Annotated in this window: 47 protein-coding genes (1 of these 47 only partly in view); 22 read left to right on the forward strand and 25 right to left on the reverse strand. The window is 57.7% G+C overall.

Annotated elements, in window-relative coordinates:
- Both HY010_02555 and HY010_02560 read left to right on the forward strand, forming a co-directional pair.
- Nucleotides 1-185 carry the end of a hypothetical protein gene (locus HY010_02555; protein MBI3474586.1) on the forward strand. 1,279 nt of this gene lie to the left of the window's left edge, so the window shows 185 of its 1,464 coding nt (coding positions 1,280-1,464); the start codon falls outside the window, past its left edge; its stop codon occupies nucleotides 183-185.
- A gap of 59 nt (nucleotides 186-244) precedes the next feature.
- Nucleotides 245-625, forward strand: a complete 381-nt coding sequence (locus HY010_02560) for a hypothetical protein (protein MBI3474587.1) — start codon at nucleotides 245-247, stop codon at nucleotides 623-625.
- Between the two features lie 111 nt (nucleotides 626-736).
- Here HY010_02560 and HY010_02565 read toward each other — a convergent pair whose 3' ends face one another.
- The 6 genes from HY010_02565 to HY010_02590 all read right to left on the reverse strand — a co-directional run bounded on the left by HY010_02565 (nucleotide 737) and on the right by HY010_02590 (nucleotide 7,842).
- Complete coding sequence (locus HY010_02565) at nucleotides 737-3,415, reverse strand: Rne/Rng family ribonuclease (GenBank protein ID MBI3474588.1); 2,679 nt, start codon at nucleotides 3,413-3,415, stop codon at nucleotides 737-739.
- 342 nt (nucleotides 3,416-3,757) lie between these two features.
- The gene (rodA, locus tag HY010_02570; protein MBI3474589.1) at nucleotides 3,758-4,858 is read right to left on the reverse strand and encodes a rod shape-determining protein RodA; all 1,101 of its coding nucleotides are present in this window, start codon (nucleotides 4,856-4,858) and stop codon (nucleotides 3,758-3,760) included.
- A gap of 21 nt (nucleotides 4,859-4,879) precedes the next feature.
- Nucleotides 4,880-5,560 carry a hypothetical protein gene (locus tag HY010_02575; protein ID MBI3474590.1) on the reverse strand — a complete coding sequence of 227 codons (681 nt, stop codon included), beginning with the start codon at nucleotides 5,558-5,560 and terminating at the stop codon, nucleotides 4,880-4,882.
- A gap of 63 nt (nucleotides 5,561-5,623) precedes the next feature.
- Nucleotides 5,624-6,235, reverse strand: a complete 612-nt coding sequence (locus HY010_02580; GenBank protein ID MBI3474591.1) for a hypothetical protein — start codon at nucleotides 6,233-6,235, stop codon at nucleotides 5,624-5,626.
- Complete coding sequence (locus HY010_02585) at nucleotides 6,207-6,875, reverse strand: MOSC N-terminal beta barrel domain-containing protein (protein ID MBI3474592.1); 669 nt, start codon at nucleotides 6,873-6,875, stop codon at nucleotides 6,207-6,209. The genes HY010_02580 and HY010_02585 overlap by 29 nt, the downstream gene beginning before the upstream one ends.
- Nucleotides 6,876-6,918: 43 nt before the next feature.
- On the reverse strand, nucleotides 6,919-7,842 hold the full coding sequence (locus HY010_02590) for an alpha/beta hydrolase (protein MBI3474593.1): 924 nt from the start codon (nucleotides 7,840-7,842) through the stop codon (nucleotides 6,919-6,921).
- 153 nt (nucleotides 7,843-7,995) lie between these two features.
- Between HY010_02590 and HY010_02595 the strand changes: the two genes are divergently transcribed.
- Nucleotides 7,996-8,682 (forward strand): Crp/Fnr family transcriptional regulator, encoded by a 687-nt coding sequence (locus tag HY010_02595; protein ID MBI3474594.1) that lies wholly within the window; start codon nucleotides 7,996-7,998, stop codon nucleotides 8,680-8,682.
- A 19-nt stretch (nucleotides 8,683-8,701) separates the two neighbouring features.
- Here HY010_02595 and HY010_02600 read toward each other — a convergent pair whose 3' ends face one another.
- Both HY010_02600 and HY010_02605 read right to left on the reverse strand, forming a co-directional pair.
- Nucleotides 8,702-10,321, reverse strand: coding sequence for a VWA domain-containing protein (locus HY010_02600; protein MBI3474595.1), 1,620 nt, complete (start codon nucleotides 10,319-10,321; stop codon nucleotides 8,702-8,704).
- 62 nt (nucleotides 10,322-10,383) lie between these two features.
- Complete coding sequence (locus HY010_02605; protein MBI3474596.1) at nucleotides 10,384-11,835, reverse strand: MiaB/RimO family radical SAM methylthiotransferase; 1,452 nt, start codon at nucleotides 11,833-11,835, stop codon at nucleotides 10,384-10,386.
- Nucleotides 11,836-11,907: 72 nt separating this feature from the next.
- Between HY010_02605 and HY010_02610 the strand changes: the two genes are divergently transcribed.
- The gene (locus HY010_02610; GenBank protein ID MBI3474597.1) at nucleotides 11,908-12,339 is read left to right on the forward strand and encodes a response regulator; all 432 of its coding nucleotides are present in this window, start codon (nucleotides 11,908-11,910) and stop codon (nucleotides 12,337-12,339) included.
- A gap of 37 nt (nucleotides 12,340-12,376) precedes the next feature.
- Here the strand turns inward: HY010_02610 and HY010_02615 are convergent, their stop codons facing one another.
- The 10 genes from HY010_02615 to HY010_02660 form a co-directional block, all read right to left on the reverse strand.
- Complete coding sequence (locus tag HY010_02615; GenBank protein MBI3474598.1) at nucleotides 12,377-12,682, reverse strand: zinc-ribbon domain containing protein; 306 nt, start codon at nucleotides 12,680-12,682, stop codon at nucleotides 12,377-12,379.
- A 242-nt stretch (nucleotides 12,683-12,924) separates the two neighbouring features.
- Entirely contained in the window at nucleotides 12,925-13,122 is a 198-nt protein-coding gene (locus tag HY010_02620) for a 30S ribosomal protein S21 (protein MBI3474599.1), read from the reverse strand.
- A gap of 101 nt (nucleotides 13,123-13,223) precedes the next feature.
- Nucleotides 13,224-16,454, reverse strand: a complete 3,231-nt coding sequence (locus HY010_02625) for a TonB-dependent receptor (protein MBI3474600.1) — start codon at nucleotides 16,452-16,454, stop codon at nucleotides 13,224-13,226.
- Nucleotides 16,455-16,642: 188 nt separating this feature from the next.
- Entirely contained in the window at nucleotides 16,643-17,254 is a 612-nt protein-coding gene (locus HY010_02630; protein ID MBI3474601.1) for a LemA family protein, read from the reverse strand.
- 127 nt (nucleotides 17,255-17,381) lie between these two features.
- Nucleotides 17,382-18,104 (reverse strand): hypothetical protein, encoded by a 723-nt coding sequence (locus HY010_02635; protein ID MBI3474602.1) that lies wholly within the window; start codon nucleotides 18,102-18,104, stop codon nucleotides 17,382-17,384.
- 27 nt (nucleotides 18,105-18,131) lie between these two features.
- Nucleotides 18,132-18,974: a TPM domain-containing protein gene (locus tag HY010_02640; protein MBI3474603.1), complete on the reverse strand. Its 843-nt coding sequence runs from the start codon at nucleotides 18,972-18,974 to the stop codon at nucleotides 18,132-18,134.
- 132 nt (nucleotides 18,975-19,106) lie between these two features.
- Nucleotides 19,107-20,525, reverse strand: coding sequence for an aminotransferase class V-fold PLP-dependent enzyme (locus HY010_02645; protein ID MBI3474604.1), 1,419 nt, complete (start codon nucleotides 20,523-20,525; stop codon nucleotides 19,107-19,109).
- Between the two features lie 58 nt (nucleotides 20,526-20,583).
- Nucleotides 20,584-21,108: a PD40 domain-containing protein gene (locus HY010_02650; GenBank protein MBI3474605.1), complete on the reverse strand. Its 525-nt coding sequence runs from the start codon at nucleotides 21,106-21,108 to the stop codon at nucleotides 20,584-20,586.
- Nucleotides 21,002-22,102, reverse strand: coding sequence for a winged helix-turn-helix domain-containing protein (locus HY010_02655; GenBank protein ID MBI3474606.1), 1,101 nt, complete (start codon nucleotides 22,100-22,102; stop codon nucleotides 21,002-21,004). The genes HY010_02650 and HY010_02655 overlap by 107 nt, the downstream gene beginning before the upstream one ends.
- Before the next feature lie 191 nt (nucleotides 22,103-22,293).
- Entirely contained in the window at nucleotides 22,294-24,054 is a 1,761-nt protein-coding gene (locus HY010_02660; protein MBI3474607.1) for a DUF885 domain-containing protein, read from the reverse strand.
- A gap of 224 nt (nucleotides 24,055-24,278) precedes the next feature.
- Here HY010_02660 and HY010_02665 point away from each other — a divergent pair, with 224 nt between their 5' ends.
- The 9 genes from HY010_02665 (at nucleotide 24,279) to HY010_02705 (ending at nucleotide 34,722) form a co-directional block, all read left to right on the forward strand.
- Nucleotides 24,279-24,794 carry a gamma carbonic anhydrase family protein gene (locus HY010_02665; protein MBI3474608.1) on the forward strand — a complete coding sequence of 172 codons (516 nt, stop codon included), beginning with the start codon at nucleotides 24,279-24,281 and terminating at the stop codon, nucleotides 24,792-24,794.
- Nucleotides 24,795-25,065: 271 nt separating this feature from the next.
- Complete coding sequence (locus tag HY010_02670; protein MBI3474609.1) at nucleotides 25,066-26,346, forward strand: histidine--tRNA ligase; 1,281 nt, start codon at nucleotides 25,066-25,068, stop codon at nucleotides 26,344-26,346.
- Nucleotides 26,347-26,457: 111 nt separating this feature from the next.
- The gene (locus tag HY010_02675) at nucleotides 26,458-26,928 is read left to right on the forward strand and encodes a nuclear transport factor 2 family protein (protein ID MBI3474610.1); all 471 of its coding nucleotides are present in this window, start codon (nucleotides 26,458-26,460) and stop codon (nucleotides 26,926-26,928) included.
- Between the two features lie 70 nt (nucleotides 26,929-26,998).
- A complete protein-coding gene (locus tag HY010_02680; GenBank protein MBI3474611.1) occupies nucleotides 26,999-27,523 on the forward strand; it encodes a DUF1579 family protein in 525 nt (174 codons plus the stop codon).
- Between the two features lie 175 nt (nucleotides 27,524-27,698).
- Entirely contained in the window at nucleotides 27,699-29,486 is a 1,788-nt protein-coding gene (aspS, locus tag HY010_02685; protein ID MBI3474612.1) for an aspartate--tRNA ligase, read from the forward strand.
- Between the two features lie 163 nt (nucleotides 29,487-29,649).
- The gene (mutL, locus tag HY010_02690; protein MBI3474613.1) at nucleotides 29,650-31,620 is read left to right on the forward strand and encodes a DNA mismatch repair endonuclease MutL; all 1,971 of its coding nucleotides are present in this window, start codon (nucleotides 29,650-29,652) and stop codon (nucleotides 31,618-31,620) included.
- A 229-nt stretch (nucleotides 31,621-31,849) separates the two neighbouring features.
- Nucleotides 31,850-32,731, forward strand: coding sequence for a winged helix DNA-binding domain-containing protein (locus HY010_02695; GenBank protein ID MBI3474614.1), 882 nt, complete (start codon nucleotides 31,850-31,852; stop codon nucleotides 32,729-32,731).
- 78 nt (nucleotides 32,732-32,809) lie between these two features.
- Nucleotides 32,810-33,502, forward strand: a complete 693-nt coding sequence (locus HY010_02700) for a (d)CMP kinase (GenBank protein MBI3474615.1) — start codon at nucleotides 32,810-32,812, stop codon at nucleotides 33,500-33,502.
- 242 nt (nucleotides 33,503-33,744) lie between these two features.
- The gene (locus tag HY010_02705) at nucleotides 33,745-34,722 is read left to right on the forward strand and encodes a serine hydrolase (GenBank protein ID MBI3474616.1); all 978 of its coding nucleotides are present in this window, start codon (nucleotides 33,745-33,747) and stop codon (nucleotides 34,720-34,722) included.
- A 318-nt stretch (nucleotides 34,723-35,040) separates the two neighbouring features.
- On the opposite strand, the gene HY010_02710 is transcribed toward HY010_02705, so the two are convergent.
- Nucleotides 35,041-35,226, reverse strand: a complete 186-nt coding sequence (locus tag HY010_02710; GenBank protein ID MBI3474617.1) for a hypothetical protein — start codon at nucleotides 35,224-35,226, stop codon at nucleotides 35,041-35,043.
- A gap of 149 nt (nucleotides 35,227-35,375) precedes the next feature.
- Nucleotides 35,376-35,834 carry a nuclear transport factor 2 family protein gene (locus HY010_02715; protein ID MBI3474618.1) on the reverse strand — a complete coding sequence of 153 codons (459 nt, stop codon included), beginning with the start codon at nucleotides 35,832-35,834 and terminating at the stop codon, nucleotides 35,376-35,378.
- Nucleotides 35,835-35,973: 139 nt separating this feature from the next.
- Between HY010_02715 and HY010_02720 the strand changes: the two genes are divergently transcribed.
- From HY010_02720 to HY010_02735, 4 genes are all read left to right on the forward strand, one after another.
- Nucleotides 35,974-37,146, forward strand: coding sequence for a PD40 domain-containing protein (locus HY010_02720; protein MBI3474619.1), 1,173 nt, complete (start codon nucleotides 35,974-35,976; stop codon nucleotides 37,144-37,146).
- Nucleotides 37,147-37,210: 64 nt separating this feature from the next.
- Entirely contained in the window at nucleotides 37,211-38,998 is a 1,788-nt protein-coding gene (locus HY010_02725; protein ID MBI3474620.1) for a mechanosensitive ion channel, read from the forward strand.
- A gap of 64 nt (nucleotides 38,999-39,062) precedes the next feature.
- Entirely contained in the window at nucleotides 39,063-42,023 is a 2,961-nt protein-coding gene (locus HY010_02730) for a protein kinase (GenBank protein ID MBI3474621.1), read from the forward strand.
- A 132-nt stretch (nucleotides 42,024-42,155) separates the two neighbouring features.
- Nucleotides 42,156-42,668, forward strand: a complete 513-nt coding sequence (locus tag HY010_02735; GenBank protein ID MBI3474622.1) for a hypothetical protein — start codon at nucleotides 42,156-42,158, stop codon at nucleotides 42,666-42,668.
- 29 nt (nucleotides 42,669-42,697) lie between these two features.
- Here the strand turns inward: HY010_02735 and HY010_02740 are convergent, their stop codons facing one another.
- The gene (locus HY010_02740) at nucleotides 42,698-43,468 is read right to left on the reverse strand and encodes a hypothetical protein (protein ID MBI3474623.1); all 771 of its coding nucleotides are present in this window, start codon (nucleotides 43,466-43,468) and stop codon (nucleotides 42,698-42,700) included.
- Nucleotides 43,469-43,473: 5 nt separating this feature from the next.
- On the reverse strand, nucleotides 43,474-44,391 hold the full coding sequence (locus HY010_02745) for a hypothetical protein (GenBank protein MBI3474624.1): 918 nt from the start codon (nucleotides 44,389-44,391) through the stop codon (nucleotides 43,474-43,476).
- A gap of 99 nt (nucleotides 44,392-44,490) precedes the next feature.
- On the opposite strand from HY010_02745, the gene HY010_02750 reads away from it, so the two are divergent.
- From HY010_02750 to HY010_02760, 3 genes are all read left to right on the forward strand, one after another.
- On the forward strand, nucleotides 44,491-45,861 hold the full coding sequence (locus tag HY010_02750) for an amino acid permease (protein ID MBI3474625.1): 1,371 nt from the start codon (nucleotides 44,491-44,493) through the stop codon (nucleotides 45,859-45,861).
- 146 nt (nucleotides 45,862-46,007) lie between these two features.
- Nucleotides 46,008-47,060 (forward strand): energy transducer TonB, encoded by a 1,053-nt coding sequence (locus tag HY010_02755; GenBank protein MBI3474626.1) that lies wholly within the window; start codon nucleotides 46,008-46,010, stop codon nucleotides 47,058-47,060.
- 18 nt (nucleotides 47,061-47,078) lie between these two features.
- Nucleotides 47,079-48,890 carry a M48 family metalloprotease gene (locus tag HY010_02760; protein MBI3474627.1) on the forward strand — a complete coding sequence of 604 codons (1,812 nt, stop codon included), beginning with the start codon at nucleotides 47,079-47,081 and terminating at the stop codon, nucleotides 48,888-48,890.
- A 384-nt stretch (nucleotides 48,891-49,274) separates the two neighbouring features.
- Here HY010_02760 and HY010_02765 read toward each other — a convergent pair whose 3' ends face one another.
- Entirely contained in the window at nucleotides 49,275-52,628 is a 3,354-nt protein-coding gene (locus tag HY010_02765) for a PD40 domain-containing protein (GenBank protein ID MBI3474628.1), read from the reverse strand.
- 143 nt (nucleotides 52,629-52,771) lie between these two features.
- Nucleotides 52,772-54,211 (reverse strand): hypothetical protein, encoded by a 1,440-nt coding sequence (locus HY010_02770; protein ID MBI3474629.1) that lies wholly within the window; start codon nucleotides 54,209-54,211, stop codon nucleotides 52,772-52,774.
- A gap of 248 nt (nucleotides 54,212-54,459) precedes the next feature.
- On the opposite strand from HY010_02770, the gene HY010_02775 reads away from it, so the two are divergent.
- Nucleotides 54,460-54,810, forward strand: a complete 351-nt coding sequence (locus HY010_02775) for an IPT/TIG domain-containing protein (GenBank protein ID MBI3474630.1) — start codon at nucleotides 54,460-54,462, stop codon at nucleotides 54,808-54,810.
- A 7-nt stretch (nucleotides 54,811-54,817) separates the two neighbouring features.
- Here the strand turns inward: HY010_02775 and HY010_02780 are convergent, their stop codons facing one another.
- Nucleotides 54,818-55,534, reverse strand: a complete 717-nt coding sequence (locus HY010_02780) for an HAD family hydrolase (protein ID MBI3474631.1) — start codon at nucleotides 55,532-55,534, stop codon at nucleotides 54,818-54,820.
- A 47-nt stretch (nucleotides 55,535-55,581) separates the two neighbouring features.
- On the opposite strand from HY010_02780, the gene HY010_02785 reads away from it, so the two are divergent.
- Nucleotides 55,582-57,309 carry a Zn-dependent hydrolase gene (locus tag HY010_02785; GenBank protein ID MBI3474632.1) on the forward strand — a complete coding sequence of 576 codons (1,728 nt, stop codon included), beginning with the start codon at nucleotides 55,582-55,584 and terminating at the stop codon, nucleotides 57,307-57,309.
- Nucleotides 57,310-57,671 lie beyond the last annotated feature (362 nt).

The following is a 57,671-nucleotide window of genomic DNA, read 5'->3' on the forward strand; positions in this document are numbered from 1 at the left end:
TACATGCCGACTCGCTGGTAGTATTGTTGGACTTGGCACGGCGGCTTTCTGGAGCTGTCGAGCAACTTGCTCTGGAAATCGGCCAGCAACCGGACACGAATTCCCGTAGTGAAGGGCTCCGCGATACACTGGGAAAGCTTCAGGAAAGAACGGGCCAGGTCGTAAAAATCCTCGCGCAGGCCTAGCCGTTTGCGCCACAACGTGAGTGCGTGGATGATCGATCCACCGTCACGGACCGGCAGTAATGACACCGACACTCATCTGGATTGACGAACCGGGCAACGAAGCATGGGCTTGCTCAGGCTGTCGTTGGAGATATCCTGTTCCGACATTTCTGAGCGACCCGGAAGCGAAACGAGCCTACGACCGCTTAGCCACCGCCAAGTTCAGTGAGCACGTGTGCGAACTGCCCGCCCCGCAACGGGAGATTGAAGACACCTCGACCGAACCGACCTTCACGAAGCGTGTGATGAAACTACTGAAGGTCGGCTACAAGCCCAAAGACGCTGTCGATATCGCACTTGATGAGATTGCGCTCGAACACAGAAACGATCCCGATGTGATGACGCAGGCGCACGCCGATGCGAAGGACTTTCTGCAGAGAGTAAAAGAAGGACGGATCTAGCTACGGAGTCTGAACTTTGGCAGCGACTTCAGGCCCCATCTGAGGAAATCGTCCACTATAAAAGGGACGAGCCTGATGGCCCGTCCCTTATTCAAAACAAGCCCGCGAATTCTAGTGAATGTCGAACTGCTCCTGATGCAGCGCTGGATCCGATTTGATGATGATCGTTTTCTTGATCATCTCTTCCATTTCGTTCAGCAAGCGAGCGTTGTTGGCCTTGAGCGACTTTGCGACTTCTGGATTCACTCGCAGCATGGCATCCGTATGCTCGATCTGTTTCGAAATCTTCCGCATTTCGACGTAGATTTCGTTACAGACGGTGTTCACCGACTTCACGTACCCGGTGGCCTGGCAATAAGGGCAGGAGGTCCCGATGGTACGTTCCAGCGATTGCTTGACGCGTTTACGGGTAATCGCAACTAGGCCGAAGTCATTAAACTGGAGGACTTTTGAGGGCGCGCGATCGGCACGGAGCGCTTCTTCCAGAGCCTGCATGACTTTCTGCCGGTTGCGGCGTTCATCCATATCGATGAAATCGATGATGATGATACCGCCCAGATCGCGCAGACGAACCTGACGCACGATCTCCTTGATCGCGTCCACGTTCGTTTTGACGATGGTGTCTTCCAGGCGAGACGTCTTGCCGACGTATTTGCCGGTGTTGACGTCGATGGCGACCAGCGCTTCGGTCTGGTTGATGACGATGTATCCGCCACTCTTCAGCCAGACTTTCGACTTCAGGGCTTTGTTGATTTCTTCATTCAGCCCGAATTGTTCGTAGAGCGGCGTTTCCTTCGTATACAGCTTGACTCGCTTCACGAGTGCCGGCTGAAAACGGTTTGCGAAACGCAGGATGCGTTCGTATTCGCTTTCGGTGTCGACCCAAATGACTGAGAAATCGGACGTCACCTGATCGCGCAGCACACGTTCCACAACGTTCAGATCGTGGTAAATCAACGCCGGCGACTTCCCGCTATCGGACCGCGACTTGATCTCGTTCCATAGATTCTTCAGGAACCGGATGTCGGCGCGAAGTTCCTCGTCCGAGGCTCCCTGCGCCGCGGTGCGGACAATGAAGCCGCCGTGACCGTTTTCGCGTTCACTCTGGATGATGCGCTTGAGGCGCAGCCGCTCTTCTTCCGACGCGATCTTGCGAGACACTCCCGTATGGTTCACGGTGGGCATGAACACCAGGAAGCGTCCCGGCAAGGCGATGTGACTGGTGATTCGAGCGCCCTTCTTGCCAATCGGTTCCTTGGCAATCTGGACCAGAATCTCCTGGCCTTCCTTGAGCAGTTCGCTGATCTGCGGAACGACTGTATTTTCGCGACGCTTAAAACGACGCCCGCCGCGCCGTCCACGATGTCGATCAAAGGCCGGTGCGGGACGCTGTGCTCGTTGCAATCTCGCTTCGCCCGGTGATGTGCGCACTTCTGCGCTGGCGTCCAAAGTGCCGGCGCCAATGGCTTCCGCTTCCAGCAACGCTTCGGCTTCTTCTTGCGCTTCTTCGAGTTCGAGTTCTTCGGCTTCGATCTCCGATTCTTCGACGGCGGCTTCCGGATGCTCCGAGCCTGCTTCATGAACTTCCTGAGCGGCGCCTTCCGCAACCGGCTGGGCGCCTAATTCGTGCTCTTCATGAAATTCCTCATGCTCATCGTGCTCGCGATCTTGATGCTCCGTGGAGACATGCTGCTGTTCCCCTGCGGAAATATGTGTGTCTCCGGCGGCTCGAGTTTCTTCTTCCAGTTCTTCGAATGCGGCATCGTCTTCGAGCTCTTCGGCGTAAGCGTCGAGATCGGCTTCTTCCTCTTCGATTTCCTGCTCTTCCATGTGTCCAACAGGAATTTCGACAATGGAGCGGAAGTGCTCCTCATGAGCAATGTCCGGAAGCGAGGCCGAAGCAACTTCACGGGGCTCGAAAACTTCGGAAGGTGCGCTCGAAACCGTCTCCTGCACATCTTCATAGGTTTCGGTGGGCGCAACGTGCTCGTGTTGCTCATGGAGGGGTTCGACGGCCGCGAATATCGGCTCGTCGTCAGGGAAGTTCCCTGCTACAGACGTTGGCACCGGACGTTCCTGCACCGGCGCTTCCGCTCGAGGGGATGCCGCTTGCGGTTGTTGGCGATATTTCGAGATCGACTCGCCAGGAAGGATGATCGGCTGATATCCGGCGGGCGGACCGTAATCATAGTCGCGTCCTACGCGCGATTCTGGAACGGCAGGGCGCGACGGGCGAGCTTCAACGGGAGCACGATCCCGTTCCGGTGCTCGTTCGGCTCGCGGTTCGGTGCGCTCCCCACGATCACGCTCGCCAGTACGTCCACGACGACGACGGCGACCGCGGAAACCACGAGGCTCACGTGCTCCGTTGGTCCCATTTGAGCTTTCCAGCGACTCATCCTGCGCGCCACCTTCGGCGGGCTCGCTGGCAACCTGGCTGGATGAATTAAACGAGCGAGTTTCGCCCGACGGCGACGCTTGCTCCGAGTTCCTGGGCGGACGTCCCTCCCCGGCCGGACGACCGGCGGGAATGGGCTCATCCAGATCTTCGTCCTGCTGCTCCAGATCCATGAAATCGGAAACGTACAGGAATGCATCGCGTTCCAGTCCTATGTCGACAAAGGCGGATTGCATGCCAGGCAGCACGCGGGTCACACGGCCCTTGTAGATGGAACCGGCTAAGGTGTATTCGTTCTCAAGTTCGAGGTAAACTTCGGCGAGTAAATCGTCTTCCACAATGCCCACTTTGGTTTCGTGGGGTGTGGAAGTTACATACAATTCTTTGTTCATGCATACTCCGGTTTTTCTTCACCGGAGCAAAGAGATGGTAAGCGGAAGGATTGAGGAGTTCAGCGCGGTTTCTGGCACACATCTGGGAAGTTCCGGAATCAGTTCCGGAGCCCACACCATCGTGAAAATTCAGAACTCGTCTGTACTGATCGCATCTTGTACTTCGTCAGGTTGTGACCGCTCTCTCAGATTTCTGAGGGGGCCGTTACCCAAGCCTGACGGATTCAATCCTGTCCGGCTCTCTTCGCCGGTGAATTGCCCTCCTTTTTCGCGAGGGCGTTCGTAATTGCGTAATCTTGTTCGTGGCACCGTTCTCAAGGGCGCCAGATATTGCCTTCCGTCTTAGTTCACGAAGCGGCGCATCCGGACATTCATCACCATCCCCAGCGCCAGAAACATAAACAAGACAGAAGATCCGCCGTAACTCATGAGCGGCAGGGGTATTCCGGTGACTGGCATAAAGCCAACCACCATGCCCACGTTGACCAGGATGTGAAAGCTAAGCACAGCCACCACTCCCATAACCAGGAAAGCTCCGGCGCGGTCGGGCGCCGTTTGAGCGTTCTGGGTCAAACGCATCAGCACTATGAAGTATAACAGCAGCACCCCCAGAGCTCCTACAAACCCGTGTTCTTCCGCAAATGCCGCAAAAATGAAGTCCGTTTGCGGCACCGGCAGGAAAGCCAGGTGGGTTTGCGATCCCTGGCTGCTACCCCAGATCCCACCCGATCCGACCGCGATCAGGGACTGGTTCACCTGGTATCCGGAGCCTTGACGGTCCGCATCCGGATTCAGAAAACTGGTAAGACGCTCTTTCTGGTAAGGCTTCAGGACGTGTACCCGGTCCGAGAAAAATACAGCGCCGATTAGGACAGCCCCGATCAAGACCACTGGTAATGCCTGTCCGAGCCTCAGTCCGCCCAAAAACAATGCCATGACAGCAATGGGGATAAATGTCAGCGCGGTTCCGAGATCAGGCTGGGCGAGCACCATCAGCATCGGAAAGCCAACAATCAGCCCTGCCTTGATGAAATCTGACCAGGCAAGTTCCCGTTGTTGCAGATCGGAAAAGTACTTGGCGACGGCCAGAATCAGGATCAGCTTTACCCATTCGGAAGGCTGGAAATGCACGTTGCCGGGGAGTTTGATCCAGCGTCGCGCGCCCAGATATTTCTGCCCAAAGAGGAGGACCGAAATCAGCGACGCCAGCGCAGCAATGTAAATCCAGTGGATTCTTTCGAGCAGCGCCTGGTAGTTGATTAGGCTGACCAAAAACATCGCGCCCACACCGGCAACCACCCAATAGATTTGCCGGATGTGCGCACCCGCAAACTTGGTATGTTCCGTGGCGCTGTGGATTTGAAGCACGCCGAGTGCGCAGATGATGAGCACGAAGGTCATCAGCACCCAGTCGAAATCCCGGTAGGAGACGTAACGCGACATGAGTTCAGTCGCTCCGAGACTTCATTGGCAATTCTGGGTTGGACATGCGGGACTGAGCGGATCGTCACCCTGGAGAAGGACCCAGGTGGTCACGCCGCCTACGATAGCGATGCCGGTATAGAGAGCCGCGCTGGAACTTAGGATTCCGCCGCCCGCTGCAGTTGCCGCACCCGGCCCGCGGTGTTTCCGCTTCTTCTTTTTCTCGGGATTGGAGGTATCGTCGCGAGTAGTCTGCTGTCCCTGTTGGATGGTGGTCGTACCCGACTGATCCTGAACCGTCAGATCACCTTTGCTAGCCACGATCTGGACCTGCCCATCGACGTCGGCAACCTGGAACTCAGTCCACGAATTGCCGGCAGGCTTGATGGTGACTTCGCCGGCATGCGTCGCCAAACCTTGCGCCGTGCTGACACGGACCGCACCATGTTCCACTTCAACGGCTGATCCCTGGAACTTAACAAGGGAGTCTGCAAGCACCATCACGCTGGAACCGCTGGCGTTCAGGTTAGCCGTGGAATCCAGGCGGGTCTGCACCATGTCGCCGTCAAACAATGCGGCCGACTTGGGAACCGTGCTGCCGTTGACCCAGGCAGTGCCGTTGGAATAGAGCATTGCCGATGCTGAGTCCACCGCCAATAAATGCGCAGGAAGCAACATCGCCAGCACTATACTTAACGCAGACCGCAGCGCTGTCTGTGACATGGTCAAACTCACTCCTGCAATGCTCACGATTTCCGATAATCCTATTCCGCAACTCGTTTGCAGTCAATCATGTTGTTGAACTTCTGAATATTTTTTCCCAGTTACTTCAGTCCGCAACCTGCCGTTCGGTTTTCGCATCTGCCGATCCTTCACGATGCTGAGTTCTTTTGCCAGCACTGGCACGAGCGCTTGCGTGAAAGCCACTCGATGCCGAAGCCAGCGTCCCGGGTACGGCAGCTCAAGATGATTTCCATCCCAATTCGCTCGTCGCCGCGAGCGTCGGACATTTGCCTCGATCGAACGTACAACAGTAACAATGCACTTCGGACGAAGCCGCTCCATCACTCTACTGAGGCGCAGTTCCCCATCCTGGCATGTTCTCTTGCGCCGCCTGGGTTCCATGCGATCAACGGGAATCCCACAAAGATCGACCAGATAGCAACCGAGTGCCTGAAACGATGCCAGAAAATCAGTTTCCTTGATCCCGGGGAATGCAATCTCAAACGCGTCTCGAATGGCGCGATACAGTCCGGAGTCGGCGCGATAGAAAAATCTTCCGGAAGCCGGAGGCGACTCGCCGACAAACAATATCCGCACGTCCGCTGGACGATAGCGCCTCCGCAGGCGCTCTCGGGCCAGGCTCGCACTACGACTGGTAAGCGATTGCTTCTTCATGTTCCCTGATTAACTCTACTTCGTCGCCCACACGAATCTCGCCCCCGCGAACCACGTAACAGTTCAGCGCGAGCTTGCCATCGAATTTTCGGACGATTTCTCGGAGAACGCGATGGTCCTCCTTCAGAGTGTCCGGATCGAACGTCGTCATTACGCAGCGCATGCGCAGATCGACAACTCCGATTCGTACCTCTCCAATGCGGAGAATTTGGCCAGGCCACGTTCGCTCAGCCAGGCCCTCAACTCCGCCGATGACAATGTTCGGCCGCAGACGTCTGCTGTCATGGCCAAAGGCGGCAATGGCCCCGTCACTCGCGACCAGCAAGGGCAGGATGTCAAATCGGTCGGTAGAATCGTCGCGCACCAGCCTTGCGCCCGGTCCGACGATATCGACGACACCTTGCAAAACGTGCGCATCACTCCACGGCAAACCTTCCACCACGGGTTCGCCTGAGGAATCCAAGGTGGCATGGTGACCCAACAGTTTGGGATGAGTCCGAGAAGTGATGACCCGACCGCGGCTGTCTTCAACATGCACCACGCGGTCTCCGGCAATGCCGAGAGGACCGACCATGGCCGACCCAATCCGCTCGCCGGCCATGGACTTCACGGGATAACGCCAGATTTCAGCGACGTACATGCAGGCCCTTTCGAGGACATAAGCCATCCACCCCGATGCCCGGTTACGCGACTTTCCGCTTGTTCGTAGCCAAGTCGCCGTCCACTTTCTCTGCGTGGAATCGCAACATGTTTTCCGCGATCGCTTCGAGGCTATCCTCCACCGCAAAATGGCCGGAGTCCAGGCGGTGCATCTCCGCGTTCGGCAGGTCTTTCAGAAACGCTTCTCCGCCTTCGGGCGTGAAGAACAGATCGTTCTGCCCCCAGAAGATCAGCGTCTTCGGCTGTTTCTCGCGCAGAAACTTCTGCCACGCCGGATACAGTTCAACGTTCTTTCGGTAGTCGTAGAACAGATCGAGTTGGACGCGCCGCGAATTCGGACGCGCCATGAAGTGGGCGTCCATCTGCCAGTTGTCCGGGCTGATCAGTTCAGGATTCTTGTGTCCGTGCAGGTAAACCGCCTTGATCGTGTCCGGTGCCAGCAATCCTTCGACGCCTTGCTCGGTTTCAGGCGTGCGATTCTTCCACAGAGAGTGACGCAGCCCACCCCAGGCGTCGCTGAAGCCGACTTCGTAAGCGTTGGTGTTCTGGATGATGAGCCAGTCCAAGGCGTCCGGCTGGCGCGTCATGATTCGGAAGCCGACCGGGCCGCCGTAGTCCTGCACCAACATCCCGTAGTGAGCAAAGCCTTTGGCTTGCAGAAAATGTTCGGTCACGTCCGCGAGTTTGTCGAAGGTGTAATCGAAGCTAGCCGGGTCGGGCATGTCGCTGTTGCCGAACCCGGGGTAGTCGGGAGCGACCACGTGAAAGCGGTCAGCGAGCGCGGGAATGAGATTGCGGTACTGGTGGGACGATGCCGGCCAGCCGTGCAGCAGCACCAGTTTGGGATTGGATGGATTGCCCGCTTCGCGGTACGCGATGTTCAGGCCGTCGACGAGTAAGCTTTGATACGTAACCTTGTTTGCGTTTGCCATGGAGATCTCCTTCATAACTTCTTGTCAGCCCGGCGAACCGGTGGATGGTTTGCAGTAATTTTCGATTCTGGCGATTGGATTCGGTCAACCCGCGGAGGTTCCCGCGAAAAGGTGTAATCTGCCTTACATTGCGCGAGCAACGATCTTGCCTGTGAACAGGATGTGAGCGTGACCGCGAGACGAGCCGTCGAATCCAAAAGTGGTCCCGAAATTACTTCGCTCTCCGCGATTGACTTGTTCGAGGGACTGCCAGAGTCCCGCTTGCAGGCAGTCGAAAAACAAAGTGAGGTTTGCGAAGTTCGCGCGGGGCATGTGTTCTTCCGCACGGGTGAGAGTGGACAGGTCTTGTATCTACTGGAGAAAGGATCCGTTCAGACCTTTCGAACCTCCGGTTCGAAGAAGTTGATCATAGCTGATCTCAAGCCTCCTGCGGTGTTTGGAGAAATGGCGTGTGTCGGTAGTTGCATTTACCACTGCTGCGCGCACGCGACCATGCCATCACGGGTGCGCGTCATATCCCGGAACAATCTAGAGGCTCTCCTCGACGAATATCCCATTGTGGCGCGGCGGCTTCTGGACCTGGTCAGCCAGCGCTTCGTCAGCGTGTTGGTCGATCTGGATGCGACCTCGTTTCAGCACTTGATTCCACGTCTGGCGAAGCTGCTGCTCCAAAGGGCTGAGGGAGACTTCGTTCGCAACCTGACCCACAAAGAAATCGCGGAGCACCTGCGCGTATACCGGGAGTCGGCGACGGCCGCGTTAGGTGAACTCAAGAAGGCTGGGATCATCTCCGTCGAACGGAAGCAGATTCACATTCTGCATCGACCGCGCCTGGAGCGGGCCGCGCGCGAGTAACGCAGGCAAGTACTCTGAGCTAGTTCTTGGCGGCTTCTGAAGGCTTGATCGTAATCGGCACATCCACCGTACCGATCTTCTGGCTCCCACGGTCGATCACTCCCAGTCGCAATGTGTACGAGCCCGGTTTCAGAGTCAGTTCCTGGTGCGCGGGGAAACCGGTCTGCATGATCTGTTTGTAGACGGCGGGCAAAAAATCGGCTTCCATCGTGTCCGTCGAAAAGCCCGCACTCTTGAAATCCCGATCCCAGGCAACCGACATGAAATCGACCGCTGCATGCTTTTTCTGATCGGCTGTGTCCGCGAAACTGATGTCATGGGAATCGACCGCGTAGTCAATTCGTACCGTCTTGTGCTCGCTGTCGGGAAGCAGTACTTGCGCCTTCACCAGCAGCATGGTCGACGCGGGTACCATCGGCTGGATCGCCGTGGCCAGCGCCCGCGCCGCTTCATCTCCGGTGAATGGTTTTTCTTCGTTGGCGTAGTATCCGCGTCGGAAGGTCAACTTGTATCCCTTCTGCGCGAGTTTGACGTCGATCTTGCGATACTGGCCATCCCATTTGTGATTTTCAGGAGAATACGCCAGCGTGTAGTAATCGGATCCCTGTTGCAGACCGTGCAGCAAGGCGTCGTCGACGGCATTGTTTCCATAGAAAGCCTTGCCGCCGGTCTCGCGAGCGAGATCGTCTTCCGCAAAGGTGTCCTGGGCCACTCCCAGGCCTTTTACGTCGACCGGGTAAACGGCAATTTGCGCCGCCGCCAGGAGGGTGGCGGTTTCCTGTACTTCCGGGGAGTAGTGCCCTCCGATACCCGCCTTGTTGTTGGTGACATATTCTGCGTCCAGGCGAAGGGGGAAATGACCAGACAGCCAGAGCAAGTTTTTTCTGCCGGAGAATCCTGAGACGGATCGCGCGATCGCGTTCAACGTGGCAAGAGTGAGCCTAAAGCGGACGTCACCAGCTATTTCGGCGAACGCTCCGAGGCCGGAGTCGAAGGACTGACCGAGTGCACTTCCAGTGGTGATGTCCGGCATCTGCGCTGTCGTGGACGGGCCACTGAGTTGACCGGACAGCCTGTCCGGCGTAGTCACCGACACTTCAGGACTCAACGACTTGCTCGCCGCGATCAGAGCGTCTGACGAACTCGTGAAGCCCTGCACCAGGTGCGGTTTGTCACTCAGGATGAACAAGCCGACCCGTTGGCCGGGCGGTAGGCGGCGAAGTAACTGCGCCATTGCCTTACGGGCATACGCCTGTTCCAGACGTTCGGTGTTCAAGGTGTCCAGCATCAGGATGGTCACCGCGCCACCCGGTGCCTGCTGGGTGAAGTTGGTGTACTGATTTGGAGGCAACTGCATCGGTGGCAACGCTTTCGGGGCCTCGTAGCGATAGACGTTGAAACCGGATATCTTCTGCGCTTTGTGGTTCTCCTGCACGGTGAAGTCTTCGACCTTCAGGCCCGGCACGAATTGGCCCTTGGAGTCGGTGACGATCACATCCACCAGCACGACTCGCGTCTGCGCACGGAACGTGGGGACCGAGTCCGGCGCAGTGGTGGAAGGCTTCTCCTCAGCGGAACCCGCGGGGATGAGCAACGAGAAGAGGACCAGGGCAAGAAAAGTAGCCGTGAGCAATTTCACAGGAGCCTCCGAATCAAAAGAGCAACCACACCGGGGGAAGGTGCAATATTATACGTTCGCTACTAGGCAACCCGCGTGACCAACCCATCGAACGCTTCTGCGTCGACGCGCTCGACACGCGCCCGGATCCACTGATTCGGCTGCCACCGACCTGGCACTTTCATCTTCAGATAGTTGTCGGTGAGGGCGTCTGTGAAGTTGTTGTCGCCAGATGCGAGCGTGATTGCGTCCACCATAGCTCCAACCTGCGCTTCCATGAACGCGGCCTTCTTTGCCGCGGCGATCTGTCGCAGCGTGAGGTTACGCTCGCGCGCGGTTGCGACGGGCACCTGATTCGCGTGTCCGGCGGCTGGCGTTCCGGGACGCGGAGAATACGTAAACACGTGCAGGTAGGTGAACGGCAGTTCTTCAATCATCCGCTGTGTCTCGGTGAATTCGGGTTCCGTCTCACCCGGAAATCCCACCATAACGTCGGCTCCGATAGCGGCATTGGGCATGGCTGCCCGAATCTTCAGAATCTTCTCGCGATAGTGCCACGGCCTGTACTTGCGGTGCATGCGACGAAGGACCGCATCACTCGCCGACTGTAACGGCACATGCGCATGCTTGGCGATGCGTGAAGAGTTCGCCATCAAATCGATCAATTCGTCGCTCCAGTCCATCGGCTCGACAGAACTGATGCGGAGTTTCTCCAGCGAGGTCGTCTCCAGAATCGCGCGAATAAGATCAGGCAGTCGTTGGTCGATAGTCGTTGGTCGTTCGGGGTTGGCCTGACTTGAACAGTCATGAGAAGTCAGGAGAGTCCTGGGATCGGAGTTGCCAACGACGAAGGACGAGCGACCAGCGACGAAGTCCCTTCCCCACCGTCCCAGATTGATTCCGGAAATTACGACTTCGCGATAACCCGCATTGACCAGGGACCGCACTTCCGCGAGAACGCGATCGAGCGGCAGCGACCTGCTTTGCCCGCGAACGGACGGGATCACGCAAAACGAACAACGGTTGTCACATCCATCCTGGACCTTGAGGTTGGGCCTGGTGCGCTCGTTGGCGGCGTCAAAGACCGGGGCCGCCAGCAATTCCGTATGGGCAAAAATATCGCCAACGATGACGTCCGCGCCGATCTGGGATTCGCCTCTGAGCTGGGTAAGGGAAACAAATCCGCCATTCGATGAGCTCCGCGCCGTCGCGATGTCGGCTGCCAGATGCTTGTGGGAATTGCCGACGACCCAACTCACGCCGGGGATCGCGGCCAGTTCCTCCGGCGCCCGTTGCGCGTAACAACCAGTGACGAGAATGCGGCACCCGGGATTTTCCCTGCGCACGCGACGGATCGAGGCCCGTGCGTCCTTGTCCGCGCCCTCGGTGACAGTGCAAGTGTTGAGGACGACTACATCGGCATCGCGCGCTGTGGGAGCGCGTTCCAGCCCACGCTCCAGGAACTGGTTCTCGAGCGCGGCGCCGTCGGCCTGGGTGGCGCGGCAGCCAAAATTCTCTATGTAGAAGCTGGCCACGCTCCTATACTAACTGAGTGTGGGCCGGGCGCTCTCGTCTGGCGCACATTCGCGCATCTCCGTGAGGTGCTCATGAAACGGCGCATCCTTCTCGTCGATGACGACCTCGCCGTCCTTCTGACCCTGAAGGCGGTTCTGGAATTCCACGGATTTGAAGTAGAAACCGCAACCAGCGCGAAAGAAGCGTTCGCTCGACTGGAGTCCGCCTCCTATCACATGGTCATCAGTGACCTGCGGATGGACACGGAGGATGCGGGACTGAGAGTGATCGCGGCAGCCCGACAGCAGAAGTACGATCCTGCTACAGCTCTGCTCACTGCCTACCCACCTTCCGGAGACGGTTGGGAAGCGGAGCTTTCAGGCTCATTGCTGATCAAGCCGCTCGGGATAAAAGAGCTTCTGGGCCAGGTGGAGGCGCTCCTTCTCCGCCACGCTGACGCTCGAAACGCCCGCCTGAGCGGTGCGTCCGAAAAGACACAGGTATCCCCTCGAAAGGCCGGCTGAGGACCGTCCCGCCGAATGGCTTGATTCTTCGGGTGGATCAGGCGCTGGCGACTTGCCGTTTTTGCTGAAAGCATTCCCGGCAAAGTACGGGCCGCCCTTGGGTCGGACGAAACGGAACCGTCGTCTCCTTACCGCATTGGGAGCAACTGGTACGAGTCTCGGTCTTCATGTAGGGCTGGCCATGGACGGCGCCCAATACCGCGACCCGTTTCCCCTTACAGTTTTTGCAGCGCTTGGGTTCGTTCTTGAACTGCTTGTCGTAGAAGAACAGCTGTTCGCCTGCCGTGAACACGAAGTCCGCACTACAATCGACGCACTTCAACATCTTGTCCTGGAATTCCATGCGAAGAGGCACTCCATTCCCCTTCCCTGCCATTGGACGCCAGAGCCGAAGGGGAATGTATTCGGTTCACGACGCGTGGCAGGGGATTTTTGGTCCTCCCCCTCAATCTGCTGCTTGAAACCCCGGACTCGGCCCGCCATGCGAAGTGCTTCGCATGGTTACAAATAGAATGCCTGGACTGCGGAATGAAAAATTGAGGATCGGGGAATGGGCCGTCACGCTAGACGCGACGGCCCGGATACTCAATCTGCTTCTTTGCGCGCTTTCTTACGGCTGCGCTTTCGTGCGAGTGCTTCCTTTACGCGTTTTTTTTCGCCGGGCTTCAGGTAAAAAGAGTGACGTTTTACTTCCTTGATGATGTCCTCTTGCTGTACCTTTCGCTTGAATCGGCGAAGCGCGTTCTCGAGGGACTCGCCCTCCTGTAATCTGACTTCAGCCAAACGGACTACACCCCCCTACCCGTCCTGAATAAGGACCAAACCAGTTATGGCAAGCCTATGGTACCGGAGTCAAGCGGAATGTACAAAACTTTTGCCTACATTCAAAACAGCAATTTCAATCCCATCTGTACCATCCGCGGCGCATACGCACTGTTGGCCTTCAGGAAATTCGTAGGCTGCTGATAGTAGGCAGGATAGGTGAGACCGCCGTTCGGCGCCCGGCCCAATGAAACAAACTGCCCCGCGGAGTTCACAAAGCCGTCTTCGCTCAAGTTGTATCGTTGATTGTCACGGTTGAAGAGATTAAACGACTCCGCGGAGAATTCGAGCCGCACCGGCTCCGTGATGTGAACGATGCGTGTGAGACGAAGATCCGTGGTGGCGTAATCGGGGCCGAGAAATGAATTTCGCCCATAGCGTGCAAGGCGGTCATTGCTGGAATTGGCGTCGCGATTGGGATCTCCGGTAACGCGCGCATCGGTGGGCCGGCCGCTACCAAAACTCAGCACTCCGGCAATTTTCCAGTCATTGAAGATTTTGGACAGGACCTCCTGTCCTCGTCCGAATGGGCGAGGCTCCGCGATCCACGACACCGACAGGCGGTTCCGTTGGTCCGTAACACTTGGACCGCGCTCGTTGCTGGTCGAGAAAGAATTCTGCACGGTCACGGGACGGCCGGCGACGAGCGCATCCTGGCCATCGTCAATCGCATGCGCCCAGGTGTAAGCCAGGCGGAAATAGAAACCCTTCGTCATCCGGCGACGCAATGACACGGTCATGCCGTGGTAAATGCTGGTCGCGACGCTCTCGAATTGATTGATTGCGCTCAACTGCGTGATGGGCCGCACAACATCATTGATGCAAGGCGGAAACGGACAACTGAAACTCTGTTGCGTCTGCCAGGTACCGAATGACTCCACCGGGTAGAAAGAGTCGGTAAATGTGCCGCCGGTCGAGTCATAAATGGGATAGCTGTATTCGGTTGGTGGCGGCAAATTCACATCGCGCGCGCGAATCAGATTTTCTCCATGGACGTACAAGTACGAAACGCCGACCGCAAACCGGTCCGCGAACTCGCGTTCGATGCTCAGACTTCCCTGCTGCACTTTAGGAGTGATGAAGTCCGGCGCAAACGTGGAAAGATCGCTGGTCAGGAATGGCTTCAGCGAATCCGGCGGTGTGCAGGCCACCGGTCCACGATTGCACGTCACCATCGCATTCGGATACGTGGGAAAGATTTGATGCTGCGTGGTGTCGGCGTTGTCGAGAAACAGAAAAGTTCCGGTCATTCCGTCGTTATTGATGACGGCGGATTCGTAGAGTTGAGGCAAGCGTGTGTAGAAGATTCCAAAACCGCCGCGCACCACCAGGGGCTTCTGACTGCCGATGGAATAGGCAAACCCGACGCGGGGCGAGAAATTGTTCTTGTCGGAAGGCATTTTGCCGGAACCTGCCCACAGTGGGTTCGCGACGAGATCTTTGCTGCTGAAGGTTTGCAGGTCATAACGCACGCCCAGGCTCACCGCTAACCGCCCGGTCAGGCGAATCGTGTCCTGCAGGAATGCGGAGTAGTCGTTGCTGTCGGGATGCGACACAGGATTCCCGAAGTTCTGCAGGTAGTAGCGTGGCACGCCATGCGCCCAGGCTCGAAGAGGTGTGATTCGCAGGCCTCCGTGTTCGGGCACAAAGGTGAACGGATCCACGCTGACATCGTCATAGAGATATTCCCCGCCATAGAGAGAAGGAAAATAGTTGTAGTCGCGCGTGAACATCACGTCGCCGCCGAATTTCCAGTCGTGCCGCCCGCCCGTCAGGCTAAGAGTCTCCGCGAGATGCAGCCGATGCTCTCGCGTTTGGCGGGGCAGGATCGAAGACTGGCCGAAAGCCTCGATCACGTTATAGATGCGCGTGCGCACATCCTGCGAGTTAGAGAACGATTCCTGCAGATCGCGTGAGAACTGTGCGCGCAGGTGGCTGGTGAGTCGTGGTCCGAGTCCGCTGAGCAGCGCCAGCGATGCGCTCTCCGTCTTAACGTCTTCTTCCCCGTTCGAACTCATCGCGAAGTTAGTGATCGGGCTGGCGGGATCGAAGAACACGTTGTTCGATCCGTAATACCGCGACGTATTCACGCGCGCCGTGAGAAAGTGCTTCGGGCTCAGCGAATAATCCAGCTTGATGAAGCCGCTGTTGCCGAGCATCTGTGCGGGAAAAATCCCGCCCAGGCTGGATAGCCTGGCGGCTGCAGCAAACACCAGAACATGGTCACAGGCCTGCCCGCCAATCTGCGGATCACAGTCCTCGTAATCGCCATCGTGGAGCGGTTCTTCGCCTTTTTTCGGAATTACCGCGGTGTTGCCGTCGGCAAATTGCACCACTGCTGGATTGTTGAAGATGTGCTGATCGTATCCTGCAAAGAAGAAAACTTTGTTGCGCTTGATCGGACCGCCGAATGTCCCGCCAAACTGGTGCTGTCGCCCGCTTGGATTGAATCCCACAAACGCCGGAGCAGCTCCGAACGCGTTATCTCGCAAGAGATAGAACCCGGTGCCATGCCAGTGGTTGGAACCGGACTTCGTCACGACATTGACCACCGCTCCGCCCGCGCGTCCCAATTCTGCGCCGTACGTGTTGGAACTGACGCGAAATTCCTTCACCACTTCGTTCGAGAATTGATACGGTGCGCGATATCGTCCCCGAGCCTGCGCGAAGAAACCATTGTTGTTGTCGGCGCCGTCGAGCAGATAGCTGGATTGATAGCCGCGAATCCCTCCGAAGGCAAGATCGCCATTCGAACTGGAAGTCAGGCCGCGTGGGTCGGTGGTGACTCCCGGTGCCAGCAAAGAAAGATCGGTATAACGTCGCCCCGGCAACGGCAAATCCCCGATTGCGCGTTCGTCGACCAGAGCGGAAACCGCGCTCGGCTGTGTCTCCACCAGTGGAGGCGCGTCGGACACGGTCAGTGATTCCTTGGCGCCAGCCACCGCCAGTTGGAACGATAGAGAGGTCGCCGCCCCGATCTCAACTCGGATGATGGGCGAGTTTTGGGGAAGCATCCCCTCGGCTTCGGCGCGAGCCGAGTATTCCCCGGGTGGAAGCAGATCGAGTTTGAAGCGGCCTTCGGCGTCCGTTGCGCCGTGGTAGCGGATGCCGGTATCCACGCGGATGGCAACGATGTCCGCTGCAGTGACGGCTGCGCCTTGCGCGTCCAGCACGGTTCCACGCAATGCCCCAGTGGAAGCGTCCTGTGCGAGCAGGGAGCTACCGAAGAGGATCAGGGTGAGTAAACAGGAAAAGATCGATCGATCAGGAGCCTGCCGGCAGTCGCCAACCATGGAATTCCTCCAACGTCCGGAACCTCGGAACGGGAGGAAATTTGGGGAGACCTTTCAGGTTGTAGCACGGCGTTCGCGGCGAAGATGTGATCTTTGAACACTGCCAATGTTCGGTTTCGGCAATTCCGTCACGGCGTCTCGAAGAAGAATGCGGTGAGGGCGAGACGCCCCCACCACTGGAGACTAAGCTACTTGGCCGGCGCTGGCGCTGGCACAGCCTGCGGAGCGGGTTTGCCGAAATCCACTTTAGGAGTCTGGCGCGATGCTTCCGAGGCCTGGAAGTAGGCGGTGTTCTCTTTGTATCCGGCATAGCCGGCAAACAGGTTGTTGGGGAATTTCAGCAGGTAGGTATTGTAGTCCTGGATCGAATCGTTGTAGCGCTTCCGTTCGACGGCAATGCGGTTTTCGGTCCCCGCTAGTTCATCCTGCAAACGTAGGAAGTTCTCGTTCGACTTCAACTGCGGATAGTTCTCCACGACCAGCAGCAGTCGCCCGATCGCGCCGTCCAGTTGCTGGTTAGCGGCAATTTTCTCGCTGGGTGATCCAGCGGAGAGTAAGCCTGCGCGCGCTTTCGCAATGTCGCCGAATACAGTGACCTCCTGCTGGGCATAGCCTTTCACGGTCTCAACCAGATTCGGAATCAGGTCAGCACGCCGTTGCAACACGATGTCGACCTGCGACCAGGCAGCTTTCACTGCTTGGTCCTTGGTGACGAGCGTGTTGCGCACGCCCACGTATTGCATGAAGAAAAAGCCGACGACCAGCGCCAGCACGATGAGTACGATGATGCCTTTGCTCATAATTTCTCTCCTGAACTTACAAATTCTCTAACTTGCATTCTGCGGCCAACTGCAGATCCCTCGCTTCGCTCGGGATGACAGTTCATTAGGAGTCCTCAATTGGCCAACTGCCACTGCAGGCCCGCGTCTAGGCGGCGGAATCCAGCATTTTATCCACTGCCGATGTCACGTGCTCAATTTCCTTCAAATACCGCGCAAACAGGTGATTGACGTTCACTGCCTTCGGGTCGCTCTTATGCTCGCGAACGTCGAGTATCTGCAGGAATGCCGAGGAATCAAATCCGATTTTCGCCGCCAGATTCTGAACTGCTTCCCTCTTCGATGAAGTTGCCGGCTCCCCGATTTCCAGCAAAGCATGCCGAAATAGAGTCGCGAAGGCGGGAAGAGAATGCAGAAGCAGCTCCCACATTCTGGCTTCATTTCCCCCCGCCGAAAGCAGCCCTTGGCGCAGCAGGATCACTTTCTCGCGCAGTTCATACTCGAGTTGCACACGATGAAAGCGGGTCGGAATCACGAGCGTACGTAAGACGTCCTCTCCCCACAGAACGCGGTAGCTGGTCTGCATGTCGAGTAGCTCAATGGAAAAAACGTCAGCCGAGCGTCGCAGTTCATCCATCCCCATCAGAAGCGGAGTGCGATTCTTCTCTTTCGTCCAGGATTCCATTGCAGTCGCCATCTTCCGCAGATGCTCGAACGAGGTTTCGTGCAGCACGCACAACAGGTTCGTGTCCGAAGAATCGGGCACGTAGTCGCTCCCCGCAGCAGATCCATACAGGATGACCGAGACGAGGTTCGTACCCGCCGCGTCGCGCAACTGACTCACGAAATTGATGATTTTCTCCGGCATCATTTCATTTCTCCTGGACGTCGAACGGTTCTACCAGCTGCCGCCCGCCCCGCCACCACCGGTGCTGCCGCCCCCGAATCCGCCAAAACCTCCGCCTCCACCGCCAAAGCCGCCACCGCCCCAGCTGCTGCCCCCGCCCCAACTGCTTCCGCCCGAACCTCCGCCGCGGCTGTTCAAGCTATTGAACAAAATGCTCCAGAGCAGGCCCGACATAAAACCGGAACCAGCACCGCCCCCGCGGCCACCGCCGCCACGCTTGGAGAATGCGCGCAGGATCAGCAGGACGACCACGATCAAAGCGACCATGGCGACAATCCCCATGGGCCCGCTTGGCGAGGAAAGAGGTTCCCGCTGCTCAGGAACTTCCGCGCCTTCGAGCGTGATACCGGCATCCTGGGCGATGACGTTCGCCACGCGCAGTGTCATCAGCGACACCGCGCCAGCGTAGTCACTACTGCGAAGAAGAGGCACGGCTTCGCGTCCGAACCCGCCCACTTTTCCGTCAGGAAGAATTGGCTCCAGTCCGTAGCCGACTGTGGTCCAGTATTTGTGGTCTTGTACGGCGAGCAGGATCAGGACGCCGCGATCGCTCCCCTTCTTCCCAATTCCCCACTTCTGATAGAGCGCGACCGCGTACGCGGTGATGTCCTCGCCATCGGTAGACTTCACGGTCACAACGGCGATCTGCGCCTTCGCCTTCTCGTCGATCTGCTTAGCGACGTTGTTGAGGGTCGCCTGGGTCGAGGCATCGAGCACACCAGCGAAATCATTGACGTAGTTGGTGGGACGAAGATCGGAGACGGGCTCAGCTGCGATCGACAGTACGGTCGCTAGCACGAAGAGCACAACGCACGAGAATCGTTGCAGCCGCATCAAGGATAAATTCTACAGGAATCGAACCGACTGGTTCGGGGACGTCGCAGGGGCGCATCCGTGCCGATTCAACACTGCCGATCCCTCGCTCCGCTCGGGATGACAGTATCGATGATTGCAGTCCTACTCCAGCTAGTGTGACACTTCCCGCGCCGCCGCCAGCACTTCTGGGACGACTGCATCGATATCCGAATCTTTCGTCAGATGATTCACGATGCATGCTCGCAGACAGAACTTCCCTTCCAACGTGGCATTCGACAGGTACACCTTACCGCGCCGCACGATTCGTTTCATCAATGACAAGTTGAAGCGATCGCGCTCGGCGTCGGAAGCGGTCGGGCGAACCAGATGACGAAAACACACTGCACTCAACTCTCCGACCGCGACGATTTCGAGGTCCGGCGACTCTCGCACGTTTTCAGCAAGCCGCTGCGCATGATGAATATCCTGCTGGATCGCTTTGCGAAAGGCCTCCAGCCCGTGATATCGCAACGAGAGCCACAGCTTCAAAGCGCGGCATCGACGCGAGAGTTCGATCGACTCTTCGAAAAATGCAAAGCCTTCCACCGGATCGGTGCTGAGCTGTTTTGCGTAGTCCCCGGTGTACGCGAAGGTCTGGCGAGCCATCGCGAGATCGCGATAAAGCAGGCATCCGCAATCCAGAGGCTGATAGAGCCATTTGTGCGGATCCAGCGATATCGAATCGGCCTGCGCCAGGCCTTTGAATTTCTCCGGGATAGCAATTGCCGCCAGCGCGCCATACGCTCCATCGACATGAAGCCACGCGCCGTGGGCGTGGGCGATCTCGGCAATTTCTTCGAGCGGATCGATTGCACCTGTATTTACCGTGCCCGCCGAAGCAACCACCGCAATCGGCGTGACGCCTTCGGCTTTGCCTTGCCGCAAAGCCTGATCGAGTTGCGACGGAATCATTCGATACGAGGCATCGCATGGAATCATGCGCAGATTCTTGCGCCCGAGCCCGATCATAGCCACAGCTTTCGGAACGGCCATGTGGACTTGTTCGGATGCGTAGATCACACTCTGCGGCGTATCGCGCAAGCCGCGTTCGTTGGCAAAGACGGCAGCCTCGCGCGCCATGGTCAGCCCCATCAGGTTGGCCGCGGAACCGCCGCCGGTCAGGGTTCCGACGAAGCCGGGACAGCCCACAGCCTCTGCCAGCCACTTCACCACCGTGCGTTCAATCGTGACGCCCGACGGCGAGGAGCGCCACGCCGTCATGTTCTGATTCAGGATCGAGGCCAGCAGATCGCCCAGGGCTGCAACGGGCTCTCCCGGTCCTTGTACATATCCAAAGAAGCGCCCGTTTTGCGCGCGCGAATGAGCAACCACAGACTGCAGGGCAGCCAGTGCGTCGGCGCCCATCCCCTTCTGCGGCAGATCGGTGGAAAAAAGTCGCTCGACTTCAGCGCCACTGGTCAAAGGGAAAACAGGCTTTGCGTCGAGGGTTGAAAGGAAGTCCGCGGACAGGTCGGTGATGGTCGCTGCTAACCGCCGAAATTCTTCTGCAGAAAGATCAAGAGGGTCCATGCTGCATGAATTTAATCACACGACGGCCATCCAGAGATGCGGTAAGCGAGTTGTGCGCCTAGCGCAAATTGTCCAGCATCGTGATCTGCCGTTCTGCGGCGTCGTTGATGACGACTTTCTTGCCGTCGGCTGTGGCACCCATCCAATGCGGCGCGCTGTGCAGAGAGACCAGTTCGTGCATGGTTGCACGAATCGGATCGTAGAGGCTCAAATGAGTCTTGCCGTCCGGTAAATCCGCTACCAGGAGAATGCCATCCTTGGTTACCGTCCAACTGGACCAGGTTCTCGGCCTGACCAGCGGTGACAACGCGGACTCGTCGCCTCCCTTCACTGCAATCTTCCATATCTCCGGATACTGACCAGCGGATTTCGAGTAATACAGATTGCCATCCGCCGACTCGAGCGCGGCAAAACCGCCTTGGGTGGTCACTTGTGTTTCCGTACCACCGGCAACCGAGACCTTCCACACCTGCCAGTCATCCGTGCGATCGGAGGCGTAGTAGACGTATTTTCCGTCGCGCGAGAAGCTGGGAACGCGCCCTTCGGCGATCGGATGCGCGCTCTCCGGGTGGTTGATCGGCACAATAGAAGACGCGAGTCGTTCCTTCATCGGGCGCGTCAAAAGCGATGCTTTGACCATCGGGCGACCAGCGCGGAGTACCTGCACTGTTGGTTCGGCTGATCTGCATGGGATTCGATCCGTCGGCATTGCTTAACCAGATCTGCCAGGGGCCAGACCGGTTCGACATGAAAGCAATTCGTGTTCCGTCCGGCGAGAATTGGGGTGCGGCATTACCAGCATTGCCGGGCACAATGGTTCGGAAATCTGCTGTTTGCAAAAGCGCGTGGGGCTCAGGCTGAAAGAGTGACTCCTCGGGTGCCGCACTCTTCTTCGGCGAGAAAAGTCCCTTCTGTTCTTGCGCCAGTTTCTCCTGTTCTGTCTGCAGCTCTTCTTGCGTTGTGAATTTCGGCTGCTCGGACCGGGGCTGTTCCTTCACCGCGTCGCAACATTGCGGATCGGGCTGCCGGAACATATCGGTGAGCGCAATTCCAATCACGCTGCCGACGATCAAAGCCAATGAGGCCGTGACCATGATCGGCCACCGGCGCGGCTTCCCAATGGCGACCGCAGACGTAACCCACTCTGGGACAAGCTGTTTCGTCGCTATAGGCTGGACCGAGGAATCCAAGTGCTCGACAAGTTCGAGCGCGACCGGCGGGCTAGATAGAACTGCAGGGACCGTAGATTCCACTGTGCCGATGAACCGGTATCCGCGACGAGGCAGCGTCTCAATGTAGCGTGGCAGGTCCGCGGAATCGTTGAGAACATCCCGCAACTTGTTGATTGCGGCATTCAGCCCGTGAGTCGAATCCACGAAGTGGCCTTCCGGCCAAAGGCGGCGTTGCAGGTCCTCGCGGGTCACCAGCTGCCCGGGACTGGCCACCAGCATTTCCAGTATCTGAAAGGGTTGACGGCCAAGTTTCAGCTTCGTTTCACCATTCCAGAGTTCCTGGGTGTGAAAATCGGCTTCGTAGGCCCCGAATCGAACGCGATGAGCGGATCCGTCATTGTTCATAGAAACCCAATCCTGAGTGCCCTCGGGACCGTCCAAGGCGATGTTCCCGCCTGGGCGCACGTCGGCACACTTCCTCTACCGTGGTTTTAGATACGACTCCAGCCGGCAAAAGGTTCCATGGTAGGACGAACGGCCGGTTGCAGGGTTAGCAGGCCGAATTGTGACCTGACCGCTCGCGCCCGGAGTTGCTACTACTTCCCCTGCGCCATGTACTTCTCCACCTGCACTTGCAGCAGTTCCAGTGGCAGAGAACCGTCGCGCAAAATCACATCGTGAAAGTCACGGACATCGAACTTCGGCCCGAGCTGCTGCTCGGCTTTGTGCCGTAGTTCCATGATCTTGAGCTGCCCCAGTTTGTAGGAGAGGGCCTGCCCCGGCCAACTGATGTATCGGTCCACTTCAGACTGTGCCTGGGTTGGCGCGTGGGAGCGGAGATAATCCTGCGCCTGCTCGCGAGTCCATCCCATGGAATGGATGCCGGTGTCGATTACCAGTCGCGCGGCACGGAAACGCTCGCTGGCCAGTTGTCCAAAACGGTTGTAAGGATCGCGATACACGCCCAACTGCGATCCCAGCGACTCTGCGTAGAGTGCCCATCCTTCTCCGTAGGCACTGTTGCCGTAGAACTTCCTAAACTCGGGTAGCCCTTGCTGCGAGCGGGCTAGCGAGTTCTGGAACACGTGTCCGGGGACCGCTTCGTGCAGCACCAAAGCTTCCTTGTCATAGCGGACCTGTTTCTCAGGCTGATAGGCGCGCAGGTTGAACCATCCGGGAGAACTGCCATCGGGCGCCGGCGCTTGTGCGTTCGAAGCAGTTGCCTGTTCGCGATCTTCAGGGATGGCGCGAATTCCATAGAGCAGCATCGGAATGTGCTTGAACTGGTTGGGAAGCTCGGGCTCGATGATCTTGGCCGCGTTCCGGCAGTAGGCGAGCATTTCATCTTTGGAGTGGAATTTCTGAGCAGGATCGTCGGCCAGCTTCACTTCTAGTTCGCTGACTGAGCCATTGAATCCCGTCTGCCGTGCGATCGCGAGCATCTCACCTTCAATGCGGCTGACTTCCGCTTCGCCGATCTTGTGGATTTCCTCCGGCGTCATGCTCGTGGTCGTCAAGCGCCGGATCAGAATCGCGTAGTCCTCCTTGCCGTCCTTGAGGCTGGTAACGCCGATCTGCGGCCGCACGTGTGCCGCGTAGGTGGTCTGCATGAAGTCGAGGTACTTCCGCCAAGCCGGACGAAAATCATTTTCAAACGCGTCGGTGGCTTGCTTGCGCAGGCGCGCCCGTTCAGCATCGGGGATATTCGTGGGCATCTTCTTGAGAAATTCCAGCAGCGGTGTAGCCGATGCGTCCTGCGCCACCTGTGCCTTGAGTTGATCGGTGACCAGGTCGGCGACGATCTTGGGTTGGGTAATTCCACGGTCAATCGCCTCGTTCAGGATCGCGATGTTCTGGTCCACGTAGGCCGGGACCGCGTGCAGCCGGGCAATGATGTTCTCGCAATCCTTGACGGTGAACGAAGGCATGCGGTCGATAACCAGGTAGACACGCGTGTGCGAGCCATACAACTGCCCAACGCGCAGCAGATAGGTTTCCAGATCGAGGGAATCGAGTTGCGCGCGCAGGTCGTAGCTCAGCAGGCGAACGCTCAGCGCGTCTTCATCAGAAAACCCCTTCGTGCCGAATTTCTGAACCTGGTCGAACGCTTGCTGGAGGTGAGCGCGCCGCTGATCGCGTCCCTGCTTCGAGAGATCGGACCAGCGGTTGTCGTATTCGTGACGCCCGACATTGGTAGCGAACTCCGGGTCATCGCGCAGGCGGTCCTCGAAATACTGCGTGAAGAATTTGGACAGGTCGGAGGAGGAAGTTTGGGCAACGGCCGCCGGTGCCAAGGCACAAACGCAACTCAGAACGAAAATTAGCAAGGCAACGCGGGATTTCACGGGAGCAAACATGGCTTTGCATTCTATACCGGCAGGAGAAACCTCTCCCTCTTTAAGAACCCCCATTGGAACTGTCATCCCAAGCGCAGCGAGGGATCTGCAGTCCGTCGCAAAATGCAGATCCCTCGCTGCGCTCGGGATGACAGCTGTGTAGAAGAGAACGGCGGTACTCCTGCCATCTGCCTTCTGCCTTCTGCAAGCGCCGCTCCCTTCGTGTTATTTTGACTATTCACACCATGATTCGCTCATTCAAAGGCATCACCCCCGAGTTTCCTTCGACGGCGTACATCGATGAATCCGCGCAACTGATCGGCGATGTCATCTGTGGCGAGCACTCCAGCGTCTGGATGGGTGCCGTGCTTCGTGGCGACGTGCATGAAATCCGTCTCGGACACTATTCCAACGTGCAGGACAACTCCGTTCTGCACGGGATGACCCAGCAATACGGCGTGTATGTCGGCGACTATGTCACCGTTGGCCACAATGTCGTGCTGCATGGCTGCAAAATTGAAGACCGTTGCCTGATCGGAATGGGATCGATCCTGCTGAATGGAGTCGTCGTAGGATCGGGGTCAATCATCGCTGCAGGCACTCTGCTACCTGAGAAGACCGTGGTCGAACCGAATTCGCTGTGGATGGGCTCTCCCGGAAAATTCCGCCGCAAACTCGACGAGAATGATCAGGCCATGATCCTGCGCTACGCCGAAAACTATATTGGATATAAAAAAGCGTACCTGCTGGAGAGGAAGTAGAAGCTAGCCATCAACAGTTGCTACTCAGCGTTCAGGCGTCACCACACAGTAGATTCCTATAAACTGTCATCCTGAGCGGTGCAGCCAAGGCGCAACGCGCACTGGCCGCGGAGTCGAAGGACCCCTACACGGCTTCCTTCATAGTTAAAAGTTGCAAGGCGTTCTCCCCGTTAGCGGCTATGAGCACGACGTAACGCCTGGATCGTCCGATCAAGGCGCGAACGACGAACAGCGAACGACGAGCGACCAACGACGACCGACCGTTAACAACATGATCAAAGCTCCCCGAGGAACGCGCGATCTGCTCCCGCCGGATACGGCGTTATGGAATTTCGTTGAGGCGGCCGTCCGCGATGTTTTCCGCGCCTACAACTTCCACGAAATCCGCACGCCCATATTCGAGAACACCGACTTATTTGCTCGCGGCGTCGGCGAAGAAACAGACATCGTCGCGAAAGAAATGTTCACATGGGAAGATCGTGGACGCGCTGAGAGCGATCGCGGACAGTCCCTTACGCTGCGTCCCGAAAACACTGCCGGCGTCGTCCGCGCCTACATTGAGCACAAACTCTGGGATCGCGGGATCAACAAGCTCTTCTACATCGGACCGCAGTTTCGCCGGGAACGTCCACAGAAGGGACGCTATCGCCAGTTCTACCAGATCGGCGCCGAGGTAATCGGGCCGTCAGTCAATGGCAGCGAGTCACCCGCTCGGGATGCGGAAATCCTTGAACTGCTCGCCACGTTGCTCGACCGTCTCGGCATTACAGGATGGACGCTCGAACTGAATTCCGTGGGATGTCCCTCGGACCGCGCGAAGTTCAACGAAGCCCTGCGCATCGCGCTGGAACCGGTCGCTGCCAGGATGTGCGCGGATTGCCAGCGCCGCGCCGTCACCAATCCGCTGCGCGTGTTCGACTGCAAAGTCCCGGAAGACCAGCCCATCATCGAAACCCTTCCGCGCATCTCGCAGTTTCTCGACGAAGGCTGCCGCAAGCACTTCGACGAAGTACAAGCGATTCTCAAATCCGTCGGCGTTCCATTCACTCTCAACGACCGCCTCGTCCGGGGGCTGGATTACTACACGCGCACTGCATTTGAGTTCACGCATGGCGCGCTCGGAGCGCAGAATGCCATCCTGGGTGGCGGCCGCTACGACGGATTATCGGAGGCCCTTGGTGGTCCAGCAGCGCCGGGCATCGGATTTGCCATTGGCGAAGACCGCCTCGTCATGTCGCTGGCGGAGTCGGCAGAATCGGTACTGCGTAAGCCGGACGTCTACATTGCTCCACTTGGCGCAGGGATGAACCGCGAAGCGGCGCGACTGGCGCGAGAGCTGCGCCGGCACGATCTAGTCGTCGATCTAGGAGACGATTCGTTTCGCCTGAAAAAATCTTTCGAAGCCGCTGACAAGATGGGAGCACGCTACATTCTGATCGTCGGCGAAAACGAAGTGAAGGCAGATGCCTTCAACTTGAAGCATCTCGCGTCCGGCGAGCAGGTTACCGTTCCCCGCGCGGACCTGGCGAAGAAGATCCTGGAGAACCGCTAGCACCACGTTGTCGATTTTCTCCGTGTCCTCCGTGACCTCTGTGGTTACGACTCTGATGTTCTAGCGGCGAAGAACGCACATTCACGGAGTAGAATCTTTGCGGAGGCAATCATGCGTATGTTCTCTTTGTTGTCCGCCGTGCTGATCAGTGCAACTCTGGCCTTTGCTCAAATTGCTCCGACCAAACCGATGGCGTCCTCGAAGGAACTCACTCCGTTCGAGCAGGAACTCATCAACAACCAGCACCAGTTCACGCAAGCGTTCACGGACAAGAATATCGTCTACGTGAATCAGTCGATCGCAGACGATTTCCGGGGCATCGGCACCAATGGCGATTTCTACGATAAAGAGGAACTCGCTGGTATCGCCCACTACGGGACATCGCCGGACGTCCGTGTTTACGAGATGCAAGTCGTGCGACTGGCCGACGACGCCGCAGTTGTCACCTACAACCTGATTATTCCTGGCGCGCATCCTCGCTACCGCCACATGAGCGACACGTGGGCTAAGGACGGCGGCAAGTGGAAGCTGAAATTTCAGCAATTGACTGCCAACCTCTGGAGTGCCACCGATTACGACTAGCTTCGATTGAAGCTGCCTAATGGGATCGCTGGTTTGTCTCCATAGACCAATCCTCAGGAAGAGGTACGTTATGAAGCATTTGTTGCTGGCAATGGCTGCGGCCATGCTGGTGTCTGCGGCATTTGCCCAGCAGGAAGCTGCGAAGCCCGACGCGGACCATCAGAAACTCAGCTACTTCCTCGGTAACTGGACCACGGAAGGCCACATGAAGCCGGGCCTGATGGGACGAGGCGGCAAGGTGACCATCACCGAGGACACCGTCTGGATGGATGGTGGCTTCTTTATCATCACGCACTCGACCGTCGATGCGGGATCGATGGGCACAAGCACCGAGATCGCCTTGATGGGCTACGATTCGGACGAAAAGGTCTACACCTACGACGAGTTCAGCAGCACCGGCGAAGTCACCCATGCCAAGGGCAAATTCGAAAATGACACCTGGACGTGGATGAACGACATGAAGATGGGCTCGCAGACCGTGAAAGGGCGCTATACCGTGAAGGTTCTGTCTCCGACGTCCTATACCTACAAGTTCGAAATGTCAGACGGCGAAAAATGGAATCTCGTGATGGACGGGAAAAGTGTAAAGAAATAACGTTTTCGGTACCCGGCACCTGGTAATCAGTATCAATGAGTAGGCTCGAATTCCAACTCTGGATACCTGGTACTGGGTGCTGATCTTCTATAATTATTGATTCGGCTCACCGCCGCATTCCTGCAGACAAGGCAAAATTGTGCTCGATTTTCTAGGCGATCTAAGGCGAACTCATATGTGCGGGGCTCTGCGCCTCGCCGACACAGGTAAAAAAGTAGTCCTCATGGGATGGATGAACCGGCGCCGCGATCTCGGGCAGATCATCTTTGTCGACTTGCGCGACCGCTCCGGAATTACCCAGGTCGTGTTCAATCACGAACTGAATGCCGCCGTCCACGATAAAGCCGAGGGTCTGCGTAACGAGTACGTCATCGCCGTACTGGGCACGGTCAAGAAGCGCGACGCCGACACCATCAACAAGAACATTCCCACCGGAGAAGTCGAACTGGTGGCGGAAGAACTGCGCGTGTTGAACGTCTCGAAGCCATTGCCCTTCCTGCCCAGCGATACGGTACTGGCCAACGAAGAGATGCGGCTGAAGTATCGCTACATCGATCTGCGCCGCGACGCCATGCAGTTCAATATCGAACTGCGTCATAAGGTGGCGCTCGCGATCCGTGACTATCTTTCGTCGCAAGGATTCTTTGAAATTGAAACGCCGTTCATGACGCGCTCTACGCCGGAAGGCGCGCGCGATTACCTCGTTCCCAGCCGCGTGCAGCCGGGGATGTTCTATGCGCTCCCGCAGTCTCCGCAACTATTCAAGCAGATCCTGATGATCTCGGGCTTCGACCGGTATTTTCAGATCGTGCGCTGCTTCCGCGACGAAGACTTGCGCGCCGACCGCCAGCCAGAGTTCACACAGATCGATCTGGAGATGTCGTATCCGCAACCGGAAAGTGTGTGGGGAGTGGTCGAAGGCTTTCTGACTTCGGCGTTCAAGGCCGCGGGGCATGACATCAAGACGCCTTTCGCGCGCATGGATTACGACGATGCTATCCGTCAATACGGCATCGACAAGCCTGACCTCCGCCTGCCTGCCTTCACCGACGTGAAAGATTGCTTCAGCGCCGCCGACCTGGAACAACTGGCGATCAATCCAGAGCTGCCGGTGATCGCAATTCGAACGCCGAACGTAGGCGAGTTATCGAGAAAAGAACGCGACGACATCAAGCCGATGTTCGTGTCCAAAGGCGGCGCACGCGTGTTCGAAGACTTCAAGCGGATCGAGACGAAGTTTCCGGAGGCAGGTGCGAAAGTCCGCGAGAAGGCTGGTGCTGCAGCCAACGACCTGCTCGTATTGGTAGTGGGATCGGCGCAATCCGGAGCCGACGGCCATCCTGCCGGGAAACGCAAAGTTACGCCCGCGGAACTGGCGATCTACGCTTCCGCGGGAATCCTGCGTGTAGCACTGGCGCAAAAATATGCCGATCGTCACGGCATCTTCAAGAAGACTGGCGACCCCGCGAAGGACTACCGCTTCCTGTGGGTCACGAACTTCCCCATGTTCGAGTACGACGAAGGCGACAAACGATGGATGGCAGCGCATCATCCGTTTACGTCGCCGCACGATGAAGACATGGACAAGCTCGAATCCGATCCGGCGATGGTGCGTGCGCTGGCCTATGACGTCGTGCTGAACGGCACCGAGTTGGGATCGGGATCGATCCGTATTCACCGCCAGGACGTGCAGAGCCGAATCTTCAGCGCTCTCGGCATGACGGAAGAAGAGGCGCGCTCGCGTTTCGGATTCTTCCTCGAAGCACTGGAGTACGGAACTCCTCCGCACGGCGGGATCGCTTTGGGGCTGGACAGGATTGTGATGATCCTCGCCGGGGCGGACAGCTTGCGCGAAGTGATTCCCTTCCCGAAGACTGCCGCTGCCAAGGACTTGATGGTGGAGGCGCCGACGCCGGTGGCGCTGGGGCAGCTGCGGGAGTTAGGGATACAAGTGAAGAAGTAGAGCGGCACAACCACTGAACTGCCCGACAGAAGCCGGGCCCTTCCCGCGGCTTCCAGAGGCCTCTAGAGCCTTCTGGGCGAGCACTCGCCTTGATCCTCTAGCCACTACGCGCCACTCTCTGTCAAACTACTCGCGGGCCACTCATCACTATCCGACGGATCTCATGGGAAAAATCCACGTCCTTTCCGAACGCGTTGCGAACCAGATTGCGGCTGGCGAGGTCGTGGAGCGTCCGGCGTCGGTGGTGAAGGAGTTGTTGGAAAACGCTTTGGACGCTGGATCGACGCGCATCCGCATCAACGTTGAAGCAGGCGGCAAAAAGGTGATCCAGATCATCGACAACGGATGCGGGATGGTGCGCGACGATGCGATGCTGGCGTTCGAGCGGCACGCGACTTCGAAAATCAAAGAGTCGGAAGACTTGCTGACAGTGGCCACGCTCGGATTTCGCGGGGAGGCGCTGCCTTCGATTGCGTCGGTCGCACGATTACATCTGGAGACTCGCGCCGCGGAAGAACCCGCGGGCACGGTGATTGAGATTAATGGCGGGAAGTTGATCCGGGTCGAAGAAGCCGGGCTGCCGCTGGGGACTTCCATCACGGTGCGCGATCTCTTCTTCAATACGCCCGCGCGCAAGAAATTCCTCAAGGCGGAATCGACGGAGTTGTCGCACATCGCGTCGCTCGTCACGCACTACGCGCTGGCACATCCGGAAAAACATTTCGAATTGCATTCGGCAACGAACGCGCTGCTCGTGGCTCCGCCGGTTGCTGGATATCGCGAGCGCGTGTACCAGGTGTTTGGGCAGGAAGTGCTGGATCAGCTCATTCCGCTGGCAGCGGTACAACCGCTGGCGCATGTGGGATTGCCACAGCCTCCGCCGTGGCGGCGTGATCCGGAAGTTGAGGCGGAGAAGGCTGACCCAGGAGAAGTCCATCTGCACGGGTTCGTGTCGAAGCCGGAAATTCAGAAACTCAATCGCAATTCGATTTTCATTTTCGTCAATGGGCGACTGATCCGCGACCGGTTGATCCAGCACGCGATCATCGAAGCGTATCGCAATATTCTTCCGCCGACGGTTTTCCCGGTGGTGCTGCTGTTTCTGGAAATGCCGACTGCCGAGGTCGACGTCAACGTTCATCCTTCGAAGATTGAGGTTCGCTTCCGGCAGCAGAGTGTCATGCACGATTTCGTGCGCGACTCGGCGAGGGAGGCGCTGATGAAGGCGCGTCCGGTGCCGCAATTTTTATCGGAGATTCATGCGCAACCGACAGCCGGGGCCGCGCTGACACCCGGTTCGCGCGGCGGCGATGGTGGACAGGCTGCTCCGTGGCGTGACCTTGCGCAGCCCGGCGGAACTGGATTCGCCCTGCAGGCGCAAGAACCTCCACCGACTACGGCTCGCCTGGAATTTGAAGGAGGCATTGCGGTCGAGGCGAATGCGGCCGTAGCACTGGGCCGCGCTCCCGACGTGACTGTCTTCGGCAACGTGCCTGATCACGGATGCGCTCCCCCGATCGAGCAGGAGGCCCACACTCCGCCGACGCTCGAATCCCTGCGAACGCTGAAGCCGCTTGGCCAGATTCGCAATTCGTTCATTCTTGCGGTCAATGAGGACGGATTGTGGATCATCGATCAGCATGTCGCCCATGAACGCGTCCTGTTTGAGAAAGTCCTGCAGCAACGAGCGGCGCAACGAGTAGAGAGTCAGAGGATGCTGCTGCCTTTGCTCATTGAATTGACGCCGGCGCAGCAAGCCATCTTCGGCGAGATCGCCGACGAACTCGCGCACAACGGATTCGAAGCGGAACCCTTCGGCACTCGCAGCGTCGCCGTCAAGGTAGCTCCCGCGGGCGTCGATGCTTCCCAGATCGAGCACATGCTGAACGAGATCTTCGACCAACTCCTGCGCGAGGATCAGGCCATCAACCTGGAAGCGGTTCGCACGCGAATTGCGGCGTCGATCGCATGTCATGCGGCCATTAAGGTCAACATGCCGCTGGAACAGAACAAGATGGAATGGCTGCTCGCCGAACTCGCCAAAACGCAGCATCCGATGACCTGCCCCCACGGGCGGCCGGTGGTGTTGCGCTATTCGATGGTGGATATTCAGAAGGCGTTCAAGAGGATCTAGCGGCAGGCCTTCGAGTCTCTTGACTCCTCTGAAGTCTCTCTAAAACTGTCATCCCGAGCGAAGCGAGGGATCTGCAGTCCGCTGGCAAGATGCAGATCCCTCGCTTCGCTCGGGATGACAGAATTATGAGGGACGCCGAAAGGCACGCTACGGTCTTCATGATTGGGGTCAACGCCAATGGCTAAGAGCTAGCAGCTAAGAGCTTGCTTCCTATGTTCTAATCAAGGTGATGACTGACGCGGAACTCCTGCAGGCACGAGCGGAAAAGTGGCATCTCGATGGGCATCCGATTCGGACTCTCGACGATGCGCGTTCGTTCCTTGAGGCGGTTGGATTCTGTTTGATGGTTCCGCTGCGTCCCGCGGTGCCGGTACCGACTTTCGTTGGAGCCTGGGTTGGTGCAGACGATCACCTTCCGACTTGGCAGCACGTGTTTGAGGATTCCCGCGCCCGAGAAGCGACCGAATTGATGGTGCGGGCGCTGCGCGACAAAGCGGCCTATGAGGCACCTCTGTTCGATGAGAACAATGCGTTCCTGGTGGCGGCTTCGGTCTTTCCTTATTTCTATGCCCTGGTCGGTGAGCGGAATCCCAAGCAACCTCCAAGAGGCACATCGAGTGGAGGATATTCGCCGCTGGCTTGCGACGCGTTCGAACTGATCCGGCGGCGCGGGCCGATCTCCAAAGCCAAGCTGGGCGAAATGTTGGGTGGATCATTATCAGTATCGGGACTCGACCGCGCTTTAGGAGAGCTCTGGGCGAAGCTGCGCATCACGCGGGTCGACTACACGGCAGAAGAAGGATCGGTGTGGGACGAACTCTCGCGCTGGGCGCCGGACGTGGTGCAGGAAGGCGTATCCCTTTCGGTTGCGGAAGCGCTCTCGGCGGTGATTTCTAAGTATCTCGGGTGCTTGGTTGCCGCAGATCAGGGCGAAGTGGAGGACTTCTTCTCCAATTTTGTCCCTCGGTCGCGCGTAAAAGAGTCGATCAACGCGTTGCTCTCGGCACGCGAGCTGACCTTTATCCACGTAGGCAAGCGATCGTTGTTGCAGGTTACTCCGGCCAAACAACCCTACGTGCCGCGGGTGCGACCGCAGCAGGTTGGAAGCTAGTTACCCTTCGGTTCATATTGGGTTTGTGCGGCGCTGTAGTCTTCCCATCCCCGCCCCGTGTAGAATCGCTTTCGCCCGATGACCGAGACTACTCCGCGCAAACTGATCATTGCTGTCGACGGCCCGGCCGGAGCCGGCAAGAGCACCATTGCTTCCCGCCTGGCTCGCAAACTTGGCTACGTCAACCTGGAGAGCGGGGCGATGTACCGCGCGCTCGCCCTCAAGGCAATCAAAGCCGACATTTCTTTTGATGATGAAGGGGCGCTGATAAAGCTGGCGCATGAGTCGCGGATCGCACTCGATCCGAGCATTGGCGGAAATCACGTGCTCCTCGACGGACGCGATGTTTCGGCGCGCATCCGGGAGCGGGATGTCACGGAAGGCGCCTCGCGGGTATCCGTTCATCCGGCGGTAAGGCACTGGATGGTGGAGCGGCAGCGCGAGATGGGGCTCAGTGGCGGCGTGGTGATGGAAGGCCGCGATATCGGCACCAAGGTTTTCCCGGACGCCGATGTAAAGATCTTTCTGGATGCCGATCCGGTCATTCGCGAAAAGCGACGGCTCGATCAACAACATGCTAAGGGACCCTCCGCGGAAACCATCGCGGCGGAACTCCGGGAACGCGACCTGCGGGACCGGACGCGGGCGGTATCACCTCTGGTCGCCGCGTACGATGCGGTCCGGATCGATTCCACGCATATGAGCGAAGATGAAGTGCTCGCAAAGATCGAAGCCCTGGTACATGAGAAGGGCGCAGCGGGCGGCAAATAACACGGGTATTCTTGCGCCGCTTTGCGTCCCAGGCTGCCCTTTACAAATCGCCGCACGACTACTTTTGGTGACCCGATTACACTCGGGCGTGGGTAGCGTCTAATCTGCGAGGTATCCATGTGATCCTGTTGCGCTCCTCTCTATTGCTCCTGTTGATCTCCGTTTCAACTGCTCAAACTCAACCTGCGAACGGGGACTGGCCGAGAGCTTCGCTTGCGGACAGTAGTCTCTCCGCAAGTAAACTGGCGGCGCTCGAGGTTGCGGTTCGGGCGGGAGAATTCAAGAAAATCGGCAGCGTCTTGATCGCCCGGCACGGCAAACTAACATATGAGACCTACTTCGATGGCGATGCGAATTCTCTCCGTGATACGCGCTCGGCGACGAAGAGCATTACGAATGCGCTGATTGGGATCGCGATCGGCGAAGGCAAGTTGAGCGGCACGGACGCGAAAATCTTCTCGCTCCTCCCAGACCGCGCACGCAAAGCGCAGAATCCCGATCCGCGCAAAGCTGCAATCACGGTAGAAGACTTCCTGACCATGAGTTCAGCACTCGAGTGCGACGACTGGAACGATGCCTCGCGTGGCAACGAAGAGCGGATGTATCTGGTGGAGGATTGGGCGCAATTCATCCTCGACCTGCCGATCCGCGGACGGATGCGGGTTGGCGAACACGAGGATCCTCCACCCTACGGCCGCAACTTCAGTTATTGCACCGGCGGCGTATTCACGCTAAGCGAAGTGCTGGGGAAAGTGACGGGCACTCGCACGGACCACTACGCCCAGCAGAAGTTGTTCGGGCCGCTCGGAATCACGAATGCGCAGTGGGTGTATTCACCAATGAACATCCCGCAGACAGGCGGCGGATTGCGCCTTAGCAGTGGCGACATGCTGAAAGTCGCGCAACTCTATCTCGACGGCGGCAGTTGGCACGGCACGCGCATCGTAAGCGAATCCTGGGTAAAGAGATCAACGCAGCCGCATGCGCGCATCGACGACACCACCGAATATGGGTATCTCTGGTGGCTTAAGACGTTGAAGTCTGGAGAGAAGCGCTATCCGGCGTTCTACATGGCGGGGAATGGTGGCAACAAGATTGTGGTGATTCCAGCGCTCGACATGGTGGTGGCGATCACCAGTACGAATTACAACACGAGGGGAATGCACGAACAGACGGATAAGATCCTCACGGACTACGTCATTGCTGCAGTCGAGAAATGAGTGGGGCGCACCGTCGATTCAGGATGTGTATCGATCAGGAACGCCCGCCTGACGAACGATGCATTTGTGGCCGGTCTGCCCGAATCGGTTCGTGTAGACTCGGAGCGAGGCACTCCAGTGACCATGGAAGAACCACCGGGCTGGCGCATTCTCCAGGATCGAGCGCGGAGAGAGAAAGACCCGAAGAAACTGGCAAGCATCATTGATGAAATGAACGAACTGCTCACGCAGTGCGAAAAAGCGGCAGGGTCAGGCCAAACGAAAAGAAAGCCTCTGGATTCAGAAAACGCCTCGTCCTAGAAAAACTCCAGCGGCCGACTACGCTGCCGTCACAAATTTTCCGAGCGCTACCCGCAAGGTCAGAATGCGAGCCTTGCGGTCCTCGTAGGCAGCCAGTTCCTGGTCGGTAAAGTCCTCGATTTTTTGTTTGCCGAGAATCTCTACCTGGTCCTGCAGCAAATGGCACAGTTCGTCGGCAATCTGTTTCAACTCCATTGCATCCATACCGGACTAGAAGACACCACAATGCCAGCATGAACAGTGAGGACGGCCACCCTTGGGTGTGAGCACCGTCACTCCCAAGCATGGCTATTGATTGTGGCCAGACGGAGTTGTCACGACCCGACGCACGCGCAAATTGCCGAAAAACGTCGCTACTTGGGCTCGGGACTTGAGTTTCCCATATCAACAACGACCTTCCAAGCGCCACCCTTCTGTTTTTTCCAGACTGACATGTACTTGCCGTAGCTGGCGACGATTTTGCCGTCTTTGTCTTTCGATTTGAAGACATAGTTCCCGAAGGTGTAGCCGAGATCGCCGGAGGCAGCCATATCTCCTCGGACCGGAGTCCATGTGAGGGAGGTCCCTTCGGGCCAAGCGGGTTGCTTCGCGATCTCGTCGCGGGAGGTAATACCGCCACCGTTGTCGAGCTCGACACCATCTTCGGCAAAGTAGGAAACGAAGGCAGCGTGGCCGTGTTCAGCAACAGCTTGCGCAAATTCGGCTTCAAGCTTGAATAGAAGAGCGGTGCCTTTGGAGGGCATACTCTCCGCGAAAGTTGTGGTGGCAAGAAGGCTGAGCAGAACGAAACACAACGGGGCGATCTTCTTCATGAAGTTTTCCTGGCTGCAACGGCGGCAGCGGTTTTGACGAAATTCGAGCCAACACGTTATCACGCACGACCGGGTATTCGCCCGTGCTCCGCGCCTGTTAAACTCTTGCTCCAGAATGAACAATTTTGGAATCACTTCCATGCGGCGACTAGAGTTGCACCTCCAATCGCCCGCTGATCGCCGCCGTAAACCGCTGCACTACCCGCAAGCATGGTTGGGCACTCTGCTGCTTCTCACTCTATTCCTGGCCGATGTGGCGCTGGGACAAGCTCCGGCGGGGGAGTTGCGCACGCCCGAAGAGAAGCACCTGCACAATGTCCGGCAGCTTACTTTTGGTGGACAGAATGCTGAAGCGTATTTCTCCGCCGACGGCAAGAAGCTGATCTTCCAGTCCACGCGCGACCAGCTGGAATGCGACCAGATCTTCACCATGAACGTGGACGGTTCGGATCAACGCATGGTCTCGACCGGCAAGGGACGCACCACGTGCAGCTATATTTTTCCGCATCAGGACAAGATTCTCTATGCCTCCACTCACCTTGCCGACGCTGCCTGCCCGCCCCGGCCTGACTATTCCAAGGGATACGTGTGGGCGGTGTATCCGGGCTTTGACATCTTTACTGTGGATGATGTGCTAACGCCGGCGCACCTCGATGGCTGCAGTAAGAAGAAGAAGAAGACGGGCAAGGTCGATCCCTGTGCGCCTCTACAACTGACCAAGACACCGGGATACGACGCGGAAGCGACGATTTCTGAAGATGGCAAGAAGATCGTCTTCACATCGATGCGCAATGGCGATCTCGACATCTACACGATGAACGCAGACGGCGGGCACGTAAAGCAACTCACTCACGAGTTGGGATACGACGGTGGGCCGTTCTTTTCTCCCGATCGAAAATGGATCGTTTATCGAGCTTACCATCCCAAGACTGATCAAGAGACGGCGGAATACAAAGAGCTGCTGAAGCAGAACCAGATTCGTCCCACCACGCTTGAACTCTGGATCATGAAAGCGGACGGCAGCGGCAAGCGGCAATTGACGAATGTGAATGCCGCCAGTTTTGGGCCCTCATTTTTTGCAGGCGGGAAGAAGATCATTTTCTCTACGAATCTGGGTGCAACAGGAGGCATGGGGAACTTCGAACTCTATGCCATCAATTTCGACGGCAGCGGCCTGGAACGAATCACGTACAGCGAAGGGTTCGACGGCTTTCCCATGTTCAGTCCCGATGGCAAACAGCTGGTGTGGATCTCGCATCGGAATGGGAAGGCTCCGCGCGAGAGCAACGTGTTCATTGCAGATTGGGAGTAAGGACAGTAGTGAACGCGGAAGCAAGAGTTCGGATTGCAACGGGTAAAACCTGGCATCAGCACTTATGAAATTTCCTCATTGGATCGTTGTGAGCGTCCTGCTGCTGCTGGTCATTGCGGCCGGGTCTGCGTACGTGGCAACACGCGACTCTTCGCATCCGGCAGCAACCGGCGGGCAGAGTCCACTGGTAGATCAGACACCGCTGCGAACGGCGCGGCAACTGACGCCTCTGGCATTGACGACGGAGGAGCAACGGCTGGCACAGGAAGCGGCCCGCATTGCCGACCATGAAGTCGATCTGGCTTTTGCCGATGCGCTTCGTGAAGCTTCCGAACATGAGGAAAAGGTCGATCCCAAGAACGAAGACCTTCTTCTCCGCATTCAACTTGCGCAGGCGACACTCGCCGACGAGCAAGCGCGAATCAATCAACTGAAGGCCAAGGTTGCTTCCGCTAAGCCGGACGAAAAAGAAAGCCTGCAGGAGCAGATGGACCTGCTCGAAGCACAGCAGGCTCTGGACGAAGATGAACTGGAAGACGCGCGTCAGGATTTGATCCGCGCCGGCGGCAATCCAGAAGGAATGATGCAGCGCCTGCGCGCCGAGCACGAAGCGGGACGCAACCAGGAATCGAGCGCTCCGATTGTGTCGCAGCCTGCGGCCATCGAACTGGAGGCCGGCAATCTGGCCGGCCAGGTGAGGGCATGGTGGTGGCTGGAGAACAAGCGCAGCAAGCTGGAATCAGCGCGACGCGACGCGAAGGCGCTGGGACAGCGCCTGCTCAGCCAGCACAATGTGTTGGAACAGCATGCCCAGGAAGAAGAATCGCGGAAACAGGTTGCCCGCCAGCAGGCGTCCGGCTTACGCAAGAACGTCGAAGAGGGCGGAGGTTCCAAACAAGAGACTGCCGATGCAGTGAAGTCTCTCAAACACTTCTCCAACGATCAAAAACAGCTTTCTGATTTCGATAAACGAATCCAGGATCAGCAGGAACTGGGCGATGTCTATGGCAACTGGGCCGACATGGTCGCGTCGCAGCAGCGTTCTGCGGTCCACGCAATGCTGCGATCGGTTCTCTGGATCTTGCTGATCGTCGTTCTCGGATATGTGGGGAGCCGTATTGTGGATGCGTTCCTGACCGGGGCGCAGGCCGAGCGGAAACACATGTTCTCCCTCCGTGCCGTGCTGCGGTTCGCTTTGCAGGCGCTGGTGGTCCTGCTGGTCGTATTCGTGATTATCGGCACGCCGAGTCAGATGCCGACCGTTCTCGGCCTTGCCGGTGCCGGATTGACGGTCGCTTTGAAGGATTTCATTGTCGGCTTCGTAGGCTGGTTTGTCCTGATGGGCCGCAACGGAATTCGCGTGGGAGACTGGGTCGAAATCAACGGCGTAGTCGGCGAAGTGATCGAGATCGGACTGCTACGCACGGTGCTGATGGAGACTGGCAACTGGACGGACACGGGCCATCCTACGGGGCGAAAAGTCGCCTTCGTCAACAGCTTCGCGATCGAGGGGCACTTTTTTAACTTTTCGACAGCTGGGCAGTGGCTGTGGGATGAGTTGCAGGTGCTTATCCCGTCGGGAACAAGTCCTTACGCGCTGGTGGAGTCGATCCAGAAACTCGTGCAAGAAGAGACGCATGCTGGGTCTACTCTGGCCGAACAGGAATGGAAAGCGTCGACCAAGAATCGATTGCAATCGCTATCTGTGATTCCGGCGATCCATCTCAGGCCGACCGGGGCCGGGGTGGAGATGCAAATCCGCTACATCACCAGCGCGCACGAACGCTACGCGATGCGCTCCCGGATGTACGAAAAAATCGTCGGGCTAATGCAAAGCGGGGCGAAACCATAGGTGATTGGGCATTTCATTTGGTAGACTCAATCGTCTTAAAAGGTCAGACCTCCACTTTCCATCCATGATCGGCCAGACGATCTCTCACTACCGCATCGTTGAAAAGCTGGGTGGCGGCGGCATGGGCGTGGTGTACAAGGCGGAAGATACGCGCCTGCACCGCTTCGTGGCATTGAAGTTCCTGCCCGACGACGTGGCGCGCGATCCCCAGGCGCTGGGACGTTTTCAACGCGAGGCGCAAGCAGCGTCTGCTCTGAATCATCCCAATATCTGCACGATTTACGACATCGGCGAAGAGGACGGCAAGGCGTTCATCGTCATGGAATTTCTGGACGGTGCAACCCTTAAGCATCTGATCGGCAATCAGCCGATGGAGATGGAAGCATTGCTGGCGCTCGCCATCGAGATCGCGGATGCGCTCGACGCAGCGCATGCGGGTGGAATTGTCCACCGGGATATCAAGCCCGCCAATATCTTTGTCACGCGCCGCGCACACGCGAAAATTCTTGACTTCGGATTGGCAAAGCTCGCGCCTTCCGCCGCTCGAAGCGCGGACACGTTGGCCGCCACCGCGCAAATGACGGCGGCGAACGATCAACACCTGACGAGTCCGGGATCGACCATGGGCACGGTTGCCTATATGTCGCCGGAACAGGCCAAGGGCAAGGACCTCGACGGCCGTACCGACCTGTTCTCGTTCGGCGCGGTGCTCTATGAAATGGCGACCGGCACGCTGCCGTTTCGAGGAGACACTTCGGCACTGATTTTCAAGGCGATTCTCGACGGCACACCGACCTCGCCAGTTCGATTGAATCCGGATATGCCGCCGCAGCTCGAAGACATCATCAACAAGTCCCTGGAGAAGGACCGCAACCTGCGCTATCAGCATGCGGCGGACTTGCGCGCCGACCTGCAACGATTGAAGCGAGACACGGAGTCGGGACGAGCGGTAGCGGCGAGTTCCGGGAAAGTCGCGGTTGCGCAAGAGGCGCCTCCCGCTGTCCCTCCAGCGAGCGGACCTCAATCCGCACAGATATCCTCTGGCCCGGTCCCCCATGCATCGTGGCCGCCAGCGCCCGGTGCGCCGTTTCCCGTCGGTGCGACCGCCTCGACCCGCAAAGGACATTGGCGCATCGTCATCCCCGCAGCAATCGCAGTCGTGGTTGCGATGGTCGCGGCGGCGTTGTACTTCCGCCCCGCCCGGGCAGCGAAGTTGACGGAGAAAGACACGATTGTATTAGCGGACTTCGCTAACACGACCGGCGATCCCGTATTCGATGGCACCTTGAAACAGGCGTTGGCAGTGGATCTCGAACAGTCACCATTCCTGCGTGTGATCCCTCCGTCGAAGGTACAGGAGATACTGGGGTTCATGGGACGGTCTCCGAGCGAGCGGCTTACTTCTGATCTGGCGCGCGATCTCTGTATGCGCGCAGGCAGCAAAGCGATGCTATCGGGATCGGTCGCCAGCTTGGGAACGCAATATGTGCTCACGCTTAATGCCATCAACTGCCAGACGGGAGATTCGCTGGCGCAGGAACAAGCGCAGGCATCCAGCAAAGAACAGGTGCTGACGGCTTTGGGAAGCGCGGCTTCAAGTCTGCGGGGCAAGTTGGGCGAGTCGCTGGCGTCGGTGAAACAGTTTGATGTGCCGATCGATCAGGTTACGACTTCTTCCCTGGAAGCGTTGAAGGCGTTCACCTTGGGCAGCGTGGAATTTGAACAAGGCCGGGAGCGGGAGTCTTTGCCGTTCTACAAGCATGCGGTGGAACTGGATCCGAACTTCGCATGGGTCTACGCGCGCATGGGAACGATCTACTCGAACGCCGGGGAACGGGAGCCGGCGATCGAAAATACTCGCAAGGCGTACGAACTTCGCGACCGGGTCAGCGAGCGGGAGAAGTATTACATCACAGAACACTATTACCAGACGGTCACGGGCGAGTTGGAAAAAGAGATGGAGACCCTGCAACTCTATGGTCGTACCTATCCCAACGACCCGACCCCCAACCACAACCTGACGGTCGGTTATGAGCAGATGGGGGATTATGAGAAGGCCGCGGAATCGGGCCGGGAGAGCTTACGAGTGGATCCGAATTCCGCCACTGGGTATCTCAATCTGGCCTACGCGTACTGGGGCAGCGGCCGGTTCGATGAGGCATGGCAGACCACGAACCAGGGGCTGAAGCTGTTTCCGGAGAGCGAGGCGAATCATTTTGCTGCTTATTTTCTCTCTCTCGTAGAAGGCAAGGCGGACGTCGCGGCGCGCGAACTGGCGTGGAGTAAAGGCAAGTCCGGGGAATTTCGTGTTCTACGATTGCAGGCGATGGACAACTTGGACACAGGGAAATTGCGAGAGTCGCGAGAGATTTTGGAGCACGCGTTCCGACTGGAGAAAGATCAGGGCCTGGTCGAGGTTGCCGCGTCTGACTTGGCGTGGCTGGCCGTGATCGAGGCTGATTTTGGAAACTGCGAACGCGCCAAGCAAGATGCCGCTATTGCCCATGCGAACCAGACACGGGATGCCTCGGTGCTGGCAGCGATGGTGTTTGCGACTTGCGGGGACAGGTCGAAAGCGGAAGGCATCGCTGCCGATGTTGCCCAGAAATATCCAGCAGATACTTTTGCGCAGAAGGCAGACATCCCGCAGATTCGCGCAAGGATTGAAGTGCAGCGCGGGGGCGCCGCGAAAGCGGTGGAGTTTCTGGCTCCCTCGGAAGCTTATCAGTTCGGCTTCGTTGAGGGTGGCATTCCTGCCTATCTGCGCGGCCTGGCTTACCTGCAAATGAAACAAGGCCCGCAAGCGGTTGCCGAGTTCCAAAAGATTCTGGACCACCACAACATGCTTGCGCCCACACCCTATTTAAGCCTGTCGAAACTGGGGCTGGCGCGTGCCTATGCGCTGTCCGGCGATTCCGCAAAAGCCCGGACGGCTTACCAGGATTTCTTTACGTCCTGGAAAGACGGCGATCCGGATATTCCAATCCTCAAAGCAGCGACGATGGAGTACGCGAAGCTGAAGTAACGCTGCAGCATTTAAACCGCTCCCAAGACACGAGCAAGCCGCGTCTCTACATTTGATTTCTTTATACGGTGGTAGATATTTTCACCGCCCCAGCGTACTATCTCGCATCGCTAGTTCGGGGAGAACGCCACTATGATCCTGGGAATGTCGCTCGCTACGTTTACTGCTTTTCATACTGCCCTTAGCTTGATCGGGATCGTTGCGGGCCTGGTCGTTGCTTACGGAATGCTCAGCGGAAAGACCATAGAAAAGTGGACCAATCTATTCCTGCTGACAACAGTGTTAACCAGTGCGACCGGATTTCTATTCCCGGTTGAGCATCTCCTGCCGTCTCACATCGTCGGCACGATCTCGCTGGTGGTGCTGGCCGGGGCGCTGACGGCACGTTATGCCTTTCATCTGGCCGGTGGATGGCGCAAAACGTATGTGTTCACCGCGATGATCGCGCTCTATCTCAACTGCTTCGTGCTGATAGTGCAGCTCTTCCTCAAAGTGCCGAGCCTGCATGCTATGGCTCCGAAGGGACAAGAGCCTCCTTTCCTGATTTCGCAGCTAGTACTGCTGGCCCTGTTCATCGGGCTCACCATCAAAGCAGCGAAGGGGTTTCGCGCCGCAACAGCTCCGGCATTGCGACGAGCCGCTTAACGCGCGCGCTCAACGATCGGCAGGCGGGGTCAGAGAGAAGGACGGCTCTGATGTTCTCGCAGGATCTGTTCCTTGATTCGGCCCGGCAATCGCGAAGTATTGAGGACATCACGCAAGAGCGGTTCGGGCAGTCCCTGGCTGAATTCGAGTGCCCGCGCGAGCGACAAATACTCCGTACGTAGCAGGGCGATCCGCAATTCCCTGCGATACGACCACTTCGCGTGGTGCGCCACTGCCTGCACCATGTAGGCCTTCGCTTCCGGACGCAACACTGCCTGGATCACAAAAGTCTCTGTGAGTCGGGCATTTTCCAGTGCGATCTGCATGACGCGGGCGTCGCCATCCAGCAGCATGGCCCCGGCTACCCGGCCCGATCCGCGGCGGGCGAGGGCGAGGCGTTCCCCGAGTGTAACCGTCTTCAAACGCGAAATGAGGAGATCATCCGTAGCAACTTTCACATCGGCAGGCACACCCGGAGTGAGCGCGATCTTCATCAAGTCAAAAGTGTAGAACTGACGAATCAGCGGGATCGAAATCTGGCGAGGCGTGTGCGGATGACTGGCGACAGCGAGCCTCACCTTACGCAGCTTCAGAACACTGGTGTTCTTTCCCAGCCGGTCCAGGACGTCCACAGGTAAGTCCGCCCACTTGAGCAGTGACAGGGCGAGATCCTCTGTCAGCGCCGGATTCGCAGCCGCACGCAGAAGTTCCTCCGGTGAAATGTTGTGGGTGAAACTCTCAAGCGAAGCCGGAACCGCTGAAGCTGGGGGTGCCTCTGCGTTTTCATTTTCGCGAATCATACGGTTTAGCCTGCCTTCAACTTCCCTGCCCGGCGCGCCAGTGTCAGCGCTCCTTCCACGGGTTCGATCAACTCGCTTTGCAGTTCGACGCCCGGGAAGCGGGCATGTAGACAATTGTAGAAAACCTGGCGCACTTCGGTGGACTGACGAAAGACACTGCCCGTCATGGCTACTGGGGCATGGGGAGCCTTGGGCATCAGGCGGCTAATGACCTTGGCCGTTAGGCCAGCTAGCTGCGATCCGGCGTCGGCCAGGATTGCGCGAGCCATGGAATCGCGCTCGGCAGCCGCCTTGAGGACAATGGGGAAAAGCCGCGGGAAATCAGGTGAGGGTTCCGAGTTGGCAGTTTCTACGAGTGCGCTCAAATCACGCAAATTCCAGGCTTGAAGCACCAAATCGGAAAGAGCCGTTTGCTGCCCTGCATCGCGGGCGCGCAGGATCATCGAGACGGCATGCTTGCCGATCCAGTGCCCGGAGCCTTCGTCCGAGATTGCGAATCCCCAGCCACCGGCGCGGGCCGTACGGCCGGTGGCGTCGCGTCCATAGACGATCGAACCTGTGCCCGCGGCAACGATTACTCCGGGCCCAGTACCGAAGGCTGCCTCGAGGGCGATCACCATGTCTCCGACAACTTCGACCAAGGCGGGAGTCAGTTCCGCGAGGATGCTTTGAACTTTGGCTGCAATTTCGGGCCGGGCTGCTCCGGCCGCACCAACGCAGATGTTTCGGATATGAGCCGGTTCAATCTTTGCGGAAGTGCATGCTTCCCGTATGCAAGCGTGTAACGATTCGCGAGCCAGCGCTTCGCCAGAACGGATGATGTTGCTGCCTCCGGCGACGGCCGTGGCCAGAGTCCTTGTTTCGTCACCCAGGGCGCAGCGAGTTTTCGTGCCGCCGCCGTCGATGCCAAGGTAAAACGCCACGCGGTATTTCTATCACAGCATGACTTATATTTCCGGGGACATTGTTGTTCTGTAAGATGGCTAGCGACTCCTAAAGCGCATCGTTCTCAGAAACCGGCTATGGCACAAAGTCCACGTCCCGAACTCGCCCGCGATCTCGGCCTCTCCCATGCTGGAGCGGTCGTGGTGGGCACGATCATCGGCAGCGGCATCTTTCTGGTTCCTGCCGAGATGATGCAAGCCGTCGGCTCGGCTCGCCTCGTGTATCTGGCGTGGATGGTGGGAGGAGTTCTCTCGTTCTTTGGCGCGCTCACATACGCGGAACTGGGCGCAATGAAACCGCAGGCGGGCGGCGAGTACGTTTACGTCCGCGATGCATACGGGCCACTCGCGGGATTTCTCTACGCCTGGACTTGGTTCCTGATCGCAAAGCCTGCCTCAATCGCCACCATCACGACTGGCCTCGTCCGCATTCTGGGCACGTTTCCGATATTTGCTTTCTTCTCCCATCCGTTCCTGGCACATCCGTTCACGCTCACCTACGGACAACTCGTCGCCATCGCCGCAGCCATCCTTATTTCGTGGCTTAACTACATCGGCGTACGCAAAGCGGGTGAATTTCAGTTTCTGTTCACGTTACTCAAAGTCGCAACGATTGTGGGGATCGTGGCGATTGGGTTTTCCTATGGCGGCGGCTCATGGTCAAATTTTGCAACGGAGTTTGTCGGCGCCAAGGGTGGTATCAACGGATTCTTCCTCGCCCTGGTCGCGGCTCTCTGGGCCTATGACGGCTGGAACGATCTCAACATGGTGGCAGGCGAGATCCGCAATCCGCAGCGCAATGTCCCGCTGGCTTTGATCTGGGGCGTAGCGACCGTGGGACTGCTTTACATACTGGTCAACGCAGCGGTGCAGTACGTCCTTCCCGCTGCAGTCGTAGCGGGATCGGAACGCCCGGCTTCCGAAGCGGTCGCCCTGGTGCTGGGACGCACGGGCGCGGGCCTGGTCTCGGCGGCGATGGCGATCTCCATGCTCGTGACGCTGAATGGCACGATCATGAGCGGAGCGCGTGTGCCCTATGCGATGGCGCGGGATGGATACTTCTTCCAGTCGATCGCGGATGTGCATCCCCGATTCCGGACGCCATCCGTAGCCATCGTGGTGCAGTGCGGGCTGGCGATTGTGCTCCTTCTTCTAGGGGGAAGCTTCCGGCAGTTCTTCTCGCTGGCAATCTTTGCGGAATGGCTCTTTTATATGATCGCGGGAAGCACGGTTTTCGTGTTTCGGAAGCGCGATCCCGGGGCTGACCGTCCGTATAAGGTCTGGGGCTATCCTGTAGTTCCGGCGTTGTTCGTGGGCGTTTCGGCGGCGCTCCTTTACTTCACGTTCAAGAACAATCTGCCGAATTCTGCCTATGGAACCTTGGCAATTCTGGCAGGGGTTCCGGTGTTCTACTGGTTTGCGCGGCAAAAGCGCGTTACTTCCAAGTAACAAATCCCAAGAAAACCCACCTTTTGATCGGTTACCAAAGGACAGGCGCATGCGACACGTTTACCCCTGCCCGATGATCCTCTAATGTGAGGACTCCAGTCCCATGCGCTCTCCCCAGCCTGGGTCCCCATATTTGGAGCTATGGCATGTCAATGAACGATCGTGGATTTCGGCTCGGCCTTCTGCCCGAGAAAAAATGGGACTGGCGGACGTTTGCCACCAGCTATGGCATGTTGGTTGCCTTCATCTTGCTATTGCTGCTGGTCAATGTCCTGATGCCGCAAGACCTGAAGACCAATCTGAGCTTTCACGTGACGGAATTGATTCCACGACCTTCGTTGCGGCCCGAGCCTCCACCGCCGCCGAAGCCGTTGCCGGTGCATGCCAAGTTATTGAAACCTGCGCCCGTGTTTGAGTCTCCGAAGCTGGTGGTGCCGAAGGAAATTCGCGTCATCAAGCCTCATCAACAGGAAGTGGAAGTTCCCAAAGTGGCACTCAACAATTTTGCTCCGGCGGTTTTGAAGACCATTCCGGGCGGAGCGCGTCCGGTACTGATTCACACCGGGGACTTTGCAGGCAGTTCGGTGACGCCGACCGTGAATGCGCCGATTCAGAAAGTGCAGACGGGTGGATTTGGCGATCCCAATGGACTCAAGCCGAATGAGAACAGTAAATCGAATGCCCGGCTCATGGCGGCAGCGGCCGGCGGATTCGATATGCCGGTCGGTCCTGGAAACGGAAACGGATCAGGCGGAGCCAAGGGTATCAAGGGAACAGTCGCCAGTGCCGATTTCGGAACTGGGATTGCCACTCCGGGAAAAGGTGATGGCCGCAGCAGTGGCAAGGGTGTGCAGACTTCAGGCTTCGGCGCGCAGGAAGTCGCCCAGGTGAAGCCTGGCAGCCAGCGCACACTGGACAGCGGTCCAGCGACAACTTCGGTTGAGATCACGTTCAAACCGAATCCGGCTTACACCGAGGAAGCGCGCGGTTTGAAGCTGGAAGGGGAAGTACTTCTTGAAGTCAGCTTCGGTGCGAACGGGCAGTTGCATGTGAACCGGGTGGTCCGCGGGTTGGGCCACGGGCTCGATGAGAACGCCATCGCAGCCGCCAATAAGATGCGTTTTAAACCCGCGATGCGGAACGGACAGCCCATGGACTCCACGGCCATCGTGCACGTGGTGTTCCAGCTAGCGTACTAATTTTTGGAGATGAGAGTCATGCGTACTTCGAAATGGATGGTTCTGGCCCTGCTGGTTCTATCGGTCACGATGACGGCGGCAGTGGCACAACAGTCGGCACCGGCACCTGGAACTCAGCAGCCCGTTTCGGCAAGCCCGCAATCGGGTCCGGCTGCAGAGCCCGCCTCGGCGAGCCAACCTATTTCCGCGACACCTGCGCCGCCGCCTCCGGTGGCTGCGCCCGTGACCATGGATCAGGTCGTCGACCGCGTGATCGAGCGCGAGAAGGGCCTTGTCAAAATGATGGCCCCGCGCACGCCCGTGGTGGAGACCTATCTCCAGAACCTGACGCAGGACACGGCATTGGGTCCGGTCCCGAGCGATGACCGGTACTTCCTCGGCCGCATGGACCTGAGCGAATCCATCGACCGTTCTGACTACCTGAAAGAGAAAGACGACGGCATGGAGAAGCGCCTGCTCGGCGGCGTCACCAAGATGTTCAAGTTCCAGTACACGCCGCTCGGCTTTTCGTGGATGATTTACGCCGATCGCAATGACTTCGATCGCCAGCACTACGATTTCCGCTATGTGCGCCGCGAATTCATGGGCGATGTCCGTACCCTCGTGTTCGACGTCACACCCAAGAAAACAGCTGGCAAGGGCCGCTTCCTCGGACGCGTCTGGGTTGAGGATCAGGACTTCAACATCGTTCGCTTGAACGGAACGTATACCCATCCTTCGCGCAACACCTACTACTTCCACATGGACAGCTGGAGACTGAACCTGGTCCCCGGATATTGGGTACCGACTTACATCTACAGCGAAGAAGGCGACTTCACCGCTGGCGCCAAGAACAAGATTGCGTTCAAGGCACAGACCCGCATGTGGGGATATAACCTGAAGACTGGCGCCGCCAACGACGAACTGACGCAGATTCGCGTGGACAGCGTGAAAGACGACACGCCATCGGCACAAGACGCTTCTCCGCTGGCCGCCCAGCGCGAATGGCAGCAGCAAGCCGAAGACAACGTTCTGGAACGCCTGGAACGCTCCGGATTGCTGGCTCCCGAAGGCGAACTCGACAAGGTTCTGCAGACCGTCGTCAACAACCTGCAGATCACCAACAATATCGAATTGCCGCGTCCGATCCGTACGCGCGTCCTGATCACGTCTCCGCTGGAAACCTTCAGCGTGGGCAACACGATTGTCATCAGCCGTGGCATGATCGACGTCCTGCCGGACGAAGCCAGCCTGGCCGCTGTACTCTCGCATGAACTGTCGCACATCGTGCTTGGACACAACCTGGGAAGCCAGTACGCTTTCAACGACCGCATGCTGTTCTCGGACGAAGGAACGTACCAGAACCTCGGTTTCAAGCACATTCCCGAAGAGGAAGCAGCCGCCGACAAGAAAGCGGTGGAAATGCTGAAGAACTCGCCTTACGCGCAGAAGCTGGACGCGGCCGGCTTGTTCATCAAGGTTCTGCAAACGCGCGCGCCCCAGCTGGCCGCTCTGCTGCAGGCCCACCTCGGCAACAGCATTGCTGAAAATGGCACGGTCACTCGCATGTCTTCACTGGCAACATCGGCTCCGGCTCTCGACTGGAACAAACTGGACCAGATCGCTGCCCTGCCGCTTGGTGGACGCGTCCGACTCAATGCCTGGGACAACAAAGTAGAAATGGTCAAGGCGCAGCCGGTAGCAATCACTTCAGCACGCGACAAGATGCCGTTTGAAGTCACTCCATTTTTCCCGCGTTTAACGCGTTTTGGTGCGAACTCAGTTCCCGCCACGACGGCGCCCGCAACCACTGCGAGTTCCGCCAACGCGACTCCTAGCCCGACGAACTAAGTCGGCTCACGAGGTGAACGAAGCGCAGGCCGGGACCGGAAGAAATTCCGGGGCCCGGCCTTGTGTCTTTCTGGGGGAAATAATCAGCAGCCCTGGTTTGCTCAGCGGCGAGCCAGCGGCATGAAAAGGCAGCCGACATCCAACGCGGCATGATGGCCGCAAGCGTGCGCCCACACGATCCCGCAGGCAGGTTGACCTCAGCCGCTGAAGCGGAAATCGACATGACGCTGGATCGCAGCGGTGAACCGCTGCGCCACCCAAAAACTACCACCCAATACTACTTCCAATGGTGCAAAGCCTCACAACACTGCAAAGGCACACAAGACCGCAAAGCCACAAAACTGCAAAGTACAGCGCAGCAATCCACTCCACCTTGGATCCAACTCACTTCCCCAGGTCGTCTCCCTGGTGAAAATTCGGATAGGGCGGTTTCTTGTATTTCGGTAACGGGTTCTTGTTCAGTAGATCGAGCACGACAGCGACTGCCTTCTCCAGTTGCGGATCGTGGCCCTGCCGCACGGCTGCCGGATCGAGTTCAACGTCGTAGTCCGGCTTGATGCCGTGGCCCTCCACTTCAAACTCACCCGCTAATCCAAAGAGGGCACCGCGCGGAGCGGTGACTCCCCCGCCATCGATGAAGTCGGGGTAGTCCCATATGCCGACGAGCCCGCCCCAGGTCTGTTTGCCAACGAGAGGTCCGATACCAGCTTTGCGGAAATACCAGGGTTGAGCGTCTCCGCCGGAGCCCGCCATTTCATTGATGATCATCGCTTTCGGTCCGTAGATGGCGGCGCCAGGGCTACCGAAATCCTCTCCTTCGCGCGTTTCTCCGAGACTCATGAGCGGACGCCGCAAGGAATCAATGATGTAATCGGCAAGATCTCCGCCTTCGTTGAAACGCTCGTCGAGGACGGCGGCCTCCTTGCCGACCTGCGCGAAGTAGTAGCGATTGAAGCTGGAGAAACCACCTCCCGCTGTGTTGGGCAAGTGAACGTAGGCCACGCGGCCTCCACTGAGTTCGTCGACTTTGCGGCGATTGCCTTCGATCCACGCGAGATGACGCAAACCAGTTTCGCTGTCGATCGGAATGACCGTGACTTCGCGCGATTCCTTGCCATCTGGATTGGGTCCAACCTTGATGGTCACCTGCTTACCGGCGGTGCCTTCAAAGAAGCTGTCGATGTCATCGGACCCATGCAGATCGCGTCCGGCGACTGCGAGAATGTATTCACCAACCTTGACGTTCACTCCCGGCTGCGTGAGCGGAGCTTGCAGGTCGGGATTCCAGTTCTCTCCGTTGAAGACGCGCGCCACGCGATAGCGATTGTTGTCGATGGCGTAATCGGCTCCCAGCAGTCCGGTCTTCACCGGCTTGATTTCAGGACGGTATCCACCGCCAACAAAGACATGGCCAACCTGGATTTCGCCGAGGGCGTCTTCAAACAGATAATTCAGTTCGTCGCGCGAGCCCAGGCCATCGATGTAAGGAGCATATTTCTTCTCTGCTTTTGCGAGATCCAGGCCGTGGTGATTGGGGTCATAGAGGAAGTCGCGCTCGATGCGCCAGGCTTCGTGATACTGCTGCTTCCACATCGCGCGGGGCTCGATGTAGACCTGCATGCCTTCGAGTTTCAGTGGGCCCTCGCCGGGCTTGGGAGGACCGGCTCCGGCACTGGGCGCTTCCGCGGTGGCGCTGATTACGAATTGCTCACCCTTGCGGTAAAGCATCTTTCCGCCGTCGTCAGACAGGGTGTAGTCGTTCACTTCTTCAAGGAACTTGTCGACTTTGCGTTTACTCAGGTCGAACTTCCAGAGAGTAGTTTTCAAGTCTTCCTGATCGCTCTCTCGGATCACCGAGGGGCCTTCGGCGAGAAACAGGATTCCGGTCGCACCAGCAGACAACCCTAGATAGCCTCGAGATGGGATGGGAAGGGCGAGAATGCGCTGCCCGATGCCGTCCATATCAACGCGCACCGACACAGGCTCTTCTTTTTTCTTTTCTGTTTCTTCCTTCGCTTCTTCGACAGCTTTGTCTTTTGATTTGCCCGTTTTGACTTTGATTTCTACTTTCTTCGATTCTTCTTTTGCTTCCTTGATTTTTTCTTCGTCACTCTCAGGCGCCAACGGAGAGACATCGTCCTTCCGCAGCACGGCTACATACACGCTCCGAGACTGGGGATGGTCGAGGCTCGACATGTCGAGCCAACTTGCTCCCAGTCCAACATCGGTGCTGGCCGTGAAGTAGAGGCTCTTGCCGTTCTTGTCGAAGACGGCATACTCCGCATCGCTGAGGCCGTCAGAAATCTGGAAGGCTTTGGATTGGTCCAACGAATATACGAATACCGCGCGCAAATGATTGGCCAGCTGCTTCGTGTAGGTAATCCACTTGCTGTCGGGAGCCCAGGCGGGATGCAGGTTGCGCCGGGGATCGTCGTAACGATCGGTATCAGCCTTGGTCAGCTTGCCGGTGGCAACTTCTGCAATCCACACATTCAAGCGCTTGTCGGTATACAGAATCTTCTTGCTGTCAGGCGACCACACAGGGTTGTAGAAGTAAGACGGCGGTGTTCCGAGACTGATGTGCTGCACTGCCCCGCTACCGTTCTGCTCGCGAACCTGTAATTCATATTCGCCGGGTTCGTCGGAGAAATAGCATATCCATTTTCCATCCGGCGACCAGGCTGGATCGCGGTCCGCAACGGCTGGACTATGAGTAAGATTGCGGATGTCCCCTTTGTCAGACGGAATCGTGAAGATCTCGCCCCACGCTTCGGCAACCACGCGAACACCGGCCGGAGACAGGCTGAAATTTTGCAGACGCTTCGCTTCCACCTTCACAAATTGCGGGCGAACTTCAGGAAGATCTCCACTGACTTTCACATTGATGGTTTGGACTTGCCCGGTTGGCAGGTCAAGAAGCTTCAGCGCACCGAATTGCTCGATCACGATGGCGTCCGGTCCGGCCGAGGCCGACTTGAAATCGAACCCATCGTTCTTCACGACTTCGCGGACCTGCTTGCTCTCGGTGTCATACGCAAACAGGCTCACGGCTCCATTCCGGTCCGATAGAAAGTAAATCGTGTTGCCCACCCACATGGGATTGAAGTCGTTGGAATTCTCGCGGGGGATCTTCTGCACGGAAGAGTCCTTGAGATCGGCGATCCAAATCGGAGTCGTTTGCCCGCCGCGATAGTGTTTCCAGGCACGCTGCCATTTCCCGTGGGGCACGTAGGCGAGATGACTTCCGTCGGGCGAAAGCACGCCTTCTTCGGCGATGGGCAGAGGAAGTTCGGCCGCCGGGCCACCGCCTACCGGAACCGTGTAGAGCTGATTATTCGCGTGATAGTACGCATGGCGGTTGGAGCGAAAGAGAACGCCCTTGCCGTCGGGAGTCCATCCCATAGCCTCGTCGTCGGCTGGATGATAAGTCAGGCGTTTCGGCTGTCCGCCAGTGGCGGGCATCACGTACACGTCGCGATTGCCGGCGTAGCTGCCGGTAAAGGCAATCATCGAACCGTCCGGCGAAAACCGGGCGTCAATGTTAGTGCCGGCTGCGGACGTCAGGCGGTGGGCGTCTCCGCCATTGCGACTCACGGACCAAAGATCGCCGCCGTAGGTAAAAACGATCTCCGTCTTGCTGACGGTTGGTTCCCGCAAAAGAAGCGGCGCGGATTGTGCGTGAATTTGAACACTACAAAGAAAGGCGGCAGCACACAGAGCGAAGACAAGCTTTCGCATGAAGGGCTCCTGGAAGAAGAACTGAGCATCTTAGCATCATCAATGCTCCTCCGCGTGGACCGCGAGGCCAGCAAATGGAACGGCGCCGCCTTGCCTCATTGCAACCGAGTCAAGACAGCGCCGTTGATCGAGACATCAACCGACTAGTTGACGGTTACCGTCACTGTGGCCGATGGAATTCCGTTGGCGACTACTTCGAGCGTGCTGGCGCCGGTTTCGGCGGCGGAAGGAACATCGAAGTTGGTGGATACAATAGCGGTGCCGGTTGCTACACCCATGGTGCTGTGGTTGTGGGTACGGGCGTAGAACACGTGTTTCGTGCTTTTGTTGGTGATCCGCACCAATGGATAGTTGGTGTTGGTTTCAAACTCGTCTCCGAAAGAAGCAGCCTGTGAAAGACCGTTGAACTGCGTTCCGGAAATCGAGTATGTAGAGCCACGCGTGATCGTGCCCGGAGACGACGAGATCGTCGGAGCCCAGGCTGGGAGATACGTTCCTGTCGGATTGTAGAGCTGAACCTGGTTCCCGGAAACCAGCACTTGGCCGCTCGGCAACATCATCAGTGCTCCGTAGCCCGCGATTGTGAAGTTCAGATTCGTTCCATCGAATTCATAGAATCTTCCTGAATTTCCAGCAACCAGTACATTGCCATTCGGGAGCAGTGCTGCCCAGGAATCGCCGGCGTTGTCACCATTCGGAAAATCTGGTCCAGCCGTCCAAAGGCCTTTGCTCGCGAGCTTGGGTCCAGGATGAAAGATCGCAGTATGTCCGGGGCCGGCACCGCCGTTGGTGTACGAACCCGTGGCGAACACCGTGCCGTCTGGGCGCAGGACAGCGGGACCCACTTCTCCGGGCGGGAAGTAGCAGCCGGTGGGGTAGGTAATGCAGCCCTGAATGTCGGTTGGAGAATGTAAATCGACAATCGTCGAGCCCGCAGTGACCCACTTTGACAACGTGGGGAGGTACCGTTCGGCATGGGGCGCGGACTTCACATCAAAGGTCAGGACGGAACCGTTCGGCATCAGCGTCCAACCTTCTTCAGCGTTGAAGTCTTTCTTGTGAGTCGAGAGGACAGCAGTCCAGGTCAATGTCGCGGGATCAAGGACAGCCATATCTTTTGTTACTTTGTTGCCGAGCAGAAACCGTCCGTCCGGCAACACTACAGAAGGCGAGTCCCCGATGGTGGTCCACCCGGTGGGGGGATTCACCGCGGTCCACTGGTTAGCCTTCGGATCGTAGATCGCGCCTTTGTTGGTGAGCACGAAATTATTGCCGAGATATTCGCCGCCTTCGATCAGAACGCGGCCATCGCCGAGGACCGCTGAGGAAAAAGCGTCGGGATTATAACCGGATGGCAAGCTGGCGACCTGCGTCCAAGTCCCTTTCAGATAGCTTCCCGTATTGTCAGGAGTAAGTTTGTACCAACTGGTTCCTGAACCCTGGAAAATGACCGTGCCATCGGTGAGCAGGAAGCTCATTCCCACTCCGGCAGGGGGCTGGTGCGTGAGCGTTTGAAGCGTTTGCGCCGTCGAAGTGCCGGCCAAGAGCAGCGTAGCGATCGCAAGAAGAAAATGCTTGAGCAAGTCGAACCACCTTTCGTGAACATCCGCGCGGCCTGCCCAGGGACATCCCCACAGACTATCCCTGATTTGCGGCCATCTTCGGGGGCGAAGAGCGAAACGCAGCGGGCACTGATGGTATCAAATCCGCACCCAGCGGGCCAAGTGGCATGTGTATTCGATTGGACAAGAAAGTGACATGGCAATGACAAAGCCATAACTGGAGATTGTTAGCCTGAGCACAATCTGCATAACGCAGCATGGAGAAAACTATGTCACGATTCTGTCTTTGCTTTCTTTTGACCCTCGCCCTGTTCACGACGGCGTGCGGCTATGGGTCTCACTACAACATGGGGGGAACCGGTTCCCCAACACTCACCAGCCTCGTTCCGGCTACGGCAACGGCGGGCGACGCGACCTTCACACTAACGGTGGATGGCAGCAATTTTGGCGCTGACTCCGTCGTCTTTTGGAATGGCACGGCCCTGCCTTCGACATATGGCACGGGTAATCAAGTCACCGCTACCGTCTCCGCGCAGGATGTCGCAACCGCCGGCGAGTTCCCGGTGTACGTACGTTCCGCTGCAAAGAACTCGAACATCATGAATTTCACGGTGCAATAGCAGCAGGTTAAAAGTGGTTGCGCAGGTCGGCGAAATGTTCGACGACGAGCAGGTGTTGCGCAGCAGGGGCGGGAACGAGTTCGTCGTGTTCGAGAATCCAGGTGTTGTCATGCGGCACGAACACCGCATGCAAACCGGCGGCGAGTGCCGGATTAATATCTGATTTCGGACTGTTCCCGACCATCCACGTGCTGTCGGACTGAAGCGCGTATTTGGAAATCACCGACCGGTAACACTTCTCATCCTTCTCCGGAACGATTTCAATCGCCGCAAAGTACTCCTTCAGTCCTGACCGCTCGACTTTGCCGGCCTGCTCGACGGGATTCCCTTTTGTCACCATCAGAACGTGATGCCGCTCACCCAGGTAAGCGAGAGTTTCCGGTACGCCTGCCAGTATCTCGATGGGATGTTCGGCGATCTGATGGGCGAAACTTTGAATGCGCTCGTGCAATTCGGGCGTGATCGGTTCGACGGAAAGCTTTTCAAAGGTCGCGACCAGCGAATGAGAAAAGCTGTGCAGCCCGTAACCGTGCTTTACGATCGAATCCCGTTCCGCATCGTTCAGTACTTCCCGAACCTGCTCCGGGGAATGATCCCGATGATCTAGGAAGGAAATAAAGCGGCCAATGGCGCGCTCGAAGTAGATATTGTTCTCCCAGAGGGTGTCATCGGCATCGATGAGCAGGGTCTGAGCGCCATTTTGCACGGTCATACGTCTAATCATAGCGCCTTCGGGCAACTCCTTGAATTTGATAGAATTGAATGCATTCAATGAAAAATAATTGGTTCCTGGCGGTTCTCTTTCTCCTTGTCCTCATGTCTATTTCGGGCTCATCACAAACCAAGGCACCTGCGAAAAAGACGCGCAAGATGACCGGATCGGCTGCGACCGGCCCGGTTACATCTGGATTGAAAGTCGCTCCCGATCTTGACAAGCGCCTGGCCAAGTTCCGGCGCGTCAAAATGCCGTTCAACCGCGCTGGGCTGACTGCGCGCGAACAGAAATTGGTCGGCAAACTGGTGGAGGCGTGCGGCTATCTCGACAGTATTTACTGGCGGCAGAGCGATCCGGAAGCGCTGGCACTCTACCAGTCGCTGGAGTCGAGCACGAATATCCGCGATGTCCGGCTCCGCACGTATTTGAAACTCAATGCCGCGCGCTTCGACTTGATTGACGAAAATAAGCCGTTTGTTGGCGCCGATCCGATGCCCGCAGGGCGCGGATTTTATCCCACGGACTTGACTCGCGAAAAAGTCGAGCAGTATGTGAAAGATCATCCCGATCAAAAAGACGCGATCTACGACCAGTTCACCGTGGTCCGATGGAAAGATGGAAAGCTGGAGACGGTTCCCTACCACGTTTTCTATCGTCCATTTCTTGAGCCGGCGGCAAAGGCGCTGCGGGACGCGGCAATCCTGAGTGATGATCCGGCGTTCGCGAAGTTTCTTGAGTTGCGCGCCGATGCGCTTCTGAGTGACGACTACTTTCCGAGCGACCTGGCGTGGCTTGACCTGAAGCATCCGAAATTCGACATTATTTTTGCGCCCTACGAAACCTACATGGACAGCCTGCTCGGCGTGAAGGGATCGTACGGAGCGGCTGTTATGGTCCGTAACGAGCGCGAGAGCAAAAAACTGGAACTGTTTCAGAAATACGTTGCCGACATTCAGGACGCGCTGCCTCTGGCAGCGGAAGACCGTCCGTCAAAGCGCGGGCTGGAAACACCGATGGAAGTGATGGACACTCCATTCCGCGCGGGCGATCTGACGCACGGATACCAGGCGGTAGCCGACAATCTGCCAAACGATCCGCGCGTGCATGAACAGAAAGGCAGCAAGAAGCTTTTCTTCAAGAACTTCATGGACGCGCGCGTGAACTACGTGTTCCTGCCAGTCGCGCGCAAACTGATGGAACCCAAGCAGGCCGCCAAAGTGACCGGCGACGGATACATGGAAGACACGATCATGCACGAGATCGCGCATGGCATCGGTCCGGCATTTGCGCGGACGGCGAATGGGAAAGTCAGCATCCGTGAAGCCATCGGACACGCCTTCAGTGGTCTGGAAGAAGCGAAAGCTGATGTGGTCGGCATGTTCGGCCTGAAGTGGCTGGTCGATCACGACGCATTGCCCAAAGCAAAGCTGGAAGAGTACTACGCATCGTATGTCGGAGGAATGTTTCGCACCGTGCGCTTTGGAACAGCCGAGGCCCACGGGCAGGCGGAGATGATGGAGTTCAACTATCTCTCCGAACGCGGGGCGATTCACCGCAATGCGAATGGCCGATATGTGGTTGACTACGAGAAGATGCCCGGCGCGGTAGCCGATCTGGCGAAGGAACTCCTCGAAATCGAAGCCACCGGCGACCGCGAGCGCTGCGAGAACTGGTTCAAGAAGTATGGACAGATGCCGGAGGAGCTGAAAACCGCTCTGAAAGCGGCGTCTGACGTGCCGGTGGATGTGGATCCGGCGTTTGAGTTTGCGGAGAAGGTGAAGTAGGGAGCTTCGGGCTTTGAGCTACGAGCAACCGCTTCTTTGCGAAGCGCGGTGGATGGGCGCACTCAACGAAATATGCTCGAGTTGGTGAGTTTCTTAAACTGTCATCCTGAGCGCAACAGAGTTATCGGCAAAGCCGATGTAGAGGGTGCCGGAAGCGCTGGCAACGTTTCTTCGTAAGTTGCGCGCGACGCAATGTGCCGCAGCGAGTTCGCTGCGTGCTGCGCCGAGTGAATGCCTTGCATCACCTTCGCCACTGCCCCCGGTGAAGGGATCCTTCGACTCCGCAGAAACTCACTTCGTGAGTTTCTCCTGCGCTCAGGATGACAGCTGCAGAAAATTGGTTCGCTCGAAGCTCATAGCTC

It is taken from the genome of Acidobacteriota bacterium, from assembly GCA_016196065.1.
In the GTDB taxonomy this organism is placed as follows: Bacteria; Acidobacteriota; Terriglobia; order Terriglobales; family Acidobacteriaceae; genus Acidiflorens.

Coding starts and splice junctions, on each gene's coding strand:
- HY010_02615 (MBI3474598.1), bottom strand. CDS start 12,682: ATGGAATTCCAGGACAAGATGTTGAAGTGCGTCGATTGTAGTGCGGAC.
- HY010_02750 (MBI3474625.1), top strand. CDS start 44,491: ATGGCACAAAGTCCACGTCCCGAACTCGCCCGCGATCTCGGCCTCTCC.
- HY010_02580 (MBI3474591.1), bottom strand. CDS start 6,235: ATGAAGAAGCAATCGCTTACCAGTCGTAGTGCGAGCCTGGCCCGAGAG.
- HY010_02565 (MBI3474588.1), bottom strand. CDS start 3,415: ATGAACAAAGAATTGTATGTAACTTCCACACCCCACGAAACCAAAGTG.
- HY010_02780 (MBI3474631.1), bottom strand. CDS start 55,534: ATGATTAGACGTATGACCGTGCAAAATGGCGCTCAGACCCTGCTCATC.
- HY010_02735 (MBI3474622.1), top strand. CDS start 42,156: ATGATCCTGGGAATGTCGCTCGCTACGTTTACTGCTTTTCATACTGCC.
- rodA (MBI3474589.1), bottom strand. CDS start 4,858: ATGTCGCGTTACGTCTCCTACCGGGATTTCGACTGGGTGCTGATGACC.
- HY010_02760 (MBI3474627.1), top strand. CDS start 47,079: ATGCGTACTTCGAAATGGATGGTTCTGGCCCTGCTGGTTCTATCGGTC.
- HY010_02590 (MBI3474593.1), bottom strand. CDS start 7,842: ATGAAGGAGATCTCCATGGCAAACGCAAACAAGGTTACGTATCAAAGC.
- HY010_02630 (MBI3474601.1), bottom strand. CDS start 17,254: ATGAGCAAAGGCATCATCGTACTCATCGTGCTGGCGCTGGTCGTCGGC.
- HY010_02670 (MBI3474609.1), top strand. CDS start 25,066: ATGATCAAAGCTCCCCGAGGAACGCGCGATCTGCTCCCGCCGGATACG.
- HY010_02755 (MBI3474626.1), top strand. CDS start 46,008: ATGTCAATGAACGATCGTGGATTTCGGCTCGGCCTTCTGCCCGAGAAA.
- HY010_02610 (MBI3474597.1), top strand. CDS start 11,908: ATGAAACGGCGCATCCTTCTCGTCGATGACGACCTCGCCGTCCTTCTG.
- HY010_02740 (MBI3474623.1), bottom strand. CDS start 43,468: ATGATTCGCGAAAATGAAAACGCAGAGGCACCCCCAGCTTCAGCGGTT.
- HY010_02765 (MBI3474628.1), bottom strand. CDS start 52,628: ATGCGAAAGCTTGTCTTCGCTCTGTGTGCTGCCGCCTTTCTTTGTAGT.
- HY010_02700 (MBI3474615.1), top strand. CDS start 32,810: ATGACCGAGACTACTCCGCGCAAACTGATCATTGCTGTCGACGGCCCG.
- aspS (MBI3474612.1), top strand. CDS start 27,699: ATGTGCGGGGCTCTGCGCCTCGCCGACACAGGTAAAAAAGTAGTCCTC.
- HY010_02645 (MBI3474604.1), bottom strand. CDS start 20,525: ATGGACCCTCTTGATCTTTCTGCAGAAGAATTTCGGCGGTTAGCAGCG.
- HY010_02665 (MBI3474608.1), top strand. CDS start 24,279: ATGATTCGCTCATTCAAAGGCATCACCCCCGAGTTTCCTTCGACGGCG.
- HY010_02715 (MBI3474618.1), bottom strand. CDS start 35,834: ATGAAGAAGATCGCCCCGTTGTGTTTCGTTCTGCTCAGCCTTCTTGCC.
- HY010_02660 (MBI3474607.1), bottom strand. CDS start 24,054: ATGTTTGCTCCCGTGAAATCCCGCGTTGCCTTGCTAATTTTCGTTCTG.
- mutL (MBI3474613.1), top strand. CDS start 29,650: ATGGGAAAAATCCACGTCCTTTCCGAACGCGTTGCGAACCAGATTGCG.
- HY010_02575 (MBI3474590.1), bottom strand. CDS start 5,560: ATGTCACAGACAGCGCTGCGGTCTGCGTTAAGTATAGTGCTGGCGATG.
- HY010_02655 (MBI3474606.1), bottom strand. CDS start 22,102: ATGAACAATGACGGATCCGCTCATCGCGTTCGATTCGGGGCCTACGAA.
- HY010_02625 (MBI3474600.1), bottom strand. CDS start 16,454: ATGGTTGGCGACTGCCGGCAGGCTCCTGATCGATCGATCTTTTCCTGT.
- HY010_02695 (MBI3474614.1), top strand. CDS start 31,850: ATGACTGACGCGGAACTCCTGCAGGCACGAGCGGAAAAGTGGCATCTC.
- HY010_02710 (MBI3474617.1), bottom strand. CDS start 35,226: ATGGATGCAATGGAGTTGAAACAGATTGCCGACGAACTGTGCCATTTG.
- HY010_02560 (MBI3474587.1), top strand. CDS start 245: ATGACACCGACACTCATCTGGATTGACGAACCGGGCAACGAAGCATGG.
- HY010_02585 (MBI3474592.1), bottom strand. CDS start 6,875: ATGTACGTCGCTGAAATCTGGCGTTATCCCGTGAAGTCCATGGCCGGC.
- HY010_02720 (MBI3474619.1), top strand. CDS start 35,974: ATGCGGCGACTAGAGTTGCACCTCCAATCGCCCGCTGATCGCCGCCGT.
- HY010_02775 (MBI3474630.1), top strand. CDS start 54,460: ATGTCACGATTCTGTCTTTGCTTTCTTTTGACCCTCGCCCTGTTCACG.
- HY010_02640 (MBI3474603.1), bottom strand. CDS start 18,974: ATGCGGCTGCAACGATTCTCGTGCGTTGTGCTCTTCGTGCTAGCGACC.
- HY010_02730 (MBI3474621.1), top strand. CDS start 39,063: ATGATCGGCCAGACGATCTCTCACTACCGCATCGTTGAAAAGCTGGGT.
- HY010_02635 (MBI3474602.1), bottom strand. CDS start 18,104: ATGATGCCGGAGAAAATCATCAATTTCGTGAGTCAGTTGCGCGACGCG.
- HY010_02675 (MBI3474610.1), top strand. CDS start 26,458: ATGCGTATGTTCTCTTTGTTGTCCGCCGTGCTGATCAGTGCAACTCTG.
- HY010_02680 (MBI3474611.1), top strand. CDS start 26,999: ATGAAGCATTTGTTGCTGGCAATGGCTGCGGCCATGCTGGTGTCTGCG.
- HY010_02725 (MBI3474620.1), top strand. CDS start 37,211: ATGAAATTTCCTCATTGGATCGTTGTGAGCGTCCTGCTGCTGCTGGTC.
- HY010_02785 (MBI3474632.1), top strand. CDS start 55,582: ATGAAAAATAATTGGTTCCTGGCGGTTCTCTTTCTCCTTGTCCTCATG.